The organism is Enterococcus pernyi (assembly GCF_045371165.1).
GTDB classification, from domain to species: Bacteria; Bacillota; Bacilli; order Lactobacillales; family Enterococcaceae; genus Enterococcus_B; species Enterococcus_B pernyi.
This window is the reverse complement of the sequence record NZ_JBIQDM010000001.1, coordinates 460,996-518,666: the sequence shown is the minus strand read 5'-3', so window position 1 is coordinate 518,666 and position 57,671 is coordinate 460,996. Positions and strand designations below refer to the sequence as shown.

Sequence of the window (57,671 nt, the reverse complement as noted above, 5' to 3'; positions counted from 1 at the left end):
ATAATAATGGGAATACAAGTGGTTCTACAGGATCAACAAACACTAATCGGCCTCAGACGCCCGATCGAATTGAAAACCCAGCTTCAGAATCATCTGATTTTGTTGTAAAAACACCAATCGAAGCAATTTTACCGGCCAACACAACAAGCACCCAACAAGCACTTGTAAAAGAAGCATATCGCCAGCTAGGAAAACCATATGTTTGGGGTGCCAAAGGTCCTACGACTTTCGATTGTTCTGGTTTGACTTATTACATTTATAAAAAAGTAACTGGCCATTCGATTGGAGGTTGGACAGGGGAACAACAATATGCGGGTACACAAATCCCTGTCGAGAATGCTCAACCAGGCGATCTAGTTTTTTGGGGACCTGCTTCGGGTACTACCCATCATGTAGGTATTTATATTGGTAATGGGAATTACATCCATGCCCCTCAACCGGGTGACCATGTGCGGATCACTTCCATCAAGGATTACAGACCCGACTTTGCCTTACGTGTCAATATAGCTGGTTTACCACGAGCGACAAATTCGTTAGCTAGTTCACCGATTTTAGATGGGATCAACGATTCATTCCATTTCGCACAAAATCAAACAACAGATCAGTTTGTTGAAAAAATCGCTGAAGATGCTCGAGAAATTGGGCAAGAAGAAAATATTTATGCTTCTGTTATGATGGCACAAGCTATTCTAGAAAGTGGTTCTGGCAACAGCTTGCTTTCTCGTTCACCGAACTATAATCTTTTTGGGATCAAGGGCGCTTATAAAGGGAGTAGTATTTCCTTCAACACATTGGAACAAACGGCAGCTGGGCAAAACTATCAAATCCGTGCAGCATTTCGTAAATACCCCTCTTACAAAGAAAGCTTAAAAGACTACGCAGATTTGATCAAAAACGGCTTATCTCATAATGCTGATTTTTATAAACCAACGTGGAAATCTGAGACTAAAGATTACCGAGAAGCAACGAAGTATTTAGAAGGGCGCTATGCGACAGATCGACAATATTCTAGGAAATTGAATGCCATCATTGAAGCCTATGACTTGACGCAATACGACGAACCAAAAGAACAAGAAAAACAGGATTCTGAAACAAATGAGCGAATGGATTCCTTTGTCGTTCCTACTCGTTGGCGAAATTCTTCGTCTACTTCATCTAGAATGACCATTTCGTTATTCAATCAAAGAAACCCTTCACTTCTATATCTATCAGAATTAAGATTTGCTTCTTTCTGGGACCTATGGCATCATTTTTCAGTGAGAGAGATCCCACAGAAACTTTCTGTAACGGTCAGAGAAACCGATCAGCCACTTGCTAGTCGCTTGAACCTTGATCGTGTCTTTCGGATGAAACAATTCTTGAGATAGCAAAAATGGACACTCTATCAAAGAACCAAAACTCAGAAGTTGATGGAATACTTCTGAGTTCTGGTTCTTTTTATGTATCTTACTCCACCTAAATGGGCGCTGGAAAGTTACATTATTGGTTAGAAAAAATATTTGGCAATCTCTGATAACCTTTCTTTCTTTTGAGGATCAATTTGATCAGCCATTTGAAGATTACTGCGTTAAGATCAATCGATGCTTCGGATATCTTGACATAATATCGTTCCTTTGATTGTATACATCGCTGTATCAAAAATTGTTTGAAATGCACCTGAGCGTTGATATTTTTCCTGTAAATATTTTGTTGCACTACTGATTGGCATGACTAAAACGGCATTGAAAATCTTGTTATAGTTGTCATTGCTAATGATGACACACGGTCGTTTTTTTTTGCTAGTCCGTTCTCTTTTGTTGGAACCAAATCTATAAAAATAATATCCCCTTGTTTTACCATTCGATTTTCTCCTCGCCTACATCCTCTCCAAAATCAACGATTTCTGTATCATCACTCGCATGTTCTTCCATCACAACCAACTCATTGTTCCAAAAGTCTTCATAAGCCATAATTGTTTTTTCACTAGTCCCTTTAAGTTCATCTTCAGGCGTGAATTCAAAAATAACTTTCTGATTCTCTTTCAAGCCTAATGTTTGACGCACACTCTTAGGGACAGTGATTTGATTTTTAGATGTCATTTTAGCTGAGACTTGCACTTTTTTATCCATAAGTATTCCTCTCCTTTATTTGATATACAAAAAAAGTATGGCATCCCCCACTTTTTTTGTACACATCTGTTCAGATTTTTCATTTATTTCTTTGATACTTCCTGTAACAGTAATAACAAATAAAAGCGAAGATTGGCAGCAGACTAAAAAAATAAAGTGCTTGGTTCAATGATAACTGTTGCGCCAGGACACCGCCAAGTAATGGAGAAATGAAGGAAGAAAGCCCCATATAAACACTTATAGATAGAAGTTGCCCTGAAGAAAAGATATTTATAGGGGTAATCTCACTGATAATCATTCGACTACCGATAGTAAAAGCTGGAACAGTAAAAAACTGCAAGAAACTGGCAGCAAGCAATACTAACGGCGTTCGTGAAGTTGCATAAATCAAAAATTGCAGGACCAAAAAGAAACCAGAAATAAAAATCAATCGCTCATTTTTCCATTTTGTCACCGAATGATTCAATAAAAGATACGCCGGGATTTCACAGAAAGCTTGAATCGCCCACTTTAATCCCACGAACGTATTTCCACTATCCATTAAGAGTAACTTGTCAATCACGATCGTATTATTGGCGACGATCGTTAAATATAAAAGAAAAAATAGGAACGTATAACATAAAAACTCCCCATTCTTGCACAGCTGATACATATCCGAAAGATTAAATCCCTCATTTTTTTGTTCTTTAGGTTCCTTTGTATCGTGAGGTGTTTGAGGCACTGTTTTTGCGATGTACAAATAATTGATTAGAAAAAAGAGAAAAGGAACGAGCAGCCACTGATAATTATTATTAAAAATGAATACCGGAATACATACACTCATCACACTCCAACCTAAAGAACCTATTGCTTTGATCGACGCAAGGTTGTTTCGCATCTCTGACTCTGATAACACCCAATTATCTAGGACGGTTGCTCCTGTATTGGATAGCCCTCCTGCAATAGCCAGTACGATCAGATGCATTAGCAAGATATCTTTTCCTAACATATAAAAAGTGATTGCAAAGCATACGAATAGTACAGAAACTACCATGGCAACTTTTTTTATCTGCTTGCTTCGGTCAGAATAATAGCCAATAAAGATTTGGAAGATCATCGTGGTCACACTGTAAGAAGCCAAAAACCAGCCTCTCTGGACCGCATCATAGCCTTGTTCGGTCAAAAACGGCACGATCTGTGTCATCAAAGTAGCCATCAACGCATACTGAAAAAAATAGACGAGTTGAAATTTATTCTTTACTGCCATATCTACTTTCAAAATGATCGGCTGAAGAATCTCCTCCAGCCGACCCCTTTCATTTTTATAAGTGATACCTAGTGAAGCTCCGGCCAATAAGGAGCATTGACTTCAAGCATTTCATCAAGGATCTCCTTCGCTACTTTTGCACTAGGTATCGTTTTGTTCATGATGAAGGCTTGCCATAATTTTTGATATGATTTTTGTCCCCAAGCATCGACTGCTAACTTCTCAGATGCAATTTGCTGTTCCATTAAACCTTTTTGGAAAGTAGGGATCTCACCAATCGATAGTACTTCATAACCGTCTTTCCCTACGATACAAGGCAATTCGACCATCGCATCGTGATTGAAATTAGAGATGGCACCATTATTCTCAACGATCAGAATCATGCGCTCTTTTGTATTGAATGTCAACGCGCAAGCTAGATCTGTAATAAATGAGGCATGCTCATTAGAGACAAAAAGCGTGTCTTTAGCTGTTTGGTTATTAATAATCCGCTGGCATTCTTCAAAAACGATTTTCTCCCGTCCATCAATGATTTCATTCGCTCTTGTATACTGTTTATCGGCATGAGCAACCGTTTCATCAGCCATCAAATAATATTTTAGATACGTATTGGATAAAAAGGTCGGCTCAATTTCATGTAACTCTTTGGCTGCTAACATGGTTTCCAACCAGCTTGTTTCTTTGTGTTGGCCTTGTTGTGTTTGTTCTGTATAGCCATATTTTTTTACATGGGTGCTTATTTTCGGCAGCAAGTCATTACCGTCATGGTCTTTGATACTTGTCCACCAACCAAAGTGATTCAAGCCAAAATAAGACGTTTCAAAATCTTTTCGATCCCGTAGCCCAATCACTCGAGCCATGATATCTTCTAAACAAACGGGCATGTCACAAATATTGATGATTTTTGAATTGGGACGAAACCTTCTTGTTGCTTCTGCGACCACTGCTGCTGGATTAGAATAATTCAATAACCAAGCATCCGGTGAATACTTTTCCATATAGTCGACTAGTTCTAAGACTGGCCCGATCGAGCGCAATCCATAAGCAAGTCCCCCTGGTCCGCATGTTTCTTGACCTACAACATTATGCTTAAATGGAATTTTTTCATCTTGTTCCCTCATGGCATATTTTCCAACTCTTAGTTGTGCCATGACGATATCAACATCTGTAAAAGCCTCTTTAGGATCTGTTGAATAATCAAATTCGATTTCTGGCGCTCGTTCTGCGAGGATGATCTCGCATGCTTTTGCTATAACTGCTTGCCTTTGTTCATCATTATCATAAAATTTAATTTTTCTGACTGGAAATCGTTCTCGGTCTTCTATTAACATCATCACTAATGAAGGTGTATATGTGCTCCCTCCACCGGCGATCAAGATTGAACTTTTTTTCTTATTCATAATTATCCTCCTCTTATTTTACGATCAATTCTTCAAATGATTCTCTCACTCTTGGAACAGTTAACCCAACAATGATTTGGATACCACCATTTCCAGGATTGACAAGTCCTGAAGCCCCAGCTTCCTGAAAATCAATAGGACTGGCTACTTTACTTGTATCTTTCACGGTAAGTCGTAACCGTGTGGCACAATTCGTCACATCCAGTACATTCTCTTTTCCACCTACTAACACTAGATAGGCTTGTGCTTGTCTAGCATGTTTAGGTAGGTTTTTCTCTTGTTCATCTTGTTGTGTCTTCTTTTTGTTTTCGTAATCAGCTTTTGAATAAAGTTGTATCTCTGATACATCCTCTTCACGTCCTGGAGTTTTTAAATTGAATTTTTTGATCATGAAGGTAAATACTAAGAACCAGATCGCAGTAAATGTAAGTCCGATCATGATTTGGGTGAGGTAGGTCGAACCATGAAAATTCCAAAGAGGCAACCAATTTAATCCTAACCAATTGATCAATCCACCACCAAAATCACCAACGACGCCGAAAGCGTAAGAAACCGTAGCAATGGACGCATCTAATAGCGCATGGACACCCCATAAAGCTGGAGCAACAAATAAGAACGTAAACTCAATAGGTTCAGTGATTCCCGTCAAAATCGCAGTTAATGCAGCTGGGGCGATCAATGCAATAACTTTCTTCTTTTTCTCTGGATGAGCGGCTTGAATAATGGCTAAGCTTAAGCCGGCTGTTCCAAATACTTTTGACATACCCGATAAAGAAAAACCCCCAAAAGGATAAAGTTCTTTAAGCGAAAGTGCACTTGTTTGGAATTCGCCGATATTTGATGCCCAATAAGCAGCCATCCCCCCTTCAACTACCGCACTATCATAAGCAAATGGGGCGTACACAAAATGATGTAAGCCAGTTGGAATAAGGATTTTCTGTAAAAATTGATAGATGAATACACCAAAATTTCCTGAATTGATAAAAAATCCTTGCATGCTTCTCATTCCTTCTTGGATGATAGGCCATACGACACACATCAAAAGTGCTAGAGGAATCATAACAAAAAAAGCGATCATCGTAACGAAAACAGAACCACTAAAAATCGTCAACATCTCTGGTAATTCTTTTTCATAAAAGCGATTATGCAAATAAACCACAATACCTGAGATCAACAATGCTCCGATCATGCCCGTATCTAAAGTAATGATTCCAGCAATCGATGTTAACCCAGAACCAACGGCTGTTCCTTGAGATAGATCCACGGCGAAAGTATTTGGCCATAACGTTAAAATTGCATTGACGAAATAATTGAAAGCAATATAGGTCACTAATGCTTCCATCGTTGCTCGAGCTGCATATTTTTTAGCTAAACTGATTGGTAATCCGACCACAAATAAAAGCGGTAATTGAAAAAATGGTGTCCAGCCACCGGCTGCTACAACATTCCAGAACTTATACCAGAGTGTATCAGGCGCAGCAATATCTCCCATGATCGTTTGATTGGAAAGAAGTAAAGAAAAACCAATAACGATACCAAAAAAAGAAAATAGCATGACAGGTGCTAACATTGCTCCACCAAATCTTTGAATTTTTTTCATCATAGTTTTTTAGTCCTTCATATTTTTTAGTAAGCGCTTTACCGATTCTTAGTTTACTATTAAAATGGATTCCTGAAACACTTTAAGATGATTTAAAAATTCCTCACAGGAAAAAGGTTTTTGTCACAAAATTTGTGAATCGTCACATCCTATCTTCGAGAATAAAACCAGAGGTCCAGTAGTAGTTAATCAAATAAACGGTACATGAAGGCGTATCTTAATAGTGAGGTGAGAACAAGAAGGACACACGCAATTGGAAAATCCTCCAAGTAAACCAAAGGGTGAGTGAAGGCAGTCTACCAACCAAAAATTGACTGATAAAGAATTGGTTATTGAGTTAGGTAACAAAGATTTAGCAGTTGTATCACCTTGCAAGGTCTATGAAAATAGCAATAAAACTAACAAGATTGAGAAACGTTTCCGTCGATTACAGCGTGAACTCTCTCAAAAATATCAAATGAAAAAGGGGGAAACTGATTTGTCAAAACCTGTAATATCTATAAATTAGAATCGAACATTCAATCGATCCATCAAAAAAATAACCACTATTCGTCAGATCCATATTCACAGATGACCAAACAAGCGTAGTAGAAACATGGTTCTGAAAACTTTAATGATGAGTTCTAACGATTTATAGATTTTTGGCAATGATGAAAACAGATGTTACAAGACCGAATTACGACGTTTCAGTCAAGGTTGACTGAAAATGATTTTCTTATCTGGTCCTATATCACAAATCACAAAAAAAATTCTTTAACAATGTCTATTAACGAACTGGCGAAACAATGCAACGTTTCTCGCACAACAATCATGCGGTTTTGCCAAAAATTAGGGTTTGATGGTTTCTCAGAATTCAAATATCATCTAAAAAATGAACTTACACAGGAAAATGTGCGTCTATCCGAGTTTGAGGAGGAAATCTTGGAAAATCATATCCAAACAATTGAGAACCTCAAGAAAAAAGATTTCACTGATCTATGTACAATGATGGCTAATGCGAATCGGATTTTCATCTATGGATCAGGTGATATACAAACGCTAGTTTCAAGTTATATGAAATTGCTTTTCGTACACAACGGATTGATACTCTATGACTTCGGTGCCGTTTCGATCAACAAACAGTTTTACCAAATCATTCAGCCAGAAGACTTAGTTCTGTTGATCACGCTAAATGGTGAGTCTCCTGAAGTCGTCAAATTAGCGAAGCAACTGAAGCAACGAAATATCCAGACAATTGGTATCACAAAACTTAGGAACTCAACTGTCTCAAAACTTTGTGATGAAACGATTTTCTTCTTGAATCCAGAACTACAAGATCAAGAAGATATCCTTACACCTTTTGAAACAACTTCAACACTTTTTTTCGTGATCGAATATTTTTTGTTGAAATATGATGCTTGGCAAAAACAAACAAATAAAAGTTCCTAAAAAACGCATCTCTTTCGTGCCAATTTGGCTTTTAAAGAGATGCGCTTTTTATGTATTGGGTTCTGTCTCTCTCACTGCCTTTTGATCGAACCGTCCTTTACTCGATCAAGGTAACGGTAATCGCCGAGGTAGTGCCGTAATATCGCATGATCCAGATAAATACTTTTTAGAATAGCGTTGACTTCCCTCTCTAAGTAATCCTTATCAAATTCAAACTTTGAATAAAGATGATCAAAGATCAAACGTTTATTTTTTTCTTTTCTAGGGATTTATTGCAGTTGCCCATCTTTGAAAAATCTAGCCAGTTCACTCATAACCGATATCCTTCCATCGTATCCAGTAATCTTTTCTCTATTTGATCATGCTTCAAGCAAATTTTATCGAAGGCAACAGAAAAAGCGAGAAGGAGTTTTTTCTACAAACCATCTTCTCGCTCTTTATCAAGCTCAACTTATTCTTTTTTGTTCAAAACGATGCCTGTGTACAGCCAAGTAGTTACAACATAGTAGATAAAGTAGAGAACAAAGAATATTGTAAATGGTATCCATAAGTTGTGATATGGATCATCCATCAAAACAGTAAACATTTGAAGTCCAAATAATACATGGATGGCTCCTAGAATCCCTGGTGCTAAGAAGAGAATACCGATTTCTCGACGAATCGATTGTTTTAACAATGCTTGACGAGCACCGATCTTACCGAGCATCTCGTAACGAACGACATCACTCTTGCTACCTGAGAGGATCTTGAACATCAAGCAACTTGCTAACATTGTCAAGAAGGCGATCCCTAAAAAGAAGCCCATGAATTCAAAGCCTGAGAACATACCATTGATCATTTGGTACGCATCATATTTTTGCGTGAAACTAAACATTCCATCTTTTAATGATTCATTATTTTTATTGTTTTCTGCTACCAGATCACCAATTTGTTCAATACTCTCATGGAAATCTTTTGCTTGGATCAGTTGCATACTGGTTTGTGGAAGATTTAATTGAGCAAATTCTTCTGCTGGCAGTAATTTGATTTCTTTTTCTCGTTGTTCTGGCAATTCGTAATAGCGCAACTCATCTTGATAGTTTAAGTTTGTCGCTAATTCTTCTGCGGTTACTTTTTTCGTTTTGACGTTTCTTTCCCCAGTGTTAGGTGTTTGATTTTCCATAATCAAAAATGGATCTTGTTCAAACTCACTATAGTTATAGTACACTGTTTTTTCGTCTTCTTTTTGTTGATAGACCGCGTTGATCGTTGGTGAAAGTTTCGCCACTTTAGATTGATCGATCAATTCTGATTGATTCAATACTAGATCATAATTCGATACTTCATTCGTCAACTGAGTGATCTGGTTTTTAAAGCCTAGACCGACTGTTAATGCACCTAAAGCTAATGCGAGTAACATCGCAACCATTGAAAGCATTTGTGTGTATTCACGAATACGGAAGCTTAACTGTGATAACGTAAAGTTGTTCAGTTTTTTCATCGAAAGATTTTCTGTTTTCTTCAATAGTTTAAGGAAGAAAATGATGACCGAATGGAAAATAAAATACGTTCCTAAAACGATTGTAACTAACGCGACGGCGATTCCCATCAACTGATAGGTTCCGATATTTGCCATCATATAATAACCGACACCGATAAAAATGATTCCTAAAACTACTTCAAGGAAAAACAAGAATTTATGTTGTTTCATCTGCGCAGGTGTTTGATCCGCACGTAGTAAAGTCAAAATTGGTTTTTTGACAATCGAGAATGCATTGACAAACGCTGCTAATAAGAATAGTACGATGAAAAACAGCAAAGTAATCAATAATCCATTCATATTGAACGGTGTAAAATGAGTAATTTTAATATTTAACTGGGCAACTAATAGTCGATGGACGACGCTTGTTAAACCAATACCTAGCGCTGAACCAACCAAAGTAGCGACTGTTCCTACTATCAAGGTCTCAGAGAAAATCATTTGGGCAATTTTCCGGCCTTTTGCTCCTAGCATCATAAACATCGCATAATCTTTTTGTCGCATCGTCATCAAAAATGAGTTGGCATAAAGAATGTAAACAAATGTGATGATCCCCAATAATACCGACCCAAAGCGAAAGATAAAGACTGTCATCGCTAAAGTGGAATTATTGTTCAAAAAATCGGTGTTGCTGGCCATTGACTCGAACATATAAAAGATGGCTGAAGCCATGACTAAACCGGAAAATAGAACAATATAGTCTCTTAACCGACTCTTGATCCCAGTAAGTGATAATTTCCAAAGCATGTTCAGTTTCCCCCTTACTGTTCTAGATTACCTAGAATCGTTAATATTTGACGATAAAAGTCTGAACGACTTTGTTCTCCGCGTTTAACTTCCTGATGGATCACGCCATCTTTAATAAATAAGATTCGTTGACAGTAACTTGCTGAAAAAGCATCATGTGTCACCAACAGAATCGAAACCTTATCATTTGTATTCAATTCTTCCATCGTATCTAATAGGTCTTTCGCACTTTTTGAATCCAACGCACCAGTTGGTTCATCCCCTAATAGAATCGTTGGTTGCGTAACTAGTGCCCGGGCTGCTGCTACCCGTTGTTTTTGTCCACCTGAGATTTTTGCGGGGTAGCTGTCTAATATGTGACTGATTGATAAGCGTTCAGCCACCGCATTGACTTTTTTCTTGATTTCTTTTGGTTTCACGCCTTGTAAAGAAAGCGGAACTGCAATATTTTCTTGTGCAGTCAAGTTCTCTAAAAGATTGAAATCTTGGAAGATAAAGCCGATTTCTTTTGCTCGAAAATCGGCTAACTGATTTCCTTTCAACTTCGTGACATCTGCTTGGTTGATATGGATCGTGCCACTTGTTGGTTTATCTAATGTTGATAAGATATTCAATAAGGTTGATTTACCTGATCCAGAAGCCCCCATGATACCAATGAATTCGCCTTTTTCCACACTAAAACTGATACCGTTCAATGCTTGTGTCTGTTTCTCATTACTTTTTCCGTAAACTTTTGTTACGTTCTTGATTTCTACGATTTTATCCATTATTGACCGTTCCTTTAATTAATTTTTCTTGTGCTGCTGATGGAATGTCTTTTGCCTGTACTTCCTCATAAGACGTCACGCCTTTATTTTTATTCCAAGTCACTTTCAAAAATGCATCTTTTCTTAATGGTCGTTCTTGAAAACCATTGAAGTCCATTGTTTTTTCTTTACCTTCTTTATTAAACCCAGGTAGTTCATAACGATAACTGATGATTTCTTGTCCACCGTCAGCGTGATCCACCTGTTTCTCACCATCCGTTGTGATTTGAACATAGTAGCTTTCACCACCCATGATCAAATGATCTGCTAAACGGTAGCCACCAAAAGCGATGATGATAAATGCTCCCAACCCAATCAATAATTTTTTCATTGTGACTCCTTCTTTCCTGTTCTGATAAATTAAGTATAGTCAAGTATCCGTGAAAATTCCTTTCTTTTTACTATCAAAACTCTTTCATTATTGTCATATGTCCCATAAAAAAAAGAATCTGGAGGTGTAAGCCACTCCAAATTCCTTTTTATTGATTCAAACCGATATTCGTTGGAGAAAGCATTCCACTGACGAATGCTTTCCTCATTCAGCTATTTTTCTTTGTTATTACCTGTATTGATCACTGGTTGTGTGCCTTTATCAGTAATGATCGATACAAGTAGATTGTTGATCAACTGGATCTTTCGATCATCGGTAAAGGTGATATCCTGACCTGCTTCGATTTGTTCCAGAGCCATTTGTGTCATCGTCACTGCGCCTTCAACAATGGTTTGACGGGCAGATAAAATGGCTTTGGCTTGTTGCCGTTGTAACATCGCGCTGGCAATTTCTGTTGCATAAGCCAAGTGATTCAATCTCGTCTCTAAAACTTCGACCCCCGCCACCGATAAACGTTCTTGTAATTCCTTTGCCAATTCATCTGAAATCGCAGTGGTATTTCCACGTAAAGTAAGATCATCCTCGTTGAATGTATCATATGGATATTGACTGGCGATATGACGAATGGCGGTTTCACTTTGGATTTCAACAAATTGATGATAGTTTGCTACATCAAAAAGCGCCTTAGCTGTATCTACTACTTTAAAAACGACGACAGCGGAAATCTCGATTGGATTTCCATCTAAGTCATTGACCTTCAACAGCGAACTATTGAAGTTTCGAACTTTTAACGACAAGTTGATTTTTTGTGCAAAAGGAATCGTTAAGAAAAAACCGCTCTCACGAATCGTTCCGATGTATTGCCCAAAAAAGACGATTGCCTTTGCTTGGTTGGGGCTGACTACTGTCAGTCCGCTGATTGCTAAGAAAACGAGCAACCACAAGAAAATCCCAACAATTGAAAATCCAACTAAAAATCGAGCAACCCCTATGAAAAATAATAAGATTCCTACGACAAACATTAGAAGAATAATAAATAGCCCTATATAGCCATTGATAGTGAAAGCCTTTTTTTCTTTCATTTACTCACTCCTAATTTTCTTGGTTCTATTCTGTTTTTTTACGAATCCTTGCCATGGCTCCTTCTAGTTCCAATTCTTTGTCTTCCGTGATATACCAACCGTTTTCGTGTACGCCACCTGATGCTTCTGGCAAATATTCTAATCGTGTACGGACCCACTGTTTTGTTTCAGTAAAATAGTCTTCTACTAAGATCTCTAGGTCCATACCGGCGGATAATTCAAGATTCTCACGAACCGACTTGAAGACAAATCGCTCACTTGTTTGATCGTATTTTAAAATACCCGTATCGATGATTGGCAGTGAATAATAATCTAATTCTTTTTTCACTTTCAGTAGATGTTTGAACATTTCGTTGTACACTTGTTCAAGTTGTCGACCTTCGGAATTATTTGGATATTGGATCGTTACCCTTTCTTTGTCTGTATCATAATACTTGGTACTCAGTTCTGTTAAAAAATGATGCAATTTCCCTAATTCACTTTTCAATTCTTCCCGCTTGATTTCCTCTGTTTTCATTCAATATTCACCCTATTTTCCCCATATATGTACGTTTTTCCCTTTCCTTATTCTACTATATTATTGAATGATAGGCGATGATATTTCATGTAAAATAAATAAAAAAGCGTATAATTCCTTATTCCATAAAGAATTATACGCTTCTTCAACTATTTATTCGTTATTTAGAAAAAGACAGTCTTGACTGTTCAACGATTAATCATACTCGCCGTAATCTTCATCATCCATCGGAGGCTCGTCATAATCTTCATTCGTCAAGTTCACTTGACTATTATGAGCAGTTACTTTGAGATCTTTGTTTCCTTGATTGTACGTCTTGGTTGTCAAAGATTCATAATTTTTGTTGATATAAGAATCCCCTTCTAATGTCACAGCTAATCCTTGCTCTTGGTTGTTATAAAAATCAATACTACTATTATGAAGTGTGACTTCGCCTTTGATTGATTTTTCGTTATCGTTAAAAATGATACTGCCATCACTTGTAGCTAATTTGACTTTATCTATCGAAAACTCCTGTAAATCTAGTGAGCCCATTTGATTTTCAACAGTAAGAAGTTCCCCACTTACTTCATTGATCGACGTCCAAGTATTTGCTAAATTCAAGTTGATTTTCTTACTACTGAATTCATCTAAAAACAATTCATTGTTTTTCCCTTCAATCACTAATTCTTTTAAGAAAATGGTTTTAGGGATCGTGATCTTCAACATCGAACGTGTGTCTGTCATATTGATCATCACTGCCGGTGTTTGACCATCAGCTGAAATATCCAATGTGTGATCTTCCAGATTGATTTTTGGTTTTTGCGTTTTGTCATGAGACGTTTCAACCTCAAAGTTCACGCCTCGTTGGATCATGATATTTTGGTGATCTGCTCGTACAACGATTTTTTCAATTTTTTCAGACGAAAAATCTTTTGTTTCACGAGTCATTTCTATTATTCTTGGACCACCTTCCCAAGTCAGACTCGTTTGGGCACCAGAGGCATAACTTAATCCTGCCGTCAAGCCACCGATGATCATCAGTCCTAAACCTATCCCCAAGATATATTTTAATTTCATTTTTTACACCCCACTATTCGTCGTATGGATCGCTCGTTTCGTAATAAACCGGCGTCCTACCCACTTGACAAAGTTCATCATCATTTGGAATAACCATTTAGTTCCTTTTAACAGTAATGGTGCAAAGAAGACAGCACCTCCTGTGGCAAGTAACCCTAGTCCTACAAAGAACAGCCCACTAGCAATCGATTGTTGCAAGACAGCAACACCTGAAATGATCGAAAATAAACCTGCTCCTAAAATACTGATACATACGACATAGATTCCAATGATCACGCCAATTAAGCCAAGCAGAATACCAAAAATCGCTAGAATAAACGCTAATGCTAAAGGAATCAATAAAGGTGATGCACACAACCCAATGACGATCATCCAAATCAAACGGATTTTCCGTTTAGGACTTTGGCTGTATTCTGATTCATCGTCGTCTTGTTCCGAGTAATAATTGATTTTCAGTTTCAGGGCAAATTGCTTTGGCGAGCCATATTCATCCACGACTTCTTCTACTGTTTTGCCAGAATCCAAGAAGTATTCTTCATAATACTGAATAATATCAAAGCGATCATCTTCAGGTATTTCTTGAAGTTCGTCCAACACATCATCTAAATATTCATTCATTCGTATTCTCCTCCAGTAATCGGTTTAAGGAATCTCGAAACACGATCCATTTATCAATGATTTCTTCTAAATGTTGACGTCCTTTCGGAGTTAAGCGGTAATATCGGCGATTTCTACCTTCGAATGGTTCGTCGTATGTTTCTAAGTATTCTTCTTTTTTTAATCTGCGTAAAACAGGATACATCGTTGATTCACTGACAGATAAACTTTCTTGGACGATCTTCGTTAATGCGTAACCGTACATGTCTTCTCTGCTTAAAGCTGCTAAAACCGTACCATCGAGTAAAACTGTTGGGACTTGGATATGCATTACTTCACCTTCTTTATAGTTTGCAATATTTTATATTTACCAATATTATATCACGTATAATATTGTTTGCAAGTAAAATTCACAATCATACCCACTAATTACTTCAATATTCGCGAAAACAACGCTAAGTATCATAAAAATTCTGCTTACAAAAAAGGAACAAAGACCGTAATGATTTCTGGTCTTTGTTCCTTTTGAATACTTTCTTATTATCCTCTTACCTACAACAAAGTAAACACGATAAAACTTAATACAAAACCTAGAAAAACGGCAAGAGAGAAACGGATCACTTCTTTTTTATTCCTACTCAACCACGTTTCATTCATCTTTTGTTCCACTCCATTCTAAAATAGTCAGTTGCTAATTTGGATAAACAGAGGTGACATGATTGTATTGCTGTGCATGTTTATTGGCAGCAGAAACAGCTGTACTAGCAAATAGATGCCACTCACTATTATACCCGCATGTATGGCATTTCCAATAATAACCGATACCACGATCGGTTTGTTTTTCATCCTCTGCACTTGAACTTGCCACAAGTGTACTTAAGACCGAATCCTGTTGCAATAATACTGTGGGAGTACCATGAGAATGAGTTGTTTCCTCTGCAATGGCTATGGGATTGGCTCCGCTCAGTCCAACACTTAACGTCAAAAGTCCGAGCAATAAAACTACTTGTTTTTTCATTTTCTATCATTCCTCCAATAACGGTTATTAGAAAAATATACGAATACTCTCTTATGTACGACATGACTTCGTACACTTTTCCATCTTTATATTACTTGAAAAATACACCTTAGAACGATTAAATCAGAAGTGGCGTTTTTTTCTTTGTTTTTGTTGGTTTATTGCTCCTATAGATCATTAACTGTTCATTTCCCTGGATCTTATTCCACCGGATAAGTTAGCGACGTGTTTTCTTTGTCTAATTGAATGATGACAGTCGTACCTACTTTTGAGATACTGTTATAACTGATTTTTCCATGATGCAACTCAACGATTTTTTTGACTAGTGATAAGCCCAGCCCGTTCCCAGAAAATTGACGGCTGGATTCCCCTTGATAAAATTTCTCAAAGAGTCGTGCTTGTGTTTCTTGATCCATTCCCACGCCAGAATCTGTCACTTCAACGATTACTTGAGTGGCATTTTGTGTTAGGCGAATCTTGATTTTCCCTTGTGGTTGATTGTACTTGATGGCATTGTCCATGAGATTCAGCCAGACTTGATATAGAAATTCTTCATTACCGACAAAGTTGACACTTTCCAGATCGATCTCCAGTTGAAGGTGTTCTTGCTCCCATTTAGGTTGTAAAAAAACAATCACTTCACGAATCTGTTCATCTAAACGAAAAGGGCGCTTTTCTAATTTGATTCGCTGATTTTCTAATTTATTCAATTTCAGTGTGTTCTCTGTCAATTGCGAAAGCTGAGTGATGCTCTCAATGATCCGTTGCAAGAAAACCTGCTTTTCTTCTTCTGAAATGTTAGGCGCCTGCAATAACTGGACGTATCCTTGGATCGTGGCAAGAGGCGTCTTAAATTCATGAGAAACATTGGAAACAAAGTCATTTCGTAACGTTTCGATACTACTCAATTCTTGGACCATCACGTTGAAATCTTTATATAGTTGCTGCACCTCTTCGACTTTTTGTTGCTCATCCATCCGAATCGAAAAATCGCCAGTTGCTACTTTGCTCATATTGGTTCGTAAATCACTGATCGGCAGCAAGATCCGCCGACCGACAAAGATCGAGATCCCTGTGCCCACCATCATACTAAATCCTGCAAAAACGACTAAAGGAAACCATGTCGCTTGTTGCTCTGAAGCAGGGACTGTTTTGTGTGACAGCAAGAAAATAAAACCTAAGAAACACAACAAAGTAACTAAAATGGAAATAAACACAATGCAAGCAAAATAAATCCATAATTGTGAAAAGATTTTTTTACGCATCAAATCACCGCCTTATAGCCTAAGCCACGAACTGTTATGATCTGAAAATCATCATTTTCAATAAAACGCGTGCGTAATCGTTTGATATGCACATCAATCGTCCGTTCTTCCGTATTGGTATCCAACCCCCATATATCATCCATTAATTGTTGTCGTGTAAAAATCTTATTTGGATAAGAAAGTAGTTTGTACAATAATTGAAATTCTTTTTGTGGAAGTAAGATGGCTTGATCCTGCTTGATCACTTCATATGTTTCTTGGTTCAAGCTAGTTTGTCCAATGTTCAATTGATGGCTATGATTGATTTTCGCTCGCCGTAACAAGGCCTCTACCCGCAACACCATTTCATTGACATCTACTGGTTTCGTCATATAGTCATCCGTTCCCAGTTGAAACCCCTTCTTTTTATCTTCAAAATCTGCTTTCGCTGTGATGATCAACACAGGTGTTTCTACGCGACTGCTTCGTAAAGTTTCCAACAGTTCATACCCATCCATCACAGGCATCATAATATCTGTGATGATCACATCCACTTGAGTACTCTCTAATTGCTTCAAAGCTTCGGTCCCATTTGCGACTGCGAAAACCAAAAAACCAGCGCGTTCTAAAACGGATTGATAAAGTTGTTGCAAACGCTCATCATCTTCTACTAGTAATATTCGATTCATCATTTCTCCTCATGTAATTATTTGAAAAATTTCAGTTTTTTTTCTGATTGTTCATATTCAGTTAACATTCATTCATTATACTACGTTCGTTGTTCTGTTATACTTATTAGTATAACGAATATTTCAAACGGAAAGAAGGGTGACAATGTTACAATTAAAAGAGATAAAGAAATATTATAAAGTTGGTGAAACAACGACAAAAGCATTAGACGGCGTATCCGTCGCTTTTAGAAAAAAAGAATTTGTAGCCATTTTAGGCCCAAGTGGATCTGGTAAAACAACCATGTTGAACGTGATCGGCGGCTTGGATAATTATGACTCTGGCGATATGGTCATCAACGGGAAGTCCACAAAAGATTTTAAAGACAGCGATTGGGATGCTTATCGTAATAATTCCATCGGTTTTGTTTTCCAAAGTTATAACTTGATCGGGCATTTAGGAATCATTGAAAATGTTGAACTTGGCATGACATTAAGTGGTGTCTCTAAAGATGAAAAACGGAAAAAAGCGGAGGAATCATTGCGTCGTGTTGGATTGACCGACCACATGCACAAAAAACCCAATCAATTATCTGGTGGACAAATGCAACGTGTCGCAATTGCACGTGCTTTAGCCAATGACCCTGACATCCTTTTATGTGATGAGCCAACCGGTGCTTTAGACACAGAAACAAGTGTCCAAATCATGAAGTTGATTGAAGAACTATCCAATGAGAAACTAGTGATCATGGTCACACATAACCCTGAGTTGGCACATGAATATGCCGATCGGATCATTGAGTTCTCAGATGGAAAAATCGTTTCTGATTCTAATCCACATATCGAACGTCCAAAAGATGATCAATTTAATCTACGTCGGACAAAGATGAGCTTTTGGACCGCATTAAAATTATCTTTCAATAATATTCGCACAAAAAAAGGCCGGACATTTTTGACTTCCTTTGCTTCAAGTATCGGGATTATTGGGATTGCGATCGTATTAGCCCTATCTACAGGATTCCAAAAACAAATTGATCAAACACAGTCAGAAACGATGGCTCGTTTTCCAATTACGATTTCCAAAGTCACCACTAGTCCTCCTTCTGAATCGGATGGCTTGAGTTCCAACACAGCCGAATATCCAGATACAAAAACTGTTACCGCAAAAATCAGCGATGAAGACCGTGCACAACATACGAATAATATTGACCAAGAATATGTTGATTATGTAACGAGTATCGATCCTGATTTAAGTAATAATATTGGTTTTACCCGCACGACTGGTATCAATTTATTAAGAGATGTTGACGGCAAAGTACAGCCTGTTAGCTTTTCGAATCAAAACCCAGATACTGAATCACTGTCCTTCTCAAGTGCGATGTCTTCCATGACTGGCGTAGGTGTTTCTAGTTTCCCAACACAACTAGACGACCAAAAAGACAATTTCTTAGAATCAAATTACTCATTACTTTCTGGTAGTTATCCGACCTCTGCAAATGATGTCGTATTGATCGTGGATGGTAATAACAATACCAACATCAATGCGTTGAAAAATTTAGGCTTTGATGTGAAAGACGGCGAAACGCTTGATTTTGACAAGATCGTCGGAACAACTTTCAAATTAGTGAACAATGATACGTACTATACAAAATTACCGACAGGAAACTTCATTCCTAATACGGATTACCAAGCGATGTACGAAGATGCCTCCAGAGAGGTTAAGATTTCTGGTATTCTACGGGTCAAATCTTCTTCTACGATGAATCTGTTATCTCCGGGTATTGCTTACAGCGACCAATTGACAACAGAAATCGTCAATGAAAACAAAAATTCTGAAATCGTTCAAGCGCAAAAAGACAGCGATATGAACGTATTGACGACCGAAAAAGTAGATGACTCAGCAAAACAAACGCTGATCAGCTATTTAGGTGGAGACAGCTTACCTTCAAGCATCATGATCTATCCAAATAATTTTGGCGATAAAGAAGAGATTCTAAACTATTTAGATGAATTCAACAAAGGAAAATCAGATGAAGATAAAATCATCTATTCTGATTTAGCTGGAACAATGACCGAATTGACTGGTGGATTGATGGATGCCATCACGTATGTCCTGATTGCTTTTGCTGGTATTTCACTTGTAACAAGTATGATCATGATCAGCATCATCACTTATACTTCTGTGATCGAACGGACGAAGGAAATCGGTGTCTTGAAAGCATTAGGTGCGCGTAAGAAAGATATCACGCGGGTATTCGATGCAGAGACTTGTATCTTAGGGATTTCTTCTGGTTTATTAGGGGTCTTGATTGCTTGGCTAGCGACTTTCCCAATCAATAGTCTCTTGTACAATATGACTGATTTAGAAAATGTTGCTCAACTAAATCCTGTACACGCCTTGATTTTGATTGTTGTATCAACGATCTTAACGATGTTAGGCGGACACATCCCAGCTCGTATGGCAGCGAAGAAAGATGCAGCGATTGCTTTAAGAGCAGAATAGTAAAATATAATAGAAAAAAACACAGTTGGTTTTGATATCACTTGTCAAAACCAATTGTGTTTTTGCTTTATTCTTTTGTTCGTACTATGTAGCTCGCGGTTTCTAAAAATGGCCTATATATCTACATATCAAATGAAATAAGTTGATTCTTCCTAAGATAAATTGATTCTCAACCACCCGATCTCTAAATAGGGAAAGAAAAATTTTTAAGAAATCTTTGTGCAATATCAAAAAAAGCTTCTTCCTCTAATGTATCAATGTATTTAACATTTCTTTTAGCTTTTTCGGTATAGTCAAGAGAGAATACTTGAAGCGTATTTACTTTGCTTCTCTTTACTTCATCTAGCTTGAACTTATCGCTTTGAATAGGCACAAGAAATGGTCTATTTTTATCACTTGTAGTAATTGGGCATACGATAATTAAATTCGTTGCTAAATTGTACGCATCCTTACTCATAATTAAAGCCGGTCGTCTCTTCTTAACTTCATAACCTTTTGACGGTTCAAAGTAAAAAAGAACGATATCTCGTTGACGTGGCTTATAGCTCATCTAGTTTTCCTCCATGTGGCATATAATCAACCCCTAATTCTGGTAAATAAAATTCGCCTTCTTTAGCAGATTCAAAAAAAATCTTCAACTTTTGGAATTAAAGCAACCGTGCCATTTTCTTTTTTTATAATATTAAATTCTTCACCTTCTTTTATGCCTAACTTTGCAGGAAGTGTAATCACAAGGGAATTCCCTTGTTTTCTTGTTTTTGTTGAAATCATAAGTCATTCCTCCTTTCTTTTACGAACTTTCTATCCTCTACTCTCTAAATACGTAAAAATCTAATTTTTCTTCATTCCTACTTACATAAAAAAATAGTGGATAAAGTATGTTGTCGAATACTTCATCCACTATTTTTATCATATTATTAAACTATTTACTTCTTCACTTCTGCGATTAATTTTGCCAATGCTTGTTTTTGATAAGCTGTCGCTAAGTCTTTTGATACTTGTTGTTGTTCTTCTTGAGACATCGCTGGATTTTGGGCAATGGCTTTCATCAAGCCTTCTTTGACAAATTTTTGTGCATCGGCTTCCATCGTGCTTTTTTGTTCTTCGACACGTTTTGCCAACTCAGAAGCTTGGTCAGTACTTAATTCGATCCAATCATTCGGAAGTTTGAACGTATTGACCCGGCGTTCATATTCATGGTTATTATCCGCTAAGTTGAACCAGAATTTGTATTGGTCATTTTTATAAACCCAATAAGTTGTTTCACTGACTTTTTCTGCTTTGCCATCCGTTTGTTGAACCTTATTTGTTTCATTTTTTGTGCCAGTAGCTTTTGGTTCTTTTTGCTTGTCATCTGTTCGATATAAGTAGACTTTTTCTGTCCCATCTCCTAGTGACTGATAAAGCAACATATTTACATCTGACTGATCCGCACTGGAAACGAGCGGAGTCGTTTTTGTTTCTGTCACTTCTTCCATCCCAAAATGATTCGTGATATTTTCTACGATCAGTCCTAACGAGAGAACAAACAGTAAGCCAAAGACGAGTGAAAGAAGTGTTTGCCACATTTTTTTGGCAAACACATTCGTCAAAGCAAAAGCAATGACACTGGCAATCAATACGAAAATAATCATGCGTTATCCCCCACTTCCACCACTACTGGTTCTTTTCTTTTTAAGAAGAAAGCAATCGCAAAGCCGATCAAGCCGAATATGATTGCGACAAAGAAGGCTGCATGGTAACCAGATAAAGTCGCGTTGATTGCTTGATCTTTATAGGCTAAAGGTGTACTTTTCAACACAGCATCCGTTGGTAGATTGTCTTTCGTAACATTTGTCAACACACTGATCAAAATCGCAGTTCCGATTGAACTTGCAATTTGGCGGAAGGTATTGTTCACTGCTGTTCCGTGGCTGATCAAGTTGTTAGGTAAAGCATTCATTCCTGATGTTGTCACCGGCATCATGACCATCGAGATCCCAAACATTCGGATCGCATAAAGAATGACGATATACAAAACAGGTGTCGTTTCAGTCAAGAAGGCAAAAGGTGCTGTAGCTGCTGTTAGGATGAACATCCCAACAATCGCAAGACGTTTTGCCCCGTTTTTATCAAAAATCGCACCAGTGATCGGCATCATGGCACCCATGATCAATGCACCAGGAAGCAACATCAAGCCAGAGTGGAATGCCGATTCTCCACGAATATTTTGAATATACAATGGCACAACCATTTCCGCACCGACCATCGCCATATTCGTTACGCCAGCTAAAATCGCTGCAATCGTAAAGGTTGGTGATTTAAAAACGCGCAACTCTAAGAATGGATGTTCTAAATGTAATTGACGCCAAGCAAATGCGGCGATGAAAATCACACCAACGATCAAGAAGCTGATTACTTTCGTACTTCCCCAACCGGCGTCTCCTACGCTTGAAAATCCGTATAGCAAACTACCAAATCCAATTGTTGAAAGAATGGCAGAGAAAATATCGATACTTGGATTGGATAAAGGAATCACACTCTTCATCAAAAAGAACGCAAGTACTAAAACAAGAACGACGATGGGAATAACCATTCCAAATAAATCGCGCCAATGATAGTTATCAATGATATAACCAGATAGTGTTGGGCCTAATGCTGGGGCTAATCCGATAACGATCCCAGACATTCCCATAGCAGAACCTCTTTTTTCTGGTGGGAAGATCGATAGCATGATATTTTGCAATAATGGCATAGATACCCCTACACCACACGCTTGGATCAAACGTCCAATCAGTAGCGTACTAAAGTTAGGAGCAGTAAAACAGGTAATCGTTCCAATCAAAAAAATCGTCATAGCTGACAGATATAATTTTCTAGAACTAAATTTATTGATCAACCAAGCAGTAATCGGAATCATGATCCCGTTCACTAGTAAAAAGCCTGTTGTCAACCATTGCACATCAGAAGCTGAAATATCAAAAGCTTTCATCAATGCTGGAAAAGCAGTTGTCAATAAGGTCTGATTCAAGACCGTACAAAATGTCCCAATCAATAACACGACAACTAATAGTGTACGATTATATGGTTTTCCGTAAATATCTACGGGTTGATTCTTACTCATATTTCTCCTTCTTTCTGAATGTTTTCTGAAACCACTAAGATACTTTATTCCTATTTTTAACTTTTGTCAACCTACTTGACATGATAGTCAACAAAAGTATAATTAAGGGAACGACCAACAAAGGAGTGTGACGAATGGTGGGAGCTTCACTTAAACAATTATTGGAAAATGACCATTTATTAGTAGGCATTAGTGAATTGAGTGAGATCGTCGGAGTTTCACCACGACAATTGAGATACTGGGAACAAAAAGGCTTTATCCAATCCGTTACTGCTGACGCGAATTGTTCAAGAAAATACCGATTACCGACAGTGGTCAAAGTTGAGATCATCAAGAAATTTTTAGATGAAGGGTACACGTTGACCAAAGCCGCTGAAAAAGCTCAGGAACGTTTAAACAAAATGCACCATGTCCGAAAAGTTTTCTCAAAGTCCATCAAAGACATCCAATTGATTGATGAACGTTATACACTCCTTTTAATTGGCGACTTCAATGATCTGGAACAGCTATGTATTATTCATGACGAAGAAACGGATGAACTATCTTATAAGATCCTTCCAGCAGATGAAACGATCGATCCTAAAAAAGTACTGGAAAAATAAGAAAAGATCGCAGTTTTTTTTTACTCCATTAGAACTTGTAGCCGACTTGCTACAGTTAAATAAAAAAGCCACCACGAGGTCTAGACAGAAGTGTTCAGCCTCGAGAAATAAGGCGCCATCCACGAAAATTGTTTTTCAAATTTTTGTGGTTGTCGCCTTTTTAAGTTGTTTGTCATAAACTTTCCATTTATTTTCTTATTTCTTGTTCCAATACTTGTGTCAACCAATTGATATATTCGGTTTCTCGATTGATTGCGTGAGACAAGATCAGATAATGGCCATAATTTTCATGTTGGTCTTTTTCTGTCGGGAAAATCACTTGTTGTCGGGCGAATAAATGCTGTCTTTTTTCTTCATGAAGCTCCTTTTGCTGTTCAAGAATCTCAATCCATGTTGGATCATTGATATCTTTCACAAAATAAAGTTTCAAGACAAATTCGTCTCGATTGACTGGAAGTTCATTTGGCGAGGTATGGATCCATTCGTTTAACAAAACACGCCCTTCTTCAGTCAGCTGATAAATTTTCTTTTCTAGCTTGACTCCAGTGATTCCTACTTCATGTTTGATGATTCCTAGTTCTTCCATTTTGGCCAGTTCAGGATAGATCTGACTATGCTTTGCCTGCCAGAATTCACCGATTTCATTTTTGAATGCTTGATTCAATTCATACCCCGTTTGATTTTTTTTGCTCAGTAATCCCAGTAATATATAGCGTAATGTATTTTTTCTAGCCATCAAAATTTCCTCCTTGACATTCTCTCAAAATCATTCTATCATAATCACGTAATCAAAAACATGTAAATTATTACATGTTTTAATTTAAAGGGAGATGTTTTACATGAAACAATTCAAAAACTTAGAAGATTTTATTGGAACTCACTTTATCTATACGTATGATAATGGTTGGGAATATGAATGGTATGCAAAAAATGACCACACCGTTGACTATCGTATTCATGGCGGAATGGTCAAAGGGCGTTGGGTCAAAGATCAAGAAGCAGATATTGTAAAATTAACAGATGGTGTTTTTAAAATCACTTGGACTGAACCAACTGGTACAGACGTTGCTTTAGACTTTATGCCAAATGAGAAAAAACTCCATGGCACGATTTTCTTCCCTAAATGGGTCGAAGAACATCCAGAGATCACTGTCACTTTCCAAAACGAACATATTGCGGAAATGGAAGCTGCTCGTGAAAAATATGAAACATATCCAAAACTAGTCGTTCCAGAATTTGCGACAATTACTTATATGGGTGATGCGGGTGTTGATAATGAAGATGTAATTAGCGAAGAACCTTATGAAGGAATGCCAAAAGACATTCGTGAAGGTCGTTACTTCGATGAAAACTACCGTCGTATCAATAAATAATCACTCTACCTCACTCGTATAAAATCAAAAGCCACTCCTTCAATTGATGAAGACCAGTGGCTTTTTGATCATTATAAACGGAGGCTTTTGTTTCTACCCTTTATTTTATTGTAAATAAATGTGGTCATTTAACTTTTCCAATTGATTTCTTTATGATTTACATAAATAATTTCATGTTATTTTCAATTTTTTTCTAATTCCTTGCCTCTCTTTTCATTAACCTTTATGATAAGTTTAGTTATTATATGAAAAGGAGCCAAACAGTTGAAAAAATATAGACCATATTTTTTGATTTTTATTTTCGCAATTATTTTCGTATTGCCAAATATATTATCACACAAATTGATCATCGGGGCTGATGCGCCATTTCATTACAATCGTTTTTATGATGCAGCCCAACAAATTATTCACGGAGACTTACACTACTTCCCATCGATGTATGGCTTTCAACAAAGCGGTCGGATCGTCAATGCAATCTACGGTCCCTTATTCTCATACTTTCAAGGGTTGATCGTACTCGTTGCTAGAAGTTGGTATCATTACCAGATTTTATCGAATTTTATCCTCTTCCTTATCGCAGGTTGGTCCATGTTGACTTTGTTGCGTTATGTAAAAGTACGTGAATGGGTAAGTGTACCGGTTTCAGTCCTGTTCATGACGACCTATTCGATCCAATATTGGGCTGTTAATCAAGGTTTTACGAGCTGGGGAACAGTATTTTATCCTTTATGTATGATCCCGCTCGTTGATTTCATCGTGCATAAAAAATTCCCTGTACTTAAAGTAACTGCAGCGATTGCATTGATGACGCAGATCCATCTGCTATCTTCTGTGATGCTAGTATTGATGTATATTCCTTTTTATGGGTATTATTTCTTCACACAAACCAACAAGGGAAAAGCTCTTTTACAATTAGGGAAATCAATTTTGCTTTACTTTATCCTAACGGCAAACATCTGGGTAGGTATGGCGATGGTTTACAGTGGGAATGAGATTCTTCCACCTTTCGTCAATCGACGCATGACAGAGAAATCAATCAATCTTGAGGGAAGTTACTGGTTGAATTATCCGAAAATCCTACCTGTCGTTTTATTTGCTGGATTTTTATGTTTCTTATTGTTCCGAAAAAGAGAAGAACTGTTTCCAAAACTTTTGTTACGCACAAGTGTTGTGTTCTTCTTACTTTCAACCAGCCTGATCCCTTGGAATACATTAGTTGAAAACGAAGTGCCATTTATTAGCTTGATTCAGTTTCCATTTCGTTTCTTTGTCCCATTTACCTTGCTTTTCTTACTTTACTTTGCAATCGTCGCCAATCGTTGGGAAAACAAAACCTGGTTACGGATAGCTGCGACCTTACTGATCCTGATCAGTTCTGTTCAGACCATCCAAAACTTATACCGTCACCTCAATAAATGGGAAGATGAAACCTTCGTCAGTCGTCATACGTATTTGTTCGATACACCTGATGAAGCAAGAAAAACTTTCTACAGTCGTGATATGTCCAAAAGTTTATTTGTTTTCCAGAAAACTACGCCAGATTATTTGCCGATCTATAAACAAACAAAGGCAAATAAATACGATCGATACAATGAAGAAATCCTGGAAAATGAAACAACATTCATCAAATCACATCCTGATGGTCGGTTGAGTATCAAATGGAAAAATACCGGTGAACCGACTGTTCATGTGCCAGTTATCGTGTATGATCGAACCGTCTTGATGCAAAATGGACAGAAATTGACGGATTTTGAATTGACCGATATCGGTACACCGATCGTCAAACAGCATAATGGCATCAACGAGATCATTCTCTATTACGACCTTCCCGTCTATTTCTACTTCGTTGTTGCTGCGACTATTGCCGGTTGGCTATCCTTTTTAGGCATCTATCTTTCACAAAAGTTTAATTTTAGAAAAGAAAAAAATGTGAAAATCAGCTAGGCTATCATTTTTTTAGATTATACGTAACATCTATCATATATGTATAAGAATAAGCGAGGCTATGACAGATTGACTGTCATAGCCTCGCTTATTCTTAAAAATTTGAGAGTAGATAATTTATCCTTTCTCAGCAGACATTCTCTTGGTTAATCGTTATATGAAACGTAAGTAAGTGGGTTTGAAAAATCCTATGACTTGTCAGCTCTTATTCGTTCGCTTTATCTTGATCAATCCAATCTTTCTCCTCATCAAACTTATTTGAGTGAATCCAACTACGGCAAAAAGCACCTATCTTATAGATCCATTTCTACAGACACTCCAAAATGATCACTAACGACCGGGCCATTCGTCCCATCAAAGACGCGCGTATACGTACTGACTTTACTATCAGTCGGAACGAAAATATAGTCGATTCGCAGTGCTTCTGTATTGTTTTCCCAGCCATCGATTTTTTTCTCGATCGTGGCTTCTTCAGATTTTTGTTCGGCTAAAACATATGAATCTTTGATGTTCAATTGGTTATCTTCATTAACTAAGCGATACCCTTCCTCACCTACTGGATTATTAAAATCACCCATCAACAAGCAAGGTATTTGATAAGTTAGGAGTTCTTTCTGTAAGAATTGCCACTCGTAGGCAAAGCCCGTTTCTATATCTGACCACCAAGAGAAATGACAGCTTGCGACAACGATTGGTTGATTGTCAATAACTGTTTTGGCAACAAGGACCATGCGGGTACGGTAGTTTTCTTTTTCTTTTGTTTCAGACACTATGTATGCCCGACTATCCAAAGGAGCCTTTGATAAAATAGCGTTTCCTTCTTCATACTTGTCATAACCAATATGACTCATTTCCCAACTCCAAAAATAGGATTCTCCTGCTTCTGCCAGTCGTCGGATCAAGCAATAAGCGAAATTATCTTTGTGGATTGGGGTCTGATTCGTTACTGGACAAAAACCGACTAGCTCTTGTTCATTTACGATCTTTGTTTCAATCAGTTGATTGACCTCTTGCAAAGCAATGACATCATAGCGCTCAGTTAAAATCTTGTCTACAAGGTCTTGTAGTTTAGTTACTGGTTCTTCTTCCAACCAACTATGTGTATTCAACGTCATTATTTTCATTTTTTTGGAACCTCTTTTCTATTTTTACATAAAAATCAGAGACTGTTACGTCAGCGCTGATTATTGAAGAAATCTCTCCTCAATCGTCTCGCTTTTTCGTCACAATCTCTGATCACTTCTTTTATTTATTATAGCTTGATTTTTCCGATTTCTGTACCCATTTCAACAGAACCAAGTGTAGTGATCGCAATTTCTTTCACTTTATCATCCGTGAAAACAACCATGATCGTTGTATCTTTTCCTTGTTCTTTGACTTTTGCAAGATCCATGCGTGCAATCGGCATGCCTGGTGTGACTTCTTGTCCTTCTTTCACAGATACTTCAAATGCGGGTTGCGCCATTTGGACAGTATCGATTCCCATGTGGATCAGTACTTCTGCGCCTTCAGCTGTTTCCATCCCGATGGCGTGTTTCGTTGGGAATACGCTAACGATTTTACCCGCTACTGGAGCAGTGATCGTATCTGTTTCAGGAATGACTGCAAAACCGTCACCCATCATTTTTTGTGAGAATACTGGATCATTGACCGCTGCTAAAGCAATCACTTCTCCTTTGGCTACTGCGTACAATTCTTTTTCGATCCCTAATGCTGCTGTCGCTGTTTCTTTTTCCATCACGACTTCTTTGATTTGTGGTTCAGGAATATCTGCGCCTGATTGCAACAAATCTTCAATATCTGATTTTAACACATCTGCTTTTGGCCCATAAACTGCTTGGACACCATTGTCTTTGACGATCAAGCCCATTGCGCCAGCACGTTTCCACGCGTCTTCTGAACCAACTCTACCTCGATCTGCCACTGTTACACGTAAACGCGTCATACAAGCATCCACGTCTTTGATATTTTCTTTTCCACCTAATAAATGGATGATTTGGATAATTTGTTGATCCGCCGCTCCTGTTGTCGTGCCAGTGGTTGTTTCTTCACTGTCACTATCATAGTTCCCGTTACGTCCTGGTGTCGCAAAATTGAATTTCTTGATCAAGAAGTTTGCTAAGAAATAAGTGACTACGCCAAAGAGAATGACACAGATGACGAAGTTGATCAAATCGCCGCCAAGTCCTGCTTTGATCCCTAATGGTGTTCGCGTCAATAATTCGATATTCCCGAAGGAGTGGACACGCAACGGTAAGATATCCGCCATCGCAAAAGCTGCTCCTTGGATCACTGCATAGATTGCATACAGTGGAACTGCCGCAAACATAAACATAAATTCTAGTGGTTCTGTTACCCCTGTTAAAAAGACAGCTAAAGCAGCTGAGAAATACATGGATTTGTATTTTGCTTTTTTGTCTGGATCGACATTGCGATACATCGCAAGCGCCATCCCCATCAAAATACCAGAAGAACCAATCATTTGACCGACTTTGAAACGTGCCGGTGTCCAATTGTTCAAGACGAATTCATACTGTGCCATGTCTCCTGCACCTCGCAGGTTCACTAAGTCAGTTGCCCAAGCTAACCATAGTGGATCTTGACCAAATACTTGTGTACCGGCTTGTGCGCCAGATAAAATCTCATATGTTCCACCTAATTGCGTATAGTTGATTGGAATCGTCAACATGTGGTGTAAACCAAAAGGTAGTAATAACCGTTCTAATGTTCCATATAAAAATGGTGCTAAAATTGGTGCGCTATCTTGCGATTGTGCAATCCATAAACCAAAGTTGTTGATTCCTGCTTGAATAGCTGGCCAAACTGCTGCCAAAATAAGAGCTACGATCGTTGACCAAAGAATCACTACAAAAGGAACAAATCGTTTCCCATTAAAGAAAGAAAGTGCATCTGGTAATTTACGGTAGTTATAGTATTTGTTATAAGCCATCGCACCGACGAACCCAGCGATGATCCCTACGAATACCCCCATGTTCAATGCAGGAGCTTCTAAGACACTCGTAAAGAATCCTTTCACCATGATTCGTGTACCGAACAACGTATGTGTGAAGGCGTCTTCGTTTGCTAACATCTCTGTTGTGACCCCGAAGATTGCTCCTGTGATCCGATTGATCAAAACAAACGAGATTCCGGCAGCGAATGCACCACCTGCTCGTTCTTTTGCCCAACTACCACCTATCGCTAATGCAAATAATAAATGCAAGTTCCCAATAATTGCCCAACCAATACTTTCAAGAACGCCACCCGTAGTGACAAGTGCTGCCATGTTCGGGTTGATCAATGGGATCGATTTCCCGATACTGATCATTAAACCAGCAGCTGGCATAACTGCTACAACGACCATTAAAGCCTTTCCAAATTTCTGCCAAAAATCAAAACTAAACATTTTCTTCAATTTCTATCTCTCCTTTACGCAATCGGTTTCGTTAATCCGTATTATAGAGGTAATTCCTTTTTTTGTAAATGCTTTATTTTTATTTTATTTATTTTTTTATCCAAAAGTATGACAAAGCTAATATAATAAGAACTATAAAGAAATATTAGGGCAATGATGCTTTCTATCCCCTTGCGAAGTGTTCGCCAATAAAAAAGATTGAGTATTTATCAGTTTACTATTGACTGACGCAACCGGTTGCGTTTATTATAAACCTAAGAAATGAAACATTTAGGAGGAGAATCATGAAACAAATCAAACGCTTATTCCAGATCGACCCTTGGAAAATCAGCACGACAACATTAGATAAAGAAAACTTACGTTTACAAGAGTCATTGACAAGTATTGGGAACGGCTACATGGGAATGCGTGGAAACTTCGAAGAAACGTACTCTGGCGATCATCACCAAGGCACTTATTTAGCCGGTATCTGGTACCCTGACAAAACTCGTGTAGGTTGGTGGAAAAACGGCTATCCTGAATACTTTGGAAAAGTCATCAATGCAGTCAACTTTATTGCAATGGATATTTACATCAACGACCAATTGATTGACTTAGCTTCACTAGATCCAGAAGATTTCTCTTGGGAATTAGATATGAAAAACGGGGTCTTGTCTCGTCAGTTTACGATTACGACAGCTACAAATAAAGTCCGTTTCTCATTTGAACGTTTCTTGAGTATTGTTAAAAGCGAAGCGGCTTATATTCGTGTAAAGGTTGAATTGATCGCCGGCTCTGCCACTGTAAAATTTGTTTCGAAACTGGATGGAAATGTCCAAAATGAAGATAGTAACTACGATGAGCATTTCTGGAATCAGACCGACCGTGGCACAAAAGACTCGATCGGTTATTTGACAACGAAGACCATTCCTAATGCATTTGACATTGAGCAATTCACCGTCACTGCAGGCATGCGTCATTTTATCAACGGCAAAGAAACAACACCTATATTTGAAGAACAAATATTAGCGTTACAAGGTGTATTCTCGTATGATCTAACACCAAATGATCCTGTGGTCGTGGATAAAGAAGTCTTGATTTTGACAAGTCGTGATATCCCTGAAGCACAACAAGTGGCAACACTTATGGATGAATTTGATCAGTTAACTACTCATTATGATGAAGCCAAAAAAGAACAAACGACTGCTTGGGCAAAACGTTGGGAATTGGCTGACGTAGTGATCGAAGGCGACGATGAAGCGCAACAAGGCATCCGTTTCAATCTTTTCCAATTGTTCTCTACTTATTACGGAGAAGACGAACGGTTGAACATTGGACCAAAAGGCTTCACTGGCGAAAAATACGGTGGTGCGACATACTGGGACACAGAAGCTTACGCCGTGCCATTATATCTAGCATTAGCTGACCCAGAAGTCACAAAAAATTTATTGAAATACCGTCACAATCAGTTACCACAAGCCATCCACAATGCCCAACAACAAGGATTGAAAGGCGCGCTTTATCCAATGGTGACCTTTACAGGTGTCGAGTGCCACAATGAGTGGGAAATCACCTTTGAAGAGATCCATCGTAACGGTGCGATTGCTTACGCGATCTACAATTATACAAATTATACCGGCGATACCTCTTATCTGAAAAATGAAGGACTTGAAGTATTGGCTGAGATTGCTCGTTTCTGGGCGGATCGTGTCCATTACTCCAAACGTCAAAACAAATATATGATCCACGGCGTGACTGGTCCGAATGAATACGAAAACAATATCAATAACAATTGGTACACGAACACGATTGCTGCTTGGGTCCTTCGTTATACTCGTGAAAATTATTTAGCGTTCAAAGAAGAAACAACAATTGAAATCAGCGAAGAAGAATTAGCAAAATGGGCAGATATTGTCGAAAACATGTACTACCCGATCGATGAGGAACAAGGAATTTTTGTCCAACATGATACATTCCTAGACAAAGATTTGATGCCAGTTTCGGATTTACCACTTAGCGAATTGCCATTGAACCAAAAATGGTCTTGGGATAAGATCTTGCGTTCTTGCTTCATTAAACAAGCGGATGTGTTACAAGGCATCTATTTCTTCAATGAAGAATTTACCAAAGAAGAAAAACAGCGGAACTTTGATTTCTATGAGCCGATGACCGTTCACGAATCTTCTCTTTCTCCAAGTATCCACGCGATTTTAGCTGCTGAACTTGGCTTGGAAGAAAAAGCGGTCGAAATGTACCAACGTACTGCTCGCTTAGATTTGGATAACTATAACAATGATACGGAAGATGGTTTGCACATCACGTCAATGACAGGTAGTTGGCTAGCGATCGTTCAAGGTTTTGCACAAATGAAAACCGCCCATGGCGAATTATCTTTTGCACCATTTTTACCAAACACATGGAATGCCTATTCTTTCCATATCAATTACCGCGGTCGCTTGATTTTCATCGCTGTTTCTGATGAACAAGTCACCTTTACATTACTGAATGGTGAGGCACTGGAATTGACTGTGTATGGACAAGCACAAGAGCTAACAGATCAATTGACGATTCCATTAAGAAAGGACGATGCACATGTTTAAAGGTGTCCTATTTGATTTAGACGGTGTCATCACCGACACAGCAGAATTCCATTATCGCGCCTGGAAAAAACTTGGTGAAGAAATCGGGATTTCAATCGACCGAAATTTCAACGAACAATTAAAAGGAGTCAGCCGAGAAGATTCATTAACATTGCTTCTTGCTTATGGCAAGAAAGAAAATGACTTTTCAAACGAAGAATTCGCTGCTTTAGCTAAACGTAAAAATGAGTATTATCTAGAAATGATCCAAGAAATCACGCCAACAGACGTATTTCCGGGTATTGTTCCTTTATTAACAGAATTAAAGAAAGCTGGCATCAAGATCGCCTTGGCTTCTGCTAGTAAAAACGGACCATTATTACTAGATAAAATGCAACTAACAGATTACTTTGATGCGATTGCTGATCCTAGCAAAGTAGCAAGTGGCAAACCCGCCCCTGATATCTTTTTATTAGCAGCCAAAGAAATCGGATTCGAGGCGACTGATTGTTTAGGTATTGAAGATGCAAAAGCAGGCATCCAAGCGATCATCGCAAGTGGTGCTTATCCTGTAGGAGTTGGACGCAAGGAAGATCTTGGGGAGGACATTCCGATCGTCGCTGATACGTCTTCGTTAACACTCGACTATCTACAACACGTTTGGCGCAAAGATGTCTGAACCAAGCATCTCTGTCCTCCCCATCAAACAAACAAATCTAAAAAAAATCACATTGAAGAACGACGAGCTAGAAGTCGTTCTTCTCAATTATGGCGCTCGCTTGCATCAAATATTCACAGCAGATAGATTTGGACAAATGGAAAATATCTTACTCTCTTACGACAATCTTCAAGATGTTTTATCTGATTATAGTTTTTTCGGTGCAACGGTTGGTCCAGTGGCAGGTAGGATCAGAAATGGTGAATGGGGCCCTCACCAACTAGAAAAAAATAATGGCAACCATCATATCCACGGCGGAACAAACGGCTGGTCCTTTCAGTTTTGGGAGGTAGAAGTATTCAAATCACCTCAAGCAGTGGGTGTCGTCTTTTATTTAAAAGATACATTTTCAGGTTATCCTGGACCAATCACCGCGACTGTGACCTATCAATTAGAAGGAAATAGACTAGTGATGATCACTAAAGCTAACAGTGTAGTAGAAACGATTTGCAACCCGACAAACCATGCCTATTTCAATCTATCTGGAAATGGAAAACGTGATATTGATTCCCATCAACTCCAGATTCAATTAGATAGCTTGTTACTTTTGGATCATGACAAATTACCTACAGGGGAAACACTAGACAAAGCGGACTTACCCATCAATTTTCAAGAACCAAATACACTGACAGAGATTTTATCCAAGTATCCTTCAGGTCTTGATGACGTTTTTTTATTAAATACGCCTAAACTCACCAAAAATAGCTTAACTTTATCAGAAGAAGCTTCCGGTCGCCAAATGAATATAGCAACTACGAACAAAAGTATGGTATTATTTTCTACAACTGGGTTCGATGCAGATTTACAGATCAACGGTCAAAACATGCATTCTCATTTTGGCTTAGCGATCGAACCACAAGAAATACCAGATATCGTTCATTTCCCGGAGTTTGGCTCGATTACGCTACGCCCTGGACAAGAACGTGTCAGCCAAACAACTTATGAATTTAGTACATTCACTTAACCAGTTTTATTTAACTTGGTTTCAACAAGACGATGGACGATGAAAAAGAAAGGTGATTTAACTTATGGCAATTACAGTGAAAGATGTTGCAAAAAAAGCAGGCGTAGCGACATCTACTGTTTCTCGCGTGATCAACGACCATCCAAGTATTTCCGAAACAACGAAAAAGAAAGTACGAAAAATCATGGATGAACTAGGATATGTCCCCAATATCACAGCGAGAAATCTTGGTAAACGTGTATCAAGCGCTGTAGGTGTCATTCTTCCACCACTCGATTCCAAAGAGCGTCTTGGCAACCCGTTTTATTTAGAAATCATGGAAGCAATCAACGAAGAAGCACGACATCACGGTGTGACAACAGCTATTGCTACCGCAAAAAGTTTCGACGTCTTATTAGAGAACGTTCAGCGGATGCATTTACAAAAACAAGTTGATGGTTTTATCCTAGTCTACTCCGATAGTGACGATCCAGTCATCGATTATCTTTATGAACAACAGATTCCGTTCACACTGATCGGACAACCATACCATCATGAGAACGAAATCATCTACATTGATAACGACAATCAACTGTTAGGAAAGCAAGCCACCGAATTTTTGATCGATAATGGCCATAAAAATATTCTTTTCGTGACCAATACAACACATGAAAGTTTATACTTTGAACGCTATTTCGGTTATCAAAAAGCGATGATGTTAGCAGGACTGAACGCCCATCCAAGTGTGACCTTGGAACAGGCTGAAGATTACTTGGATTTTGACACGATCTTAAAAAAAGCTGAAGCGACAGCGCTAGTTGTTATCGATGATATTTTTGCTTTACGCACGATGCAACTCGCCCAAATGTATGGCTATATCATCCCGGAAACCCTTTCGATGATCAGCTTCAATAACTCGATTTTTTCTACATTGATGCATCCTTACTTAACAAGTATCGACATCGATATCTCTGAGTTAGGTCGAGTCGCGATGCAAAAATTACAAGAACTGATCCATGAAGAAGTTAGCAATGGTGTACGTTTAGTGATCCCCCATCGTTTGATCAAACGCGAAACGGTCGTTCCATTGAAAGAAGAATAGGGCATCCATTCCTAGGCAAATCAAACAAAAATAGCAAAGCATCTTGTCTTCGGACAAAAGATACTTTGCTATTTATTTTACTAGTAATCAACTGATCCACTAACGATAAGTCCACATTTGTATTTAACTAGAAATAAGCAAAAAAAGAAATCTCTTCTATTCTTTCTAAAAATCTCTTAAAATGTGGTTAAAGAGGCATGCATTAACATGCCCCATGTAGTCCGTTCAAAGCAGATAGCATCGATAGAGCATTAGAGCACGTCTACTTCGCCAAAAGTTGAGACGGCTCTATTTTTTGCTCTTGATTTTTTAAGAAAAACAACGAGCCCAGGATATGAGTTATCTTGCATCCCCTAGAACCGAATAAACGGTGTTCCAGAAGTAACTCCTTCAGAAATAAGCGTGAAACCCCAAAAATTTGAAGAACAATTTTCGGGGTTTCACGCTTATTTCTCGGAGCTGAACACTTCTGTCACAACCTCGTTGTTTTATATTCTCTAAGAGGGAGTCCCCCCACTATTCTTTTAAGTCTGCTTCAACTTCAGTCAACCAAGTTGCTTTCTTCACGCGATTGATGATCAGCGGAATAACGAACATCACGATTGCGATGACCGCAACAAGCAATGCATCCGCTAATGTTGAAGTTCCTAACGTTGAAACAACAACGGCGATAATTGCCAACATCAGCATACAGCTAACCAGCCACGCAAAGCCATTTCCTTTTTTACCGATTCGATAAGGACGAGGCAATTCTGGATGGCTATTTCTCATTTTCACTAAAGATATGGCGATCAAGAGATATACGATGCAATAAATCACTGTTGTTGCATTCGTCAATGTAAGAAAGACCGCACTTACATCATCCATGACGCCATAAAGTAACGCAAAGAGGGAAATAACTACTGATTGCGTCAATACCACATTTCTTGAAACACCATATTCATTTTCTTTATGGAAGCCAAATTTTGGTGGCAAGAATCCTTCACGTGCTACTTGGATGATCGTTTTAGAAGGTCCAGTTACCCAAGCAGACAATTGTAATAACACACCAATAAAGACCATAAAGCTGAAGATATTACCGATGATCGTTGGCAATCCTAAAATATCACAATAGATCAATACTGGTTGTGTGATGTTTGCCAATTCCATTCTTCCTTCTGGTACGACATTTGCAACAAACAAGGCATTGATGACATTCAATAAAACTAGTCCGATCAATGCAATAAAGACCCCTTTAGTATAGTTCTTCGTTGCATCTTTCAAACGAGGCATATACACTGAGCTCATTTCGATTCCCACAAAAATAAATGTGATCCCTGCCAAATATTTCAATGAATCACTGTGTTGTAGATCAGGCAATGCTTTCGACCATGAAAAATCCCCCAAATAGCCGTTTGAAACAAGTCCCACTTTGAAAAACGCTAATATCCCCAAAACAAACATGATCACCACAGGAATATAAACACCCAACCAAACACCAATATTCCCACCAACTTTCGCCATGTCAAACTTCAAGTTGAGCAAGGTGATGATCCAGTAAATGACCAAGATACACCCTAAAACGAAGTAGTGATTGTTGCCAAGAGCGGCGTTCCCAAACGTATTCCCTAACAATGGACCTAAGGTAGAAGCGACCATGACCATTCCTGGGAACATTTGCACCCAAAGCAACCATGCAACGACAAATCCCCATTTACTACCTAGAGCTGTTTTGACCCAAAGTTGCGGGCCTCCTTCTTGCGGCAGCATCGTTGATAATTCACCAGAAATCATTGAAATGGGTCCAGCAAAAAACAAGACGGCAAAAATCGTGTAAAAAATCAATGTCCAACCAACAGCTGACAATGTTGGGATACTACGAACAGTGGCACATAGCGCCATGGTCAAACCAATGAATGTCCCTAGCCCCATTTTACTTACTTGAGCTTTACTCAATTTTGACACTCTCCTTATTAAGAAATAAATAGGCGTGTCTTTGAAACTTTTCATTAACAGCAAATAAAAGCAAACGTATGGTCAACTTGTGCTTTGAGTATTTTTTGCTTGGATCATCAAGCTTCAAAGGCACTCCAACATGAAAGATTTGATAAGAGAAAGGAGGCTCATTCTTTATTCGTTTCGAACGAGAAATGAGCGCTCATTCTACTTGCTTTCTCTTCACTCATCATAATATTTACGTTTATTTTGTTTCGTTTGCCACTAACTGATCTGCATAGATTTTTTCTAATTTACTTTGAAGCGCTGCTTTGATTTTTTCTGCATATTCTTCAAAATGTTCTGCTTTATTCATATACGGCGTCATGACACTGGCACGTAAGACTGTGACTTTTCCAGCACGTTCCCATTCTTCCTCTGTAAATCCTAATTGTTTTACAAATTGAAGTGGGCTATTGCCATAATCTGGAATTGCAAAGTCTGTATGAGATGTCAAGAATTCATTGCCATAGATGCTTCCTTTGACATAAGAAGAATAGTCATACACATCATGGTTCAACTGATTCATCGCTACCAGATCGTCATTCCCTTTTTCTTTGAATACATAATCAACCATATTGAAATCTGGATAAGTCAATGGATGAACTTCGATTTCTTTATCGCCCACTTTGAAGGTTAAATTGTTCAAGAAGTGGAAGAAACGATGTGCGCCTTCAATCGATGCTCCCATCAATTTACCATAACCAGTCACATTAAGCGGTAGTACGTGATGCGCTGCCCAAACACTTGCGGCAGTTGCTCCGGCTTTTGATCCTTCCAAAATATAGGCACCAAGCAATGCTGGGATATCTGCTCCTTTTTCAAATACATAGGTTGCAAAGTAAGAGATCACATCACGCATACGAATGTCTTGGATCACGATACCTCCAGCAGAGTAAGGAACATAGCCCATTTTATGTGGATCAATCGTCACTGATTCTGCTTCTTCAATTGCTTGATATGCACGGTGTACTTCTTCTAAAAGATAATCTTTATTTTCTGTGAAGACATGATGTTTTGCGTGTACTTCTTTTAATTGATCAAATGGGATGAATTCATTGTTCTCATCAAGGAAGATCGCACGTCCGTAACCACCATAAGCTGCATCTACGTGTAGGTAGAAATAAATGCCTTCTTTTTCTAGCTTGCGACGTAATTCAACGATTTTATCGATTTCATCGATTGCCCCTTCTTCAGTAGAACCAACGACACCAACGACACCTAAAACCGGTGTTTGTTCAGCAGCCAATTCACGAATGATTGTTTCAAGTTCCTTGATGTCCATGCGGTAGTTGTGATCCACAGGCACTGGAATCACTTGATCTAGTCCGACACCAATGATGTCTGCTGCTTTCAACCATGAATAGTGTTTTGTTTGTGGGACTAACCATTTACCTAATTGTTGAAGATGTTTTCCACTGCGTGCAGAATGTGCTTTGATCTCATCGATTTTTTCTGGCACTTGATCTAACAGATCAATGATTTCCCGAGTTGAAAGATTCATCAATTCCCAATCTGTTTGACCTGAAACCAATTCAGGTGCCACTTCTTTCATTGCAAGTGGCAATGATTTGATGTTGCGCGCATACCAAAGACCTTCTAAATTTGCTAATGAGCCATCTGCAACGATATGGCCCCAGCCATTTTTGTACCCCATCAATGTAGCAAATTCCATTCCGACTTCTTCTTCCATTTGACTTGTTGCTGGAGAAGATTCATATGCGACGTTATTTCCATTCCATAGCATCGCAAAATTATAGGCTAATAATGATGGCATCAATGTTTCAGAGTTCATATGACCCCAATAACGACCTGCATTATGCCATGGGACAGAGTGTGTACGCATCCGCGTAGAGATTTCAGCTAACACGTCTTTTGTTTTATTGATCGTGTGCGCGAAGCTTTCACTGCTTTTTTCTTCCGGCGTAATGATCGGCATATCTTGTGGCATATAATTTTGACGCCATCCTAAGTGCTCGTCCACTAATTCATTTAACAAAGCTTTATAGATTTGGCCATTCTCTGCTTTGTCTCCAATGAATAGTGCATTCAAATTTAAATCATTTACCTTTGATTCCATTTAGAAACCCTCCTAAAATAATTTTTTAAATTTTGTCGAGGCTTAGATTACACCTGTTTTTTATTTCTGTAAATATCACTTTTCCTATTTTTCTCATTTCATTTTAATGCTTTTAATTGTTTGAATTGTTGGTACAATTGATAAAAATTAAAAAAAGGAGGGAATTTACAAATGTAAATTCTCTCCTCATGATTGTATTAACGACAACCGGCGTAACTATTAGGATAAGTTTCAAAAATTGGAATTTTGTAATGGAATAGACCTTTTACAAGGTAAAAAATTACTAAATTCTAATCAACTACTTTGGCCAAAAAGTAGCGTTTTTTCCCTTTTCTGATCACTACGAATTTACCATCAAATTCTGTAGCTGGATCAATGACAAAATTTAAATCGGTTACGCGATCACCGTTAATACTTATAGCTCCGTTCGACACATCTTCACGCGCTTGACGTTTTGATGGCTCGATTTTTGTGGAAACAAGTAGTTCCACGATATTTTCAGGGGTACTTGAAATCTCTACATTCGGCATGTTTCCAAAGCCTTGTTCGATTTCTGACGCATTTAGTTCTTTGATATTTCCAGAGAACAATGCAGCTGTGATTTTTTGCGCTTCTTGTAAGTCTTCTTCGCTGTGGACAAAACGTGTCACTTCTTCTGCCAAACGGCGTTGTGCTTCACGTTTTTCAGGTTCTGTCTCCACTTTTTTCGCTAATTCATTGATTTCTTCTTGTGATAAGAAAGTAAAGAATTTCAAGTATTTCACAACATCCCGATCATCTTGATTCAACCAGAATTGGTAGAATTCGTAAGGGGATGTTTTTTCAGGGTCTAGCCAGATTGCACCACCGGCAGTTTTTCCGAACTTTGTTCCATCTGCTTTTAGCATTAATGGGATCGTCAACCCAAAGGCTTCCGCTTCTGGTCCTTCCAATTTACGGATCAGATCTAAACCAGCAGTGATGTTTCCCCATTGGTCAGCTCCACCGATCTGTAATTGCACATCGTATGTTCTGTGTAAGTGCAAGAAGTCGATCGATTGCAAGATTTGGTAAGTAAATTCGGTAAATGAAATTCCGACTTCCAAACGACTTGCCACGATATCTTTCGCTAACATCGTATTGATGTTGAAGTTTTTTCCGTAGTCTCTTAAAAATTCTAATAAAGAAATATTTGATAACCAGTCATAGTTGTTCACAAATGTAATATTGGCATCTTTCCCAAAAAGTTTGCGCATTTGGTTCGATAATGCATCCACATTATGTTGGACTTGTTCCATCGTTTGTAAAACACGTTCGCTTGTCCGTCCACTTGGATCACCGATCGTTCCAGTTCCTCCACCAATCAGGATGTATGGATGATGCCCTGCTAATTGGAATCTTTTCATCATCATGAACGGGATCAAATGCCCAATATGCATCGAATCTCCTGTTGGATCGACACCACAGTAAAGCGAGATACTCTTTTCTTCAACAAGCTCGCGAAGTCTTTCTTCGTTGGTTTGTTGGTTAATGGCATCACGCCAAGTTAATTCATCAATAATATTCATAACATTTCCCTCCATATCTTTTTTTATGAAAGCAGGTCCCTGCCAGCATGTCATTTATTACCGGGCAGACAACAAAAAAATCCCTTGACAATCAAGTCAAGGGACGAAAATTCGCGGTACCACCCAAATTATATGTTTGTTTTCCAAACATATCTCTCTAACATTTAACGCTGTCGCGTGGCTTCATGCCATAGACTCCTAAAATGTAATTCGCGCTAAAGCATGTACTAGTTCACAGCAACCACTAGCTTTCTGAAACATTGGCTTTATCCACTACTTCGTTTTATTCATCGTCTAATTCCTTATTCATCTATCTCCTATCTTAGAACGCACTGTTTTTTTTGTCAACAAAAAAATTTTTCTTGATCATTCGAACGACAAAAAATAACATCGTTTTTTAATCTTGAACTAAGCGGAAATCGATTGAATTGAAGAAGCCTTTATTGATTCCATTGCTCAATCTGTTGAAAAATGTTCTTCTTATTGCACGCACCATTTTTTCTTTAATTACATAATTGTCGTTACGTTAATAACTCAAACAGCCTCTCATGCCCGCATCACAAATTCAATTGGCGTAGAAGTCCCTCCGATCATCAAGTCAGCCAATGTACAAGACACTCCAGGCATCTATCAAGCAACGATCGGCACGACCATCATGTCTTCAGTAGAAAAAGAGATCACAGTCACTATCGTCGATAAACTTGAAGACTGTCCGACTTATGGTATTTATCAATTAACTGCTGAGGATGCAACGGTTCCGGTGGGGCAAGTAGATGAAGCAGCTACCCTTCAAGCAACAAATGCGCAAGCGCTGACTTCTGGCGGCTCTCCAGTAGATGTTGTGATCAAGAAATCAAATGTAGTGAATGATACCCCTGGTACGTATCAAATCGTTTTAGGGATCAAAGAAGAACCAAAGATCCGTAAGACAGTCCAAGTCACAGTTACTAATGACGCAGGGAACGAGCAAGAAAATCTTTACTTTGTCGACGCATCGGATGCTACTGTCTCGATCGACCAATTGGACGAACAAACGTTGATCATCATGACTGATGCCAAGGCAACTGATATTTTAGGACATTCCTTGCCTGTAGAAATCAAACACTCCACAATCAAGTTTGAGCCAGGAAATTACACTGTTACATTCGGTCTCAAAGGAGACTCAAGTTTATTTACTAAAACTGTCAATCTTACCGTCACTTCGGATAACTACGTTCCTTCCAGATTCTTTTTGCAAGCATTCGATGCAACTGTCCAGTTAGGTCAAACGGATGACCTCTCACTGATCCAAGCAACCGGCGCAAATGCCGTGACTCTCCTTGGACAAAAGGCAAATGTTTACGTGAAGCATTCCTCGATTGAAGCAAACAAAACTGGCGAATTTGCCGTGACATTTGGCGTAACAGAAGATCCAAGAGTCGAAAAAACGGTAACAGTCTCAGTGGTTGATGAAATCAATCGTCCAGAATTGGGCGGTGGCATTGGGAATATCTAACAAACAACCACTTGTCTCACCTTAAACAGGATAAAGGACGGACCAAAAAATAATGGTTTTAAAAAAGGCGTCATCCACATAAGGTTAAAACCACTGTGGATGGCGCCTGATTTATCGAGGTTAGATCCTTCTATCCAACTTTTTTTATATTTCGTCGATTATTTCTAATAACGTAGTAAACAAGATGGCACTAGATGCCGCACCAGGATCAATATGTCCGATTGAACGTTCACCTAAATAAGAAGCACGTCCTTTTTTCGCGACTAATCCTGCTGTGTGTTCTTTTGCCTGCTCAATTACTTCTTTCGTAAGATTCCCTGCGGTTAGTGCTTCAGCTACAGGGAACCAAACATCTAACATGGTTTTATCTTCTTGTTCCGCTTTTCCTCTTGCTTGGATGCCGTTCGCTCCTTCACGGATGAACTCACCTAATTGTTCTTGTGAATCGATCTGCTCTACTCCTTTTGTTGCTTTCATCAAATTCATAAACGCAGAACCGTAAAGAGGACCCGAGGCGCCTCCTACTTTGGAAATCATTGCCATAGAAAACATCTTGAAGGTATCACTGATAGTGTCAGGTGCCTCCTGTTGAAAAGCTGCTTCATAGGCTGTCACACCTCTTCCCATATTATTCCCATGATCCCCATCGCCAATGGGGGTATCTAAATCACTTAGGTACGCTTTTTTCTCTTTGATCTCTTCAGCAAAGCGGTTAAGCCAAGCTTGGATCTCTTTTACCGTCAACTTCATTTTTTCATCATCCTTTACCATGCAATCGTTTCTACGTGACTTGTTAAAGCTTCTTTCCAAGTGGTTTCTGTTAAGTCAACCATTGTTAATGATAGTCCCTGCATATCCAATGAAGTCATCAAATCACCGACTTTATGGAAAGTAACATCCACCTGTTCTTCATTCAACAACGTTAACACATCATTCATGAATACAAATTGTTCCATCAATGGTGTACCACCCATCCCATTCACTAAGACACCGACTTCTTTTGGTTTTTCAGTATATTCACTCAAAATTTTCGTGACTAACTCTTTCGCTAACAATTTAGAGGGTTGCAGTTTTTCTCGACGATAACCTGGTTCGCCATGAATCCCTACACCGTATTCGATTTCGTCTTCATTTAGGTCAAAGCCAGGCTTCCCTACTTCTGGGACAGTCGCAGCCCGTAATGCGACACCAATTGTTTTGGTCGCAGCAACCACTCGCTCTCCTAATTCCTTCAGTTGAGTCAAGCTCGCGCCATTTTTGGCAGCATCTCCTAAAATCTTATGGACAAGAATAGTCCCCGCTACGCCACGCTTCCCTGCCGTATACGTGCTGTTTTCTACCGCGATGTCATCATCGACCACTACTTCTTCGACGTCAATTTCATCCATAGCAGCTAACTCTTTTGCTATTTCAAAATTCAATATATCTCCAGTATAGTTTTTGATGATCAATAACACACCTTGTCCTTGGTCCGCTTCTTTGATCGCTAGTTGGATTTGATCAGGTGTCGGTGAGGTAAAAACATCCCCCAAAACTGCTGCACTTAACATACCATCTCCAACAAAACCTGCGTGAGCTGGTTCATGTCCACTACCACCTCCAGAAACTAACCCGACTTGTTCGTTCAACTGATTTTTCGCAATTACACGAGAATCTTCTACACGATGTACTAGCTCTGGATAACTCTTTACGATCCCTTCTAGCATTTCTTCTACGATATCCCCAGGTTCGTTCATGATTTTTTTCAATTTACATCCACCCTTTCTTCCCTGCTTGTCGTGCTTCTTCTATGATTTGTTCGATATTGTCGGTTGTCCCTGCTGTAATAGCAGCTGCAAAGGCTCCTTCTACTAAGGGGGCATCCACCAAGTAGTAGTTTTTTTGTTGGGCTTCCTCCAATAAATCTTTTGCCAATTCTGAATTCATCACTGCGCTACCAAGATCAGCAAAGACAAAATAAGCAGCTGAATCGGCTGATTGATTGACGGCATCAACGATCTTCATCGGATCAGAACCGAGTTCTCCCTCTTCGATTCCGCCAAGTGATAATACTTCTACGTCATCGGTTTGTTGCATTTGTTCAATCATCTCTTTGATGCCGTCTGTGACCTTCTTACTATGAGAAAGCAATAAGATACTTTTCTTCAACGAATTCCCCTCCTTCAGTTTAGCACCCTTTTTGTAAGGGTTTTCTTTATACTATATTAAGTATATATCAACTCCTATGGGTAATGGAAATAATGCGATATAATGAACGATAGTTTTTTTATTTATGTGAAGATAAAGATAGGACTAAAAAGAGATATTTGCTATACTTTCCTTAAAGAAAGGAGTGATCAAAATGATCATTACAACAACAAATAGCGTAGAACATCAAGTCATTGAGTCTTATGAGGGAATTGTTTTTGGTGAAGTCATTACGGGAATCAACGTCTTAAAAGATTTAGGTGCAGGGATTCGTAACGTTTTTGGCGGACGCTCAAAAAGTTATGAAGGGGAATTATTGACAGCAAGAGAAGAAGCATTAGCTGAAATGGCGCAACGCGCAGAAGCACTTGGCGCAAATGCGATCATCGGGATGAAGATGGATTATGAAGTCTTAGGTTCAGATAATGGGATGTTGATGGTCACTTGTAGCGGGACGGCTGTTCGATTGGTTTAATAAAATCAAAACAAATAAACGAGTGAAGACCCGCCAAATTTCTAGGGCCTCCACTCGTTTATTACTCACACACGCTTCACAATGACTGGACTTGTCCAATCACCTCATTCGCCTCAACCAGCGGTCTTTTTTCAATGGTTAGACTTTCAACTTTCTCACTATTTGTAAATACAACGATCATATCTGTTTGTTTGCCTGCTTTTTCTAGCATCGCTAAGTCAACAACTGCCAATAATTGACCTCGTTCCACTCGTTGTGCTTGTTTGACATAAAGAGTGAAGGGTTCTCCTTGTAAATCAACCGTGTTGATTCCCATATGCACCAACACTTCAAGCCCATTATCTGTTTCGATCCCCAGTGCATGTTTCGTTGGAAATATACTAGTGATCGTTCCATTGATTGGTGCAAATATTTCTTTTGCTTCCGGCAGGACTGCATAGCCATCACCCATCATTTTTTCTGCAAAAACAGGATCGCCGACTTCAGTGATCGGAATGATTTTACCGAGCGCCGGTGCATAGAGTTCAAATGTTTCCTTACTTGTCTTTGAAGCAGAAACCGGCACATCTTGGTGAGAAATTGATTGAGCGGTCTCTTGCGCTACCTTACTACCTTGTTGGAGTTTCGTCATTTCGTCTGCTACAAATTGGACCTGTGTGCCTACAATGACTTGAATATTTGTTTGATCAATTACTTTTACCCCTGGGACACCAGTTTGTTTAATCGCTGCTTGATTTACTTTTGCTGTGTCTTTTACCTGCAGACGCAAGCGTGTCGTACAATTGTCGATTGCTTTTACATTTTCTTTTCCACCTAGTGCATCATAGATCACCGCAGCTAGTTGGCTAAATTCATTAGTTCCCGTAGCAATATCAGGTGTCTCTTCGCCAATTTCTGTTTCTCTTCCTGGTGTCATCAAATTGAACTTGTTGATGGCAAAGCGGAAGCCAAAATAATAGATAGCTGCAAAAAATACTCCTTGAACGAGCAACATCAATGGTTGATTGGCGACTGGATTCTGCAACGACAAAAAGTAATCCACAAAACCAGCGCTAAAAGCAAAACCAGCTGTCCAATGGAAAAAGGCACTGATTGCTAATGAAATTCCTGTAAAAATGGCATGGATAACATACAACGGCCACGCCACAAACATAAATGAAAATTCTAATGGTTCAGTCACACCTGTAAAGAACGCAGCAAAACCGGCTGCTAGCATCAAAGAAGCGACTTGTTTTTTCTTTTCTGGACGTGCACTTTGATAAATAGCAAAGGCCCCAGCAGGTAAACCGAACATCATGACTGGGAAAAACCCAGCTTGATACATACCGGTTTGCCCAATTATTGCTTTTCCACTATCTAACGCTTGTTGTCCAGCTAAAAAGTTTCCAATATCATTGATACCTGCCACATCGAACCAAAAAACAGAATTCAGTGCATGATGTAAGCCTGTTGGAATCAATAAACGATTGAAGAAACCGTATAGTCCTGCACCGACAAACCCTAATTGAGAAATCCCCTTCCCAAAGGAAACCAGTACATCATAAACAGTTGGCCAAATAAATAATAATATCGCAGAAATAACCAACATGCTCAAGGCAGACATGATCGGAACTAAGCGTTTCCCACTAAAAAATGATAAGGCCATAGGTAATTTCACTTGGCTAAACCGATTATACATCGCAGCAGCGACTAATCCTGCCACGATTCCAACAAATACATTGTTATCCATTGTATTGAAAGCCGGATTGACTTCAGTGAGATCTCCCAGATGCAATAATCCTTGTACTGAATCCGCAGATAAAACGGTTTGAGGGATCAAGTAAGCGACCAATCCTGCCAAAGCAGCTGATCCATCTTTGTCTTTTGACATTCCCAATGCCAAACCCACCGCAAACAATAAGGCAAGATGGTTAAGAATCGCTAGCCCCGCATTCATTAAGAAGGTCGTTCCCGCATTACTGATGCCTACTCCTACGAACCAATTCGCAAGACCAACCAGTAAAGAAGCCGCTGGTAAGACTGCTACTGGCAACATCAATGAGCGACCCATTCGTTGCATATATGCTTTCATTCTTTCCACTCCTATTTTCTCTCCGCTCGTGAAAGAGCGTTTATCGTTATTTTTGTAAATTTTCTAGAAAATATCTAAAAACAATAAAACGAGTATACCATTTATCCAAAAAAATAGGAAGCATTGATTGAATACATTTAAAAAACCAGTAAAAGCAACGAAAACGAACGGAAAAATCTATTATCCGACCATTTATTTTTCAAAATAAATATATACCAATAATCAATCCGTTATTTTCAAACAACAAAAAAAGAGTTTGAGATATCACACTCAAACTCTTTTTTGATACACAGCACCGACAAAAACAACCAGCAAGCACAAGCTACCAATCACTGACAAATAAATTGACCGGCGATCGTCCGTTTTTGGTAATGTCTTCGCGGGTTGTTCTTCCACTACTTTTGTTTCTGTTTTAGTAACTGTCCCCGCTTCTACCGACCGTTTTCCGGCGGAATGTAAGGTCGCCTTGATTCTTTCGATACTGGCAGACAAATCCGCTTTTCTTGCTTCGAAATCGGCCATTGCCGCTTGAGCTTCTGCTGCTTTTTCATGGATTTCCGTACGAGCTGCTTGAATATCCGCTTGTGTCTGATCCACTGACGCAACCGTAGACGTTGCTAAATCTTGCAATTCCGTTTGTACTTCGGTTGTCCGTTGGGTCGCAGATGCTATTTTTTGTTTTGCTAATTCGGCTTTTTCTCGCTCTTCAGCTATTTTCTCAGCTAACTCATCGCGATCACTCACTGCTTGATTTGCTAAATCGTTCACTGTTTGATCGATTTCCTTTTGTTTTTCGATAAGTTGTTGTTTCGCTTGTTCCAACGTATCTTCCAATTCTTTACGTTGTTGCTCCAACTTCTCCCAGCGAGTCGAATCTGATGGATCAGCTTCGTTAGGAGGTGTATGTGACGAGTCTAGTGGCTCCTGACTCTCCTGGATCTGTGACTCACTGGTTTCTGATGGTGGCTGACTTGAATCTGCCCTGACTGTCTGACAAAGAAAGAAACTGCTGGCGATCAGTGCAGCAAAAAGTACTTTTTTCATTTTGTGCATCTCTGCCATCCCCTTTCATTTTCACTAGTTGTTCATTATAGAAAAAAACTGAGGAATCGCCTATAAACAATTGACGTATTCTGTCTAGTTGTATCGATGAAAGGTTGGAGTTTTGTCATTCGTCAGCTCCTATCCTTCAAAAAAATAGCCTAAAAAAGCGCCAAGTTCTAAAAATAGAAAAACGATCATCCAAGCTTACTACTTCCCTTACAAAGCTCGTCGGTCACACCCTCAAGTTCTACCCTTGAGGATAGCATAATTCATCTGGTCTGACGGCTTGGTACAGAGAAAAAGCGCCATCTAAATTTTTCACAGTGAATCCCGCTTGTTTCAAGATTCTTTCTGCTAAGTAGCTACGTAATCCACTATGACAACTGACGATATATTCTTGCTCTTTATCCAATTCGTCCAATCGTTGACGTAATTCAGATAAAGGAATATGAATGGCCTCTGGGAAATAACCATTCTGCCACTCTTCTTTATTCCGAACATCAAGCAATTGTTTCCCATGTGCTAATTCTTCTGGCAATTCATGCCACTGTATCATCTCACTCAATCCTTCGATGACATTCATCGCAATATAGCCTAGCATATTTACTGGATCTTTCGCTGAACCAAAAGGCGGTGCATAAGTCAGTTCTAACTCTGGCAGGTCGAAGACTGTCAAATGCCCTTTAATGGCTGTCGCAAGAATATCGATTCGTTTATCTATCCCTTTTTGACCGATTCCTTGAGCTCCATAGATTTCCCCAGTTTCCGGATGGAAGATCAATTTCAACAACAAGTCCGTTGCACCAGGGTAATAGCCAGCATGATCTTTACCTGAAGCATGGAGGACTTGAAAAGATAAACCTGCTTTTTTTGCTTGTCGTTCAGTGATACCTGTGGAGGCAGCTGTCTGACCAAATGCTCGAACAATAGCCGTTCCAAGGCTGCCTTGATTCAGGCGTGGCCGCCCAGCCATGTTATCAGCAGCTTGTCGTCCTTGTCGATTCGCAGGCGAAGCTAAAGAAATCAATGCAGGTTCCTTCGTGATTTGATGTTTCACGACAATCGCATCTCCTACTGCAAAGATTGCCGAATCACTTGTTTGATAATGCTCATCCACAACGATACCGCCACGTAATCCCAACGTTAAACCTGCCATCTCAGCTAAGCGACTATCTGGTTGGACTCCCACCGAAAGAATCGTCAAATCTGACTCTAACATTTCGCCATTTTCTAGACGAAGCATGTTTCCTTGTTCTTCAAAACTAGTAACAGCACAATTTGTTAAAACTTGAACATCATTATTTTCTAATTCTTTTTGTACAAAAGAAGCCATCTCTTCATCCAACGTCGGTACGACTTGCGGAGTCCGTTCGACGATCGTTACATCCAATCCACGCTTTTTTAGATTTTCTGCTACTTCGATCCCAATAAAACCGGCGCCAATAACTACCACTTTACGAGGTTGTTCCTCTAATTTTTCCATGATAGCATCAACATCTGGAACATTTCTCACAGTAAATACATTTTTTGCCTCAGACAAGCCTGTGATCTCAGGTATAAAGGGTTTAGCTCCTGGAGAAAGCAAAAGGGCATCATACGTTTCTTTGCGGGATTCCTCTCCATGAGAAACTTCCACTTCTTTTGTTTCTGGAAAAATCGCTGTGACTTCATGCTTCACTCGAACGTCCAGACGAAAGCGTGCAGCTAAACTTTCAGGTGTTTGGATCAAGAGCTTTTCTCTTTCATCGATTTCACCAGAAAGATAGTAAGGAAGGCCACAATTAGCAAAAGAAACATTGGGCCCTTTTTCAAAAACAACGATTTCTGCATCTTCTTGCAGTCGTCTTAAACGAGTGGCCGCAGACATCCCTCCAGCAACACCGCCAATTATCACAAATTTCATTTTTTATCTTCCTCCAATCTTTTCCCCAAACCATTGATTCATCCCGCCACGAATATTGATTGCCTGATAACCAAGATTTTTTAATTCTTTCGTCGCTTGCTTACTACGCATTCCTGACTGACAAATAACGTATACTGGTGCTTGTTTATCCCCATTATACGTACTAATACGGTGTAAAGGAATATTTTCCGCTTGCTTAATATGCCCACCTCGGTATTCAGACGGTGTTCTAACATCGATCAATTGGATGTTTTCTTTTAATTTATCTTGCAAATCCTTTACTGTTATTGATTGACTAAGTTGAAATAATCCCATTTTCATTCTCTCCTCTTTTTTTAGAAAAATATACCTACCGGGGTATATTCAACACGATAAATGTGATTATGTCAACCATTAAAACTTTTAATTTCAAAAAGTTGCAGTTTTCATTTGCAAATAATACCTATATAGGGTATTATTTGCAAAAAAAGAGTGGGAGGTTCTATGATGACTATTGACAACAAAACAATTCTAAATCGCTTGAGACGTACAGAAGGACAAATTCGTGGTATCCAAAAAATGATTGACGAGGAAAAAGAGTGCATGGATATCATTACACAATTAAGCGCTGTTCGTTCGAGTATTGATCGTGTCATGGGGATGATCGTTGCCGAAAATTTAAAAAACTGCTTGGAGCATCCAGAAAACAGTGTGGAGGAACAAGCAAAAAAAATGGAACAAGCCATCAATATGATCATCAAAAAATAAACGCAGCAAGTTTCTATCTCACACTACTTAAAACCGAATAAACGGCGGAAACAAATGGAACCTCTTTGAAAAATAAGGCATCATCCACAAAAATTTGAAAAACAATTTTCGTGGATGATGCCTTATTTCTTATAGCTCAATGTTTCGGTAATTTGCCACCACTAAGTTACGTATATTTCCCTTCTACAATTGCTTGGATCGTATCGAGTACAGCCTCTGTATTATTTGATCCGATAATCGTCGTAGCTGCTTCTTTGATCTTGGGCTGTCCATTTTCCATAGCAAAACTGTGCTTGATCTGTTGGATCATTTCAAAGTCATTCCCGCTATCGCCAAACGTAGCAATCTCATCCTCGTTGATTCCCCATTTTTTGCCTAACAAGCGTAACCCGTTTAGTTTGTGGACACCAGGGATGATCAAATCGATATCTCCATGACCACTAGAGACCGGTATCAATCCCTCTCCTAAAGAATGCTTTAAGGCAGTTAGTTTTTCTGCCACTTCTTGCTCATTGAAGGATAAAGCAAACTTGAAAATCGTTTCTTCTCCCTTAGCTAACGTATACAGGTCTTCTACCTTTTCAAGCTTCGGGTAGTAAAAACTTGCACGTTCAAACAATTCCTTAGAAACCGTATTAGAGAGATAGGCACTCTGTTTCCCACATAAGATCAAGTTCATGGGCGCTAACTCTTCCAATACATCTAATGTCTGAACGATTTTTTCAGGACGTAATTCTGCATTGTACACATGGTCTTCACCAATTAAAATATTTGCCCCATTTTCTGCTACGAATGCTATACTTTTATAAAGATCAGGGAAGAATGAACGCAACTGGAAATATTGATTTCCACTTGCTACAACAAACTTTATTTCTTTTTCCTGTAGTAAGTCAAAAAGTTTCTTAAAGCGTTCTTCATTGTATTTCTTTTGATCATTCAAAAATGTACCATCCATATCTACAGCGATCATTTTGATTGTCATTCCATTACCACCTTTCAGAAAAAGTATACCTACTGGGACGCGTCCCAAGTCAAGAGAAAAGGAGGAAAATCCCATCGTTACGATTCGAGAGATCGCAAAAATGTCAGGAGTATCCAAATCTACCGTTTCCAGAGTGATAAATAATGACCGTTACGTATCCGATGATTTACGAAAAAAAGTCCAATCCGTTATTGAAGAGACGAACTATGTGGTGAACGGCAATGCTGTAAAATTGAGTAAAGGAGAAACCTATACTTTAGGTGTTACCTTGCCTAACAACAGTTCTTGTTATAATCAGTTGGTGGACAGTATCTTGTATCAGGCAAAAAGTAAAGGGTATCAAGTATTATTACTTCCTACTTATTATGAAAAGGAGACGGAGAGTCACTATTACACATTACTAGAGCAAAAAATGATCGACGGTCTTATTCTGACGTCACGAACAAAAATTGATGAACTACTTGAACCTCTTCGCTTCAAAGGAAAAATCGTCTCAACTGAAAAGATGGACAATGACGACCTTGCCATGATTTATCCAGATCGAAAAAAAGTGTATGATCAATTGTTTCTTACCCTGCATACCCGTGGTATTTCCAGGGTCATCTTTACTACTAAACGCAGTGCCTCACAAAGCCAGACCACAAAAAACAAATTGACTGCTTATGAAATGTATTTTGGAAAAGCGATTGAAGGAAAAAACTATTTCACTGGTATCGAAACCTATGCAGATGGCTATGCGTTCGCAATAGAGATCACAACTCTCGCCTCTATTCCAGAGGTAATCTATGTCAATGGCGATGATACAGCAGCCGGTGTAATTTCAGGAATGAAACAGGCAGGATTCATTCATAAAAAAGATTTCACTGTCATAGGTGAAGGAAATCTACCATATAGTGAGATATTAGCCTTTTCAACTATTGATTTCTCCCCTAAAAAAATCGGCGCCTCCGCAGTAGATTTTCTCTTATCCCAGAGTGACAGGATCGTGGAAGCAGAAGATCCAGTAATTATTTGGCGATAATGTGAAGTAGCTCCTTCAGAAATAAGCGTGAGACCTCAAAAATTCCAAGAGGAATTTTCTGGGTTTCACGCTTATTTCTCAGGGCTGAACACTTAGGTCACAGCTTTTCTGTATATTAAAATCCAATCCATACTAGAATACATGATAATTATCACAAGAATAGGACAAAAGAGATGTTCTACTAAACAAACAGTCGCTGATTATGTGTATTAAAAACTATGTCGAATCTTTTCCCTTGATAGAGAAATAGCTGTAAGATTGACTGGCTATTTTTCACTCAGATAGATCAATCCGCGCGGAATAGGATCTTTCTTCGTTAACCCTATCCGTTCTCTATAAAAAGAAAAGCTATCTCTCTTGATCATTTCAATGATTTTCTCTTCATTCATTTCTAATTCCAACGATTCGATACATTCCGCCATTTCGTAAAGTATCTGTAGCTGTGCATCGATCCCCAACAGCTCTTGTAATTGTTCAAACACAGGTCCGTCCTTTTGAGAGACGACCTCTAAAAAACGATGATGAAGTTCTTTGTAAAAAGAAGCTAAAAGTGGATAGTTGATGGAAAAACAGTTTTCCATAAATTCTCTATAATGTTTTAAGTATTCTTCACTAGATTGAATATTCGATAAATTCATAAATTACCTCTCCTTCTGATGATTGATAGTAAAACCTAAAATATGTACATATGACTGATTGAATCGATCTTATTTTTTGTGAACTACCTGTTTCTCGAATAGATTATAATAAAATCATATAGTCTTCTCTGTGTAATTTCAACTTCACATATTGCCTAACTCCTTGAAATATTTACTCTTGAATCATTGCTACGTCTATGCTTCGGCATATTACCAGCTATTTTTTTGCATTCAGTTGATTTTTTTTATCTTAAACTAAAAAAAATCAATCTCAGCCAGTTTTGACTTCGATTGATTTTCGATAAATTCTTCACTTAAATTGCAACGGTACTCTTCTCATTCGCTGTTACAACAATAAGATACACCAAACTACCTAGCGCTTCAGTAGTTTACGATACTCCAAAGCATATAAAACAAAGGACTGAGCCAAACTGTAGGTAATGATTGCAAATATCACCATGACCCATCCTTCAGGAATCGTTGGGAAAAGCAATAACAGGATCATCCCTACATAAATCACAGCTGTCGCCCATTTACCATACCACTTTGCTCCATCTAATTTGACCTGTTTACGCAAAGCAACGATCCCAGCAATCAGCATAAATGCTTCTTTCACAATAAATAAAGCTAAAACGAGCCAGATATACGGACGTTCCCATGCCATGGAGATGATTAAGACCAATTGGGTCAACTTATCACCGATTGGATCAAGAACTTTTCCAAGTTCTGTGATCTGATTGAATCTTCGGGCGATATATCCATCTAAAAAGTCTGTGACTCCTGAAAAGAGGATGATCGATCCAGCCAGATAGAAAGCTTGCTTACTCATAAAATACAAATAAAAAGGCAATAAAAGAATTCTTATAATCGATAGTAGATTCGGAATCGTGCGAATTTCTTTTCGCCAATCAGATGCTCCATTCATTACTTAACAACTCCCAAAATGTCATTTCATCTATTTTACCGTACTTTCCACGTGGAACCAATTAATTGTCGGTTTTTTATTGCGAGCTCTTCCAATCCTTCGTATGCCATTGTGAATCTGTTATTATGTTTTTTCGGAGTTTCCATTTCGTGCAGCCTGACGCTGACGGGTTTCTTTTAATAATTTTTTGTGGGCTTTTTTTGAACCTCGTTCGATATCTCGTTCCCATTTTCTCGTTTTAAAATCTGTAAATAGCTGATCGATCTCATAGCCTACAGGATAAAGTTCTTCTGCTCTCATTTTTAAAAGGACACGCTGTCGAAGGACCGTTTCTTTTTGGTTATCGACAAAAATCACGATCGTCTCTTCGCCAGTGTCTTCAAAGACTAATGCTTCTTTTTTGTATTGGGTGGCATATACCCGATCCCCTTTTGAAAATAAATCCTTTTCTTCGTTCTTGACTTCTTGCGTCTTCACTTGTTGTTTGAATAAGCGTTTTTCACTTGAATAGTCTTTCGTAGAAAGATACTGCTGAGCTTGTTGGATCAAGTCCTCTGACATTTGCATTTTTTTAGCGATCCACAATGCTTGGCTTTCCCCTGTTTTTCCTACCTGTAATTGATACTTTGGTTGTAAGGCTTCTCGGTCAAAAGCCATTGCTGCCGGCACAAAATCTTCATGTCGTTCCGCAAACTCTTTGATTTCGCCGTAATGGGTCGTTGCAACCATCAGCGCACCTTTCTCATACATTGCAGACATGATGGCGATTGCTAAAGCTGCCCCTTCCGTTGGTTCTGTTCCACTACCGATCTCATCAAGTAAAACTAGGGTATTTCTACCCACTTTATTCAAAATCTGTGCGATATTTTGCATATGCCCAGAAAAAGTACTCAATGCATTCGCTAAATCTTGTTGATCGCCGACATCGACAAAAACTTCGTCGAATACGGCAAGCTCTGTCCCATCTTTTGCTGGTACTTGCAGACCAAACATTGCCATCAACGTCAGCAATCCGACTGTTTTCAAAACAACTGTTTTCCCACCAGCATTTGCACCTGTGATCACTAATCCACGATATTCTGCACCCAAATCAAAATCTAAGGGCACAGCTTTTTCTGATAACAGTGGATGTCTCGCTTGTTTCAGATGGATGCGTTCTGATTTATTGATGATAGGTGTGATGCCATTGATCTCTCTACTGTATTTCCCACGTGCGAAAATAATATCGAAAACGGTGACCGTTTCGATGATTTGATCGATTGCCTGTTCATTTTCAGCTAATGCCCCAGTCAAACTTGCTAGAATCTGATATTCTTCAGCAATTTCCTCTGCTTTCAATAATTGATGTTGTGCGCTTGCTTTAGCGACTGCTGTTGGTTCGATGAATACCGTCGTACCTTTATTCGACTGTTCAATGATCGTTCCGGCTACTTTATTTTTATAACTCGCTTTGATAGGGATCGTTGCGTGTTCCCCTTTTTGAACGATCATCGCTTCTTGGATCATTTCTTTATTCCCAGGATGACGCAAGAATTTTAGCAAACGATCTTGGATTTCTTTTTCTACCGTTTGGATTTGTTTTCGTACTTTACGTAGATTTTTTGATGCTTCATCTGCGACTTGTTGGTTCTTGATTTGTTCATAAACTAAGTCCTCCACCGCTTGAAGATCCGGTAGATTTTTACTGTACGCATACAGTAATGGCGTTTGATATTGGTTTTTTTCAAAGAAGCGAGTGATCATTCGACTGCTTCTCAAAAAATCAGCGTATTCAATCAATTCAGCGGGGGTTAAGATCAAGCCTTTTTTCACTTGGTCAGTTAATGCCACAATTCGTGTTAGCCCCATAAAGGGCACGTGCTGGCTACTTTCTAAAATCGTACGGGCTTCTTTCGTTTCTGTTTGTCTTGTTTCTACGGTCTGAAGATTTGTCGGGATTGACATTTCTGCCAGACGTTCTTTCGTGTGATCTCCGATTGCTCGGGCAATCACTTCTTTTCTGATTTGTTCAAATTGTAATTGTTTGATTGTATGATTCATATTCTCTCCTTTTCTTGAAGAGATACCTGTCCCCAAAATAAATAAAGACCTAAAATAGAATAAAAGGGCAGGACACAGCTAAAATAAGACATGTCCTCCCCTTGATTTGATTACAAGAAATGTTTCAGACAGGTACCATCTATAAGCACACCAAATAAGCCTACTGCTTTATTGGTTATTCAACTTACTCGATTAGATACCTACTACACTCATCAAAATACCTCGTTCATCTAGGTTTTATTTATTTTTCTTTTTTACTATAGCAAGCGGTTGCCAGAATGTCAAACAGATACTGAACGAGTCTGAATGGTATTATTTTAATAATATTTCAAAATTGTCACGTTTTTCGATTTTCAAACACTGTATCAATCGGCGATAATTGGATATATCAAGAAACATAAAAGGATGGATATGATGAAAAAATTGATTGGAGCAATTGCTCTCTTATTGTTATTGTTTGGTGGCTACAAAGGTTATCAATATTATGATCAGACCTACAATAGCCAAGTTGCCTACGCAAAAGTACCGGAAAAGGTTCCACCTTTGAAAGATGCACGAAATGATAGCGGCGAAAAAATGTGGGATTGGAAAGCGTATGACTATGAATTATCCTTTGTTACTAAGGATGGCAAAACAATCAAATTGCCTTATACGATTGCTTCAGAAAATCCAACACCGTTAGAACCTAATAGTTATGTCAAAGCAGAGGTCAGCCAAAAACGAGTAACCTCTGGGCCAACGACGATCAATGAAAATCAAGTACCAAATAATGTTCTAACTGCTTTAAATTAACAAAAAACAACTGCGATCTGAGGTCGGGACAGAAGTGTTCAGCCTCGAGAAATAAGGCGCCATCCACGAAAATTGTTTTTCAAATTTTTGTGGATGGCGCCTTATTTTTCGAAGAGGTT

53 protein-coding genes, 2 pseudogenes and 1 other annotated feature (1 of these 56 running past the window's edge) are annotated in these 57,671 nt (G+C 38.7%); of the genes and pseudogenes, 16 read left to right on the top strand and 39 right to left on the bottom strand.

Going from position 1 to position 57,671, the window contains the following annotated elements; genetic code table 11:
• Positions 1 to 1,367, top strand: partial view of a glucosaminidase domain-containing protein gene (locus ACH0AK_RS02500; protein WP_499796712.1) — the 3' portion only. The gene continues 736 nt to the left of window position 1, outside the view; the window shows 1,367 of its 2,103 coding nt (coding positions 737-2,103); its start codon lies off the left edge, out of view; the stop codon is at positions 1,365 to 1,367.
• A gap of 206 nt (positions 1,368 to 1,573) precedes the next feature.
• Here the strand turns inward: ACH0AK_RS02500 and ACH0AK_RS02495 are convergent, their stop codons facing one another.
• The 6 genes from ACH0AK_RS02495 to ACH0AK_RS02470 all read right to left on the bottom strand — a co-directional run bounded on the left by ACH0AK_RS02495 (position 1,574) and on the right by ACH0AK_RS02470 (position 6,357).
• The gene (locus ACH0AK_RS02495; protein ID WP_230469334.1) at positions 1,574 to 1,753 is read right to left on the bottom strand and encodes a putative type II toxin-antitoxin system PemK/MazF family toxin; all 180 of its coding nucleotides are present in this window, start codon (positions 1,751 to 1,753) and stop codon (positions 1,574 to 1,576) included.
• Positions 1,711 to 1,839, bottom strand: a complete 129-nt coding sequence (locus ACH0AK_RS02490; RefSeq protein WP_010736358.1) for a hypothetical protein — start codon at positions 1,837 to 1,839, stop codon at positions 1,711 to 1,713. The genes ACH0AK_RS02495 and ACH0AK_RS02490 overlap by 43 nt, the downstream gene beginning before the upstream one ends.
• Positions 1,833 to 2,108, bottom strand: coding sequence for an AbrB/MazE/SpoVT family DNA-binding domain-containing protein (locus ACH0AK_RS02485; RefSeq protein WP_023519079.1), 276 nt, complete (start codon positions 2,106 to 2,108; stop codon positions 1,833 to 1,835). Before ACH0AK_RS02485 ends, ACH0AK_RS02490 begins: the two co-directional genes overlap by 7 nt.
• Positions 2,109 to 2,187: 79 nt before the next feature.
• A complete protein-coding gene (locus tag ACH0AK_RS02480; protein WP_347083946.1) occupies positions 2,188 to 3,354 on the bottom strand; it encodes an MFS transporter in 1,167 nt (388 codons plus the stop codon).
• Between the two features lie 68 nt (positions 3,355 to 3,422).
• The gene (locus ACH0AK_RS02475) at positions 3,423 to 4,754 is read right to left on the bottom strand and encodes a 6-phospho-alpha-glucosidase (RefSeq protein WP_347081981.1); all 1,332 of its coding nucleotides are present in this window, start codon (positions 4,752 to 4,754) and stop codon (positions 3,423 to 3,425) included.
• Positions 4,755 to 4,767: 13 nt separating this feature from the next.
• Positions 4,768 to 6,357: an alpha-glucoside-specific PTS transporter subunit IIBC gene (locus tag ACH0AK_RS02470; protein WP_023519076.1), complete on the bottom strand. Its 1,590-nt coding sequence runs from the start codon at positions 6,355 to 6,357 to the stop codon at positions 4,768 to 4,770.
• 657 nt (positions 6,358 to 7,014) lie between these two features.
• On the opposite strand from ACH0AK_RS02470, the pseudogene ACH0AK_RS02465 reads away from it, so the two are divergent.
• A pseudogene (locus ACH0AK_RS02465) lies at positions 7,015 to 7,227 on the top strand (MurR/RpiR family transcriptional regulator); the annotation flags it as partial.
• 48 nt (positions 7,228 to 7,275) lie between these two features.
• Complete coding sequence (locus tag ACH0AK_RS02460) at positions 7,276 to 7,782, top strand: MurR/RpiR family transcriptional regulator (RefSeq protein ID WP_023519074.1); 507 nt, start codon at positions 7,276 to 7,278, stop codon at positions 7,780 to 7,782.
• Positions 7,783 to 7,853: 71 nt separating this feature from the next.
• Here the strand turns inward: ACH0AK_RS02460 and ACH0AK_RS02455 are convergent, their stop codons facing one another.
• The 12 genes from ACH0AK_RS02455 to ACH0AK_RS02400 all read right to left on the bottom strand — a co-directional run bounded on the left by ACH0AK_RS02455 (position 7,854) and on the right by ACH0AK_RS02400 (position 17,391).
• Positions 7,854 to 8,024 (bottom strand): DUF2087 domain-containing protein, encoded by a 171-nt coding sequence (locus ACH0AK_RS02455; protein WP_228760894.1) that lies wholly within the window; start codon positions 8,022 to 8,024, stop codon positions 7,854 to 7,856.
• A gap of 209 nt (positions 8,025 to 8,233) precedes the next feature.
• A complete protein-coding gene (locus tag ACH0AK_RS02450; RefSeq protein ID WP_071866601.1) occupies positions 8,234 to 10,048 on the bottom strand; it encodes an FtsX-like permease family protein in 1,815 nt (604 codons plus the stop codon).
• Positions 10,049 to 10,062: 14 nt separating this feature from the next.
• On the bottom strand, positions 10,063 to 10,815 hold the full coding sequence (locus ACH0AK_RS02445; protein WP_023519072.1) for an ABC transporter ATP-binding protein: 753 nt from the start codon (positions 10,813 to 10,815) through the stop codon (positions 10,063 to 10,065).
• Complete coding sequence (locus ACH0AK_RS02440; protein WP_347081985.1) at positions 10,808 to 11,185, bottom strand: YxeA family protein; 378 nt, start codon at positions 11,183 to 11,185, stop codon at positions 10,808 to 10,810. Before ACH0AK_RS02440 ends, ACH0AK_RS02445 begins: the two co-directional genes overlap by 8 nt.
• Before the next feature lie 212 nt (positions 11,186 to 11,397).
• Entirely contained in the window at positions 11,398 to 12,267 is an 870-nt protein-coding gene (locus ACH0AK_RS02435) for an SPFH domain-containing protein (protein ID WP_023519071.1), read from the bottom strand.
• Positions 12,268 to 12,292: 25 nt separating this feature from the next.
• Positions 12,293 to 12,784 (bottom strand): DUF5348 domain-containing protein, encoded by a 492-nt coding sequence (locus ACH0AK_RS02430; RefSeq protein WP_010736368.1) that lies wholly within the window; start codon positions 12,782 to 12,784, stop codon positions 12,293 to 12,295.
• Positions 12,785 to 12,979: 195 nt separating this feature from the next.
• Complete coding sequence (locus ACH0AK_RS02425) at positions 12,980 to 13,843, bottom strand: DUF4097 family beta strand repeat-containing protein (protein WP_023519070.1); 864 nt, start codon at positions 13,841 to 13,843, stop codon at positions 12,980 to 12,982.
• 3 nt (positions 13,844 to 13,846) lie between these two features.
• On the bottom strand, positions 13,847 to 14,461 hold the full coding sequence (locus ACH0AK_RS02420) for a DUF1700 domain-containing protein (RefSeq protein WP_010736370.1): 615 nt from the start codon (positions 14,459 to 14,461) through the stop codon (positions 13,847 to 13,849).
• Entirely contained in the window at positions 14,454 to 14,771 is a 318-nt protein-coding gene (locus ACH0AK_RS02415) for a PadR family transcriptional regulator (RefSeq protein ID WP_010736371.1), read from the bottom strand. The genes ACH0AK_RS02420 and ACH0AK_RS02415 overlap by 8 nt, the downstream gene beginning before the upstream one ends.
• 360 nt (positions 14,772 to 15,131) lie before the next feature.
• Positions 15,132 to 15,458, bottom strand: coding sequence for a hypothetical protein (locus tag ACH0AK_RS02410; RefSeq protein ID WP_023519069.1), 327 nt, complete (start codon positions 15,456 to 15,458; stop codon positions 15,132 to 15,134).
• Positions 15,459 to 15,658: 200 nt separating this feature from the next.
• Positions 15,659 to 16,723 (bottom strand): HAMP domain-containing sensor histidine kinase, encoded by a 1,065-nt coding sequence (locus tag ACH0AK_RS02405; RefSeq protein WP_010736373.1) that lies wholly within the window; start codon positions 16,721 to 16,723, stop codon positions 15,659 to 15,661.
• Positions 16,723 to 17,391: a response regulator transcription factor gene (locus tag ACH0AK_RS02400; RefSeq protein ID WP_010736374.1), complete on the bottom strand. Its 669-nt coding sequence runs from the start codon at positions 17,389 to 17,391 to the stop codon at positions 16,723 to 16,725. Before ACH0AK_RS02400 ends, ACH0AK_RS02405 begins: the two co-directional genes overlap by 1 nt.
• A gap of 145 nt (positions 17,392 to 17,536) precedes the next feature.
• Between ACH0AK_RS02400 and ACH0AK_RS02395 the strand changes: the two genes are divergently transcribed.
• Positions 17,537 to 19,873 (top strand): ABC transporter ATP-binding protein/permease, encoded by a 2,337-nt coding sequence (locus ACH0AK_RS02395; RefSeq protein WP_023519067.1) that lies wholly within the window; start codon positions 17,537 to 17,539, stop codon positions 19,871 to 19,873.
• A gap of 184 nt (positions 19,874 to 20,057) precedes the next feature.
• Here the strand turns inward: ACH0AK_RS02395 and ACH0AK_RS02390 are convergent, their stop codons facing one another.
• The 4 genes and pseudogenes from ACH0AK_RS02390 to ACH0AK_RS02375 form a co-directional block, all read right to left on the bottom strand.
• Positions 20,058 to 20,423, bottom strand: a complete 366-nt coding sequence (locus ACH0AK_RS02390; protein ID WP_010736376.1) for a type II toxin-antitoxin system PemK/MazF family toxin — start codon at positions 20,421 to 20,423, stop codon at positions 20,058 to 20,060.
• Positions 20,413 to 20,644: pseudogene (gene mazE, locus ACH0AK_RS02385) on the bottom strand (type II toxin-antitoxin system PemI/MazE family antitoxin). Before mazE ends, ACH0AK_RS02390 begins: the two are co-directional and overlap by 11 nt.
• A gap of 155 nt (positions 20,645 to 20,799) precedes the next feature.
• Positions 20,800 to 21,507 (bottom strand): DUF4811 domain-containing protein, encoded by a 708-nt coding sequence (locus ACH0AK_RS02380; protein WP_023519066.1) that lies wholly within the window; start codon positions 21,505 to 21,507, stop codon positions 20,800 to 20,802.
• Complete coding sequence (locus ACH0AK_RS02375) at positions 21,504 to 22,976, bottom strand: MDR family MFS transporter (RefSeq protein ID WP_499796711.1); 1,473 nt, start codon at positions 22,974 to 22,976, stop codon at positions 21,504 to 21,506. The genes ACH0AK_RS02380 and ACH0AK_RS02375 overlap by 4 nt, the downstream gene beginning before the upstream one ends.
• A 134-nt stretch (positions 22,977 to 23,110) precedes the next feature.
• Between ACH0AK_RS02375 and ACH0AK_RS02370 the strand changes: the two genes are divergently transcribed.
• Positions 23,111 to 23,578: a MerR family transcriptional regulator gene (locus tag ACH0AK_RS02370; RefSeq protein WP_010736380.1), complete on the top strand. Its 468-nt coding sequence runs from the start codon at positions 23,111 to 23,113 to the stop codon at positions 23,576 to 23,578.
• Between the two features lie 187 nt (positions 23,579 to 23,765).
• Here ACH0AK_RS02370 and ACH0AK_RS02365 read toward each other — a convergent pair whose 3' ends face one another.
• The gene (locus tag ACH0AK_RS02365; RefSeq protein ID WP_010736381.1) at positions 23,766 to 24,314 is read right to left on the bottom strand and encodes a PadR family transcriptional regulator; all 549 of its coding nucleotides are present in this window, start codon (positions 24,312 to 24,314) and stop codon (positions 23,766 to 23,768) included.
• 103 nt (positions 24,315 to 24,417) lie between these two features.
• Between ACH0AK_RS02365 and padC the strand changes: the two genes are divergently transcribed.
• Positions 24,418 to 24,951 carry a phenolic acid decarboxylase gene (gene padC, locus ACH0AK_RS02360; RefSeq protein ID WP_023519065.1) on the top strand — a complete coding sequence of 178 codons (534 nt, stop codon included), beginning with the start codon at positions 24,418 to 24,420 and terminating at the stop codon, positions 24,949 to 24,951.
• A gap of 264 nt (positions 24,952 to 25,215) precedes the next feature.
• Positions 25,216 to 26,895, top strand: coding sequence for a putative glycosyltransferase family protein (locus ACH0AK_RS02355; protein ID WP_023519064.1), 1,680 nt, complete (start codon positions 25,216 to 25,218; stop codon positions 26,893 to 26,895).
• Positions 26,896 to 27,188: 293 nt separating this feature from the next.
• Here ACH0AK_RS02355 and ACH0AK_RS02350 read toward each other — a convergent pair whose 3' ends face one another.
• Positions 27,189 to 28,019, bottom strand: a complete 831-nt coding sequence (locus tag ACH0AK_RS02350) for an endonuclease/exonuclease/phosphatase family protein (RefSeq protein ID WP_071866600.1) — start codon at positions 28,017 to 28,019, stop codon at positions 27,189 to 27,191.
• A 128-nt stretch (positions 28,020 to 28,147) separates the two neighbouring features.
• Positions 28,148 to 30,310, bottom strand: coding sequence for a PTS transporter subunit IIBC (locus tag ACH0AK_RS02345; protein WP_071866599.1), 2,163 nt, complete (start codon positions 30,308 to 30,310; stop codon positions 28,148 to 28,150).
• 284 nt (positions 30,311 to 30,594) lie between these two features.
• On the opposite strand from ACH0AK_RS02345, the gene ACH0AK_RS02340 reads away from it, so the two are divergent.
• From ACH0AK_RS02340 to ACH0AK_RS02325, 4 genes are all read left to right on the top strand, one after another.
• Complete coding sequence (locus ACH0AK_RS02340) at positions 30,595 to 32,889, top strand: glycoside hydrolase family 65 protein (protein WP_071866598.1); 2,295 nt, start codon at positions 30,595 to 30,597, stop codon at positions 32,887 to 32,889.
• A complete protein-coding gene (gene pgmB / locus ACH0AK_RS02335) occupies positions 32,882 to 33,547 on the top strand; it encodes a beta-phosphoglucomutase (protein ID WP_010736387.1) in 666 nt (221 codons plus the stop codon). The genes ACH0AK_RS02340 and pgmB overlap by 8 nt, the downstream gene beginning before the upstream one ends.
• Entirely contained in the window at positions 33,540 to 34,550 is a 1,011-nt protein-coding gene (locus ACH0AK_RS02330) for an aldose epimerase family protein (protein ID WP_010736388.1), read from the top strand. The genes pgmB and ACH0AK_RS02330 overlap by 8 nt, the downstream gene beginning before the upstream one ends.
• A 64-nt stretch (positions 34,551 to 34,614) precedes the next feature.
• A complete protein-coding gene (locus ACH0AK_RS02325) occupies positions 34,615 to 35,631 on the top strand; it encodes a LacI family DNA-binding transcriptional regulator (protein WP_023519060.1) in 1,017 nt (338 codons plus the stop codon).
• A 516-nt stretch (positions 35,632 to 36,147) separates the two neighbouring features.
• Here the strand turns inward: ACH0AK_RS02325 and tyrP are convergent.
• From tyrP to tyrS, 3 genes are all read right to left on the bottom strand, one after another.
• Positions 36,148 to 37,566 carry a tyrosine-tyramine antiporter gene (tyrP, locus tag ACH0AK_RS02320; RefSeq protein ID WP_062805731.1) on the bottom strand — a complete coding sequence of 473 codons (1,419 nt, stop codon included), beginning with the start codon at positions 37,564 to 37,566 and terminating at the stop codon, positions 36,148 to 36,150.
• Positions 37,567 to 37,810: 244 nt separating this feature from the next.
• The gene (tdc, locus tag ACH0AK_RS02315; RefSeq protein ID WP_010736392.1) at positions 37,811 to 39,685 is read right to left on the bottom strand and encodes a tyrosine decarboxylase; all 1,875 of its coding nucleotides are present in this window, start codon (positions 39,683 to 39,685) and stop codon (positions 37,811 to 37,813) included.
• 290 nt (positions 39,686 to 39,975) lie between these two features.
• Positions 39,976 to 41,232, bottom strand: coding sequence for a tyrosine--tRNA ligase (tyrS, locus tag ACH0AK_RS02310; RefSeq protein WP_010736393.1), 1,257 nt, complete (start codon positions 41,230 to 41,232; stop codon positions 39,976 to 39,978).
• A 96-nt stretch (positions 41,233 to 41,328) separates the two neighbouring features.
• Positions 41,329 to 41,532, bottom strand: a binding site (T-box leader).
• A 355-nt stretch (positions 41,533 to 41,887) separates the two neighbouring features.
• Here tyrS and ACH0AK_RS02305 point away from each other — a divergent pair.
• Positions 41,888 to 42,727 carry a hypothetical protein gene (locus ACH0AK_RS02305; protein WP_071866597.1) on the top strand — a complete coding sequence of 280 codons (840 nt, stop codon included), beginning with the start codon at positions 41,888 to 41,890 and terminating at the stop codon, positions 42,725 to 42,727.
• A gap of 144 nt (positions 42,728 to 42,871) precedes the next feature.
• Here the strand turns inward: ACH0AK_RS02305 and dhaL are convergent, their stop codons facing one another.
• Genes dhaL through dhaM form a run of 3 tightly spaced genes read right to left on the bottom strand, consistent with a single transcriptional unit; the run spans position 42,872 to position 44,875 of the window.
• Positions 42,872 to 43,477, bottom strand: coding sequence for a dihydroxyacetone kinase subunit DhaL (dhaL, locus tag ACH0AK_RS02300; protein ID WP_010736395.1), 606 nt, complete (start codon positions 43,475 to 43,477; stop codon positions 42,872 to 42,874).
• A 14-nt stretch (positions 43,478 to 43,491) separates the two neighbouring features.
• A complete protein-coding gene (gene dhaK, locus ACH0AK_RS02295) occupies positions 43,492 to 44,475 on the bottom strand; it encodes a dihydroxyacetone kinase subunit DhaK (protein WP_347081996.1) in 984 nt (327 codons plus the stop codon).
• Position 44,476: 1 nt separating this feature from the next.
• Entirely contained in the window at positions 44,477 to 44,875 is a 399-nt protein-coding gene (dhaM, locus tag ACH0AK_RS02290) for a dihydroxyacetone kinase phosphoryl donor subunit DhaM (RefSeq protein ID WP_010736397.1), read from the bottom strand.
• Positions 44,876 to 45,068: 193 nt separating this feature from the next.
• Between dhaM and ACH0AK_RS02285 the strand changes: the two genes are divergently transcribed.
• Positions 45,069 to 45,389 carry a heavy metal-binding domain-containing protein gene (locus ACH0AK_RS02285; protein ID WP_010736398.1) on the top strand — a complete coding sequence of 107 codons (321 nt, stop codon included), beginning with the start codon at positions 45,069 to 45,071 and terminating at the stop codon, positions 45,387 to 45,389.
• A gap of 76 nt (positions 45,390 to 45,465) precedes the next feature.
• Here ACH0AK_RS02285 and nagE read toward each other — a convergent pair whose 3' ends face one another.
• The 4 genes from nagE to ACH0AK_RS02265 form a co-directional block, all read right to left on the bottom strand.
• The gene (gene nagE, locus ACH0AK_RS02280; RefSeq protein WP_347081999.1) at positions 45,466 to 47,460 is read right to left on the bottom strand and encodes an N-acetylglucosamine-specific PTS transporter subunit IIBC; all 1,995 of its coding nucleotides are present in this window, start codon (positions 47,458 to 47,460) and stop codon (positions 45,466 to 45,468) included.
• Between the two features lie 270 nt (positions 47,461 to 47,730).
• A complete protein-coding gene (locus ACH0AK_RS02275) occupies positions 47,731 to 48,513 on the bottom strand; it encodes an LPXTG family cell surface protein Fms3 (RefSeq protein ID WP_023519056.1) in 783 nt (260 codons plus the stop codon).
• Between the two features lie 238 nt (positions 48,514 to 48,751).
• Positions 48,752 to 50,407, bottom strand: coding sequence for an FAD-dependent oxidoreductase (locus ACH0AK_RS02270; RefSeq protein WP_023519055.1), 1,656 nt, complete (start codon positions 50,405 to 50,407; stop codon positions 48,752 to 48,754).
• A 3-nt stretch (positions 50,408 to 50,410) separates the two neighbouring features.
• Positions 50,411 to 50,722, bottom strand: a complete 312-nt coding sequence (locus ACH0AK_RS02265; RefSeq protein WP_010736402.1) for a rhodanese-like domain-containing protein — start codon at positions 50,720 to 50,722, stop codon at positions 50,411 to 50,413.
• Positions 50,723 to 50,893: 171 nt separating this feature from the next.
• Between ACH0AK_RS02265 and ACH0AK_RS02260 the strand changes: the two genes are divergently transcribed.
• Positions 50,894 to 51,154, top strand: coding sequence for a metal-sensitive transcriptional regulator (locus tag ACH0AK_RS02260; RefSeq protein WP_010736403.1), 261 nt, complete (start codon positions 50,894 to 50,896; stop codon positions 51,152 to 51,154).
• Positions 51,155 to 51,320: 166 nt separating this feature from the next.
• On the opposite strand, the gene ACH0AK_RS02255 is transcribed toward ACH0AK_RS02260, so the two are convergent.
• A complete protein-coding gene (locus ACH0AK_RS02255; RefSeq protein WP_023519054.1) occupies positions 51,321 to 52,136 on the bottom strand; it encodes a Cof-type HAD-IIB family hydrolase in 816 nt (271 codons plus the stop codon).
• 73 nt (positions 52,137 to 52,209) lie between these two features.
• Here ACH0AK_RS02255 and ACH0AK_RS02250 point away from each other — a divergent pair, with 73 nt between their 5' ends.
• Positions 52,210 to 53,157: a LacI family DNA-binding transcriptional regulator gene (locus ACH0AK_RS02250; RefSeq protein WP_041684367.1), complete on the top strand. Its 948-nt coding sequence runs from the start codon at positions 52,210 to 52,212 to the stop codon at positions 53,155 to 53,157.
• Between the two features lie 266 nt (positions 53,158 to 53,423).
• On the opposite strand, the gene ACH0AK_RS02245 is transcribed toward ACH0AK_RS02250, so the two are convergent.
• The 3 genes from ACH0AK_RS02245 to ACH0AK_RS02235 all read right to left on the bottom strand — a co-directional run bounded on the left by ACH0AK_RS02245 (position 53,424) and on the right by ACH0AK_RS02235 (position 56,760).
• A complete protein-coding gene (locus ACH0AK_RS02245; protein ID WP_347082005.1) occupies positions 53,424 to 53,795 on the bottom strand; it encodes a DUF7006 family protein in 372 nt (123 codons plus the stop codon).
• A gap of 373 nt (positions 53,796 to 54,168) precedes the next feature.
• A complete protein-coding gene (locus ACH0AK_RS02240) occupies positions 54,169 to 54,720 on the bottom strand; it encodes a CDP-alcohol phosphatidyltransferase family protein (protein WP_010736407.1) in 552 nt (183 codons plus the stop codon).
• 123 nt (positions 54,721 to 54,843) lie between these two features.
• The gene (locus tag ACH0AK_RS02235) at positions 54,844 to 56,760 is read right to left on the bottom strand and encodes an endonuclease MutS2 (protein ID WP_142432918.1); all 1,917 of its coding nucleotides are present in this window, start codon (positions 56,758 to 56,760) and stop codon (positions 54,844 to 54,846) included.
• Between the two features lie 414 nt (positions 56,761 to 57,174).
• Here ACH0AK_RS02235 and ACH0AK_RS02230 point away from each other — a divergent pair, with 414 nt between their 5' ends.
• Positions 57,175 to 57,552 (top strand): DUF1093 domain-containing protein, encoded by a 378-nt coding sequence (locus ACH0AK_RS02230; RefSeq protein ID WP_023519051.1) that lies wholly within the window; start codon positions 57,175 to 57,177, stop codon positions 57,550 to 57,552.
• Positions 57,553 to 57,671: the final 119 nt, after the last annotated feature.

Bases quoted from the DNA above. Each gene is read 5' to 3' on its own strand.
- ACH0AK_RS02490 (WP_010736358.1), bottom strand. From the start codon at position 1,839: ATGGTAAAACAAGGGGATATTATTTTTATAGATTTGGTTCCAACAAAA.
- ACH0AK_RS02485 (WP_023519079.1), bottom strand. From the start codon at position 2,108: ATGGATAAAAAAGTGCAAGTCTCAGCTAAAATGACATCTAAAAATCAA.
- ACH0AK_RS02480 (WP_347083946.1), bottom strand. From the start codon at position 3,354: ATGGCAGTAAAGAATAAATTTCAACTCGTCTATTTTTTTCAGTATGCG.
- ACH0AK_RS02475 (WP_347081981.1), bottom strand. From the start codon at position 4,754: ATGAATAAGAAAAAAAGTTCAATCTTGATCGCCGGTGGAGGGAGCACA.
- ACH0AK_RS02470 (WP_023519076.1), bottom strand. From the start codon at position 6,357: ATGATGAAAAAAATTCAAAGATTTGGTGGAGCAATGTTAGCACCTGTC.
- ACH0AK_RS02450 (WP_071866601.1), bottom strand. From the start codon at position 10,048: ATGCTTTGGAAATTATCACTTACTGGGATCAAGAGTCGGTTAAGAGAC.
- ACH0AK_RS02445 (WP_023519072.1), bottom strand. From the start codon at position 10,815: ATGGATAAAATCGTAGAAATCAAGAACGTAACAAAAGTTTACGGAAAA.
- ACH0AK_RS02440 (WP_347081985.1), bottom strand. From the start codon at position 11,185: ATGAAAAAATTATTGATTGGGTTGGGAGCATTTATCATCATCGCTTTT.
- ACH0AK_RS02435 (WP_023519071.1), bottom strand. From the start codon at position 12,267: ATGAAAGAAAAAAAGGCTTTCACTATCAATGGCTATATAGGGCTATTT.
- ACH0AK_RS02430 (WP_010736368.1), bottom strand. From the start codon at position 12,784: ATGAAAACAGAGGAAATCAAGCGGGAAGAATTGAAAAGTGAATTAGGG.
- ACH0AK_RS02425 (WP_023519070.1), bottom strand. From the start codon at position 13,843: ATGAAATTAAAATATATCTTGGGGATAGGTTTAGGACTGATGATCATC.
- ACH0AK_RS02420 (WP_010736370.1), bottom strand. From the start codon at position 14,461: ATGAATGAATATTTAGATGATGTGTTGGACGAACTTCAAGAAATACCT.
- ACH0AK_RS02415 (WP_010736371.1), bottom strand. From the start codon at position 14,771: ATGCATATCCAAGTCCCAACAGTTTTACTCGATGGTACGGTTTTAGCA.
- ACH0AK_RS02410 (WP_023519069.1), bottom strand. From the start codon at position 15,458: ATGAAAAAACAAGTAGTTTTATTGCTCGGACTTTTGACGTTAAGTGTT.
- ACH0AK_RS02405 (WP_010736373.1), bottom strand. From the start codon at position 16,723: ATGCGTAAAAAAATCTTTTCACAATTATGGATTTATTTTGCTTGCATT.
- ACH0AK_RS02400 (WP_010736374.1), bottom strand. From the start codon at position 17,391: ATGAATCGAATATTACTAGTAGAAGATGATGAGCGTTTGCAACAACTT.
- ACH0AK_RS02395 (WP_023519067.1), top strand. From the start codon at position 17,537: ATGTTACAATTAAAAGAGATAAAGAAATATTATAAAGTTGGTGAAACA.
- ACH0AK_RS02390 (WP_010736376.1), bottom strand. From the start codon at position 20,423: ATGAGCTATAAGCCACGTCAACGAGATATCGTTCTTTTTTACTTTGAA.
- ACH0AK_RS02380 (WP_023519066.1), bottom strand. From the start codon at position 21,507: ATGATTATTTTCGTATTGATTGCCAGTGTCATTGCTTTTGCTTTGACG.
- ACH0AK_RS02375 (WP_499796711.1), bottom strand. From the start codon at position 22,976: ATGAGTAAGAATCAACCCGTAGATATTTACGGAAAACCATATAATCGT.
- ACH0AK_RS02370 (WP_010736380.1), top strand. From the start codon at position 23,111: ATGGTGGGAGCTTCACTTAAACAATTATTGGAAAATGACCATTTATTA.
- ACH0AK_RS02365 (WP_010736381.1), bottom strand. From the start codon at position 24,314: ATGGCTAGAAAAAATACATTACGCTATATATTACTGGGATTACTGAGC.
- padC (WP_023519065.1), top strand. From the start codon at position 24,418: ATGAAACAATTCAAAAACTTAGAAGATTTTATTGGAACTCACTTTATC.
- ACH0AK_RS02350 (WP_071866600.1), bottom strand. From the start codon at position 28,019: ATGAAAATAATGACGTTGAATACACATAGTTGGTTGGAAGAAGAACCA.
- ACH0AK_RS02340 (WP_071866598.1), top strand. From the start codon at position 30,595: ATGAAACAAATCAAACGCTTATTCCAGATCGACCCTTGGAAAATCAGC.
- pgmB (WP_010736387.1), top strand. From the start codon at position 32,882: ATGTTTAAAGGTGTCCTATTTGATTTAGACGGTGTCATCACCGACACA.
- ACH0AK_RS02330 (WP_010736388.1), top strand. From the start codon at position 33,540: ATGTCTGAACCAAGCATCTCTGTCCTCCCCATCAAACAAACAAATCTA.
- ACH0AK_RS02325 (WP_023519060.1), top strand. From the start codon at position 34,615: ATGGCAATTACAGTGAAAGATGTTGCAAAAAAAGCAGGCGTAGCGACA.
- tdc (WP_010736392.1), bottom strand. From the start codon at position 39,685: ATGGAATCAAAGGTAAATGATTTAAATTTGAATGCACTATTCATTGGA.
- tyrS (WP_010736393.1), bottom strand. From the start codon at position 41,232: ATGAATATTATTGATGAATTAACTTGGCGTGATGCCATTAACCAACAA.
- ACH0AK_RS02305 (WP_071866597.1), top strand. From the start codon at position 41,888: ATGTCTTCAGTAGAAAAAGAGATCACAGTCACTATCGTCGATAAACTT.
- dhaL (WP_010736395.1), bottom strand. From the start codon at position 43,477: ATGAAGTTGACGGTAAAAGAGATCCAAGCTTGGCTTAACCGCTTTGCT.
- ACH0AK_RS02285 (WP_010736398.1), top strand. From the start codon at position 45,069: ATGATCATTACAACAACAAATAGCGTAGAACATCAAGTCATTGAGTCT.
- nagE (WP_347081999.1), bottom strand. From the start codon at position 47,460: ATGAAAGCATATATGCAACGAATGGGTCGCTCATTGATGTTGCCAGTA.
- ACH0AK_RS02275 (WP_023519056.1), bottom strand. From the start codon at position 48,513: ATGCACAAAATGAAAAAAGTACTTTTTGCTGCACTGATCGCCAGCAGT.
- ACH0AK_RS02270 (WP_023519055.1), bottom strand. From the start codon at position 50,407: ATGAAATTTGTGATAATTGGCGGTGTTGCTGGAGGGATGTCTGCGGCC.
- ACH0AK_RS02265 (WP_010736402.1), bottom strand. From the start codon at position 50,722: ATGGGATTATTTCAACTTAGTCAATCAATAACAGTAAAGGATTTGCAA.
- ACH0AK_RS02260 (WP_010736403.1), top strand. From the start codon at position 50,894: ATGACTATTGACAACAAAACAATTCTAAATCGCTTGAGACGTACAGAA.
- ACH0AK_RS02255 (WP_023519054.1), bottom strand. From the start codon at position 52,136: ATGACAATCAAAATGATCGCTGTAGATATGGATGGTACATTTTTGAAT.
- ACH0AK_RS02245 (WP_347082005.1), bottom strand. From the start codon at position 53,795: ATGAATTTATCGAATATTCAATCTAGTGAAGAATACTTAAAACATTAT.
- ACH0AK_RS02240 (WP_010736407.1), bottom strand. From the start codon at position 54,720: ATGAATGGAGCATCTGATTGGCGAAAAGAAATTCGCACGATTCCGAAT.
- ACH0AK_RS02235 (WP_142432918.1), bottom strand. From the start codon at position 56,760: ATGAATCATACAATCAAACAATTACAATTTGAACAAATCAGAAAAGAA.
- ACH0AK_RS02230 (WP_023519051.1), top strand. From the start codon at position 57,175: ATGAAAAAATTGATTGGAGCAATTGCTCTCTTATTGTTATTGTTTGGT.